This window comes from Thermoactinospora rubra, assembly GCF_002093975.1.
GTDB classification, from domain to species: Bacteria; Actinomycetota; Actinomycetes; order Streptosporangiales; family Streptosporangiaceae; genus Nonomuraea; species Nonomuraea rubra_A.
Map to the genome: position 1 here is coordinate 1 of NZ_KZ084326.1, position 57,014 is coordinate 57,014.

Annotated in this window: 47 protein-coding genes, 1 tRNA gene and 5 pseudogenes (1 of these 53 running past the window's edge); 32 read left to right on the top strand and 21 right to left on the bottom strand. The window is 70.4% G+C overall.

Annotated elements, in window-relative coordinates:
• Positions 1-17: 17 nt before the first annotated feature.
• Together BSB02_RS04275 and BSB02_RS04280 are read right to left on the bottom strand one after the other, a co-directional pair.
• A complete protein-coding gene (locus BSB02_RS04275) occupies positions 18-1,244 on the bottom strand; it encodes a hypothetical protein (RefSeq protein ID WP_084957019.1) in 1,227 nt (408 codons plus the stop codon).
• A gap of 465 nt (positions 1,245-1,709) precedes the next feature.
• Positions 1,710-1,910, bottom strand: coding sequence for a TM2 domain-containing protein (locus BSB02_RS04280; RefSeq protein ID WP_084957021.1), 201 nt, complete (start codon positions 1,908-1,910; stop codon positions 1,710-1,712).
• 322 nt (positions 1,911-2,232) lie between these two features.
• Between BSB02_RS04280 and BSB02_RS04285 the strand changes: the two genes are divergently transcribed.
• Positions 2,233-4,014 carry an ATP-binding protein gene (locus BSB02_RS04285; protein ID WP_158088550.1) on the top strand — a complete coding sequence of 594 codons (1,782 nt, stop codon included), beginning with the start codon at positions 2,233-2,235 and terminating at the stop codon, positions 4,012-4,014.
• 11 nt (positions 4,015-4,025) lie between these two features.
• Positions 4,026-5,141: a helix-turn-helix transcriptional regulator gene (locus tag BSB02_RS04290; protein WP_158088551.1), complete on the top strand. Its 1,116-nt coding sequence runs from the start codon at positions 4,026-4,028 to the stop codon at positions 5,139-5,141.
• 263 nt (positions 5,142-5,404) lie between these two features.
• Here the strand turns inward: BSB02_RS04290 and BSB02_RS04295 are convergent.
• Positions 5,405-5,722: pseudogene (locus tag BSB02_RS04295) on the bottom strand (transposase); the annotation flags it as partial.
• A gap of 116 nt (positions 5,723-5,838) precedes the next feature.
• On the opposite strand from BSB02_RS04295, the pseudogene BSB02_RS39325 reads away from it, so the two are divergent.
• Positions 5,839-5,944 (top strand): annotated as a pseudogene (locus BSB02_RS39325) (transposase); the annotation flags it as partial.
• Between the two features lie 86 nt (positions 5,945-6,030).
• On the opposite strand, the gene BSB02_RS04300 reads toward BSB02_RS39325, so the two are convergent.
• Positions 6,031-7,761: a GH25 family lysozyme gene (locus BSB02_RS04300; protein WP_158088552.1), complete on the bottom strand. Its 1,731-nt coding sequence runs from the start codon at positions 7,759-7,761 to the stop codon at positions 6,031-6,033.
• A 632-nt stretch (positions 7,762-8,393) separates the two neighbouring features.
• On the opposite strand from BSB02_RS04300, the gene BSB02_RS41225 reads away from it, so the two are divergent.
• From BSB02_RS41225 to BSB02_RS41940, 4 genes and pseudogenes are all read left to right on the top strand, one after another.
• Positions 8,394-8,675, top strand: a complete 282-nt coding sequence (locus tag BSB02_RS41225) for a helix-turn-helix domain-containing protein (protein ID WP_206184502.1) — start codon at positions 8,394-8,396, stop codon at positions 8,673-8,675.
• A 21-nt stretch (positions 8,676-8,696) separates the two neighbouring features.
• Positions 8,697-8,939 (top strand): annotated as a pseudogene (locus BSB02_RS41230) (helix-turn-helix domain-containing protein); the annotation flags it as partial.
• 263 nt (positions 8,940-9,202) lie between these two features.
• Complete coding sequence (locus BSB02_RS41235) at positions 9,203-9,502, top strand: transposase (RefSeq protein WP_206184504.1); 300 nt, start codon at positions 9,203-9,205, stop codon at positions 9,500-9,502.
• A gap of 860 nt (positions 9,503-10,362) precedes the next feature.
• Positions 10,363-10,992, top strand: a pseudogene (locus tag BSB02_RS41940) (ISL3 family transposase); the annotation flags it as partial.
• Positions 10,993-11,489: 497 nt separating this feature from the next.
• Here the strand turns inward: BSB02_RS41940 and BSB02_RS04325 are convergent.
• The gene (locus tag BSB02_RS04325) at positions 11,490-12,452 is read right to left on the bottom strand and encodes a helix-turn-helix transcriptional regulator (protein WP_084957037.1); all 963 of its coding nucleotides are present in this window, start codon (positions 12,450-12,452) and stop codon (positions 11,490-11,492) included.
• A 61-nt stretch (positions 12,453-12,513) separates the two neighbouring features.
• Here BSB02_RS04325 and BSB02_RS04330 point away from each other — a divergent pair, with 61 nt between their 5' ends.
• Entirely contained in the window at positions 12,514-13,626 is a 1,113-nt protein-coding gene (locus BSB02_RS04330; protein WP_084957039.1) for an epoxide hydrolase family protein, read from the top strand.
• Between the two features lie 293 nt (positions 13,627-13,919).
• Positions 13,920-14,558: a DUF6461 domain-containing protein gene (locus BSB02_RS04335; RefSeq protein ID WP_084957040.1), complete on the top strand. Its 639-nt coding sequence runs from the start codon at positions 13,920-13,922 to the stop codon at positions 14,556-14,558.
• 253 nt (positions 14,559-14,811) lie between these two features.
• Here BSB02_RS04335 and BSB02_RS04340 read toward each other — a convergent pair whose 3' ends face one another.
• Positions 14,812-15,384 carry a mycothiol transferase gene (locus BSB02_RS04340; RefSeq protein WP_084957042.1) on the bottom strand — a complete coding sequence of 191 codons (573 nt, stop codon included), beginning with the start codon at positions 15,382-15,384 and terminating at the stop codon, positions 14,812-14,814.
• Positions 15,385-15,490: 106 nt separating this feature from the next.
• Here BSB02_RS04340 and BSB02_RS04345 point away from each other — a divergent pair, with 106 nt between their 5' ends.
• Positions 15,491-16,084: a gamma carbonic anhydrase family protein gene (locus BSB02_RS04345; protein ID WP_084957044.1), complete on the top strand. Its 594-nt coding sequence runs from the start codon at positions 15,491-15,493 to the stop codon at positions 16,082-16,084.
• An 88-nt stretch (positions 16,085-16,172) separates the two neighbouring features.
• Here BSB02_RS04345 and BSB02_RS04350 read toward each other — a convergent pair whose 3' ends face one another.
• A complete protein-coding gene (locus BSB02_RS04350; protein ID WP_084957046.1) occupies positions 16,173-16,643 on the bottom strand; it encodes a MarR family transcriptional regulator in 471 nt (156 codons plus the stop codon).
• Positions 16,644-16,715: 72 nt separating this feature from the next.
• Here BSB02_RS04350 and BSB02_RS04355 point away from each other — a divergent pair, with 72 nt between their 5' ends.
• Positions 16,716-17,384: a hypothetical protein gene (locus tag BSB02_RS04355; protein WP_084957048.1), complete on the top strand. Its 669-nt coding sequence runs from the start codon at positions 16,716-16,718 to the stop codon at positions 17,382-17,384.
• 75 nt (positions 17,385-17,459) lie between these two features.
• Positions 17,460-17,924 carry a hypothetical protein gene (locus tag BSB02_RS04360; protein ID WP_084957050.1) on the top strand — a complete coding sequence of 155 codons (465 nt, stop codon included), beginning with the start codon at positions 17,460-17,462 and terminating at the stop codon, positions 17,922-17,924.
• Between the two features lie 24 nt (positions 17,925-17,948).
• Here BSB02_RS04360 and BSB02_RS04365 read toward each other — a convergent pair whose 3' ends face one another.
• The gene (locus tag BSB02_RS04365; protein ID WP_084957052.1) at positions 17,949-18,899 is read right to left on the bottom strand and encodes a hypothetical protein; all 951 of its coding nucleotides are present in this window, start codon (positions 18,897-18,899) and stop codon (positions 17,949-17,951) included.
• Positions 18,900-19,000: 101 nt separating this feature from the next.
• Positions 19,001-20,587, bottom strand: a complete 1,587-nt coding sequence (locus BSB02_RS04370; RefSeq protein ID WP_084957054.1) for a dolichyl-phosphate-mannose--protein mannosyltransferase — start codon at positions 20,585-20,587, stop codon at positions 19,001-19,003.
• 63 nt (positions 20,588-20,650) lie between these two features.
• Between BSB02_RS04370 and rsmI the strand changes: the two genes are divergently transcribed.
• Positions 20,651-21,478, top strand: a complete 828-nt coding sequence (gene rsmI, locus BSB02_RS04375; RefSeq protein WP_084957056.1) for a 16S rRNA (cytidine(1402)-2'-O)-methyltransferase — start codon at positions 20,651-20,653, stop codon at positions 21,476-21,478.
• Positions 21,479-21,487: 9 nt separating this feature from the next.
• Positions 21,488-23,047, top strand: coding sequence for a dolichyl-phosphate-mannose--protein mannosyltransferase (locus BSB02_RS04380; protein ID WP_338064320.1), 1,560 nt, complete (start codon positions 21,488-21,490; stop codon positions 23,045-23,047).
• Here the strand turns inward: BSB02_RS04380 and BSB02_RS04385 are convergent.
• Positions 22,998-24,494, bottom strand: a complete 1,497-nt coding sequence (locus tag BSB02_RS04385) for a hypothetical protein (RefSeq protein ID WP_084957060.1) — start codon at positions 24,492-24,494, stop codon at positions 22,998-23,000. The two genes, BSB02_RS04380 and BSB02_RS04385, sit on opposite strands and share 50 nt — an antisense overlap.
• A 100-nt stretch (positions 24,495-24,594) precedes the next feature.
• Here BSB02_RS04385 and BSB02_RS04390 point away from each other — a divergent pair, with 100 nt between their 5' ends.
• Positions 24,595-25,815: a glycosyltransferase gene (locus BSB02_RS04390; RefSeq protein ID WP_206184505.1), complete on the top strand. Its 1,221-nt coding sequence runs from the start codon at positions 24,595-24,597 to the stop codon at positions 25,813-25,815.
• Positions 25,816-25,836: 21 nt separating this feature from the next.
• Positions 25,837-27,381: a methionine--tRNA ligase gene (metG, locus tag BSB02_RS04395; protein ID WP_084957062.1), complete on the top strand. Its 1,545-nt coding sequence runs from the start codon at positions 25,837-25,839 to the stop codon at positions 27,379-27,381.
• Here the strand turns inward: metG and BSB02_RS04400 are convergent.
• The 4 genes and pseudogenes from BSB02_RS04400 to BSB02_RS04410 all read right to left on the bottom strand — a co-directional run bounded on the left by BSB02_RS04400 (position 27,375) and on the right by BSB02_RS04410 (position 31,917).
• Positions 27,375-28,529, bottom strand: a complete 1,155-nt coding sequence (locus tag BSB02_RS04400; RefSeq protein ID WP_084957064.1) for an FAD-dependent monooxygenase — start codon at positions 28,527-28,529, stop codon at positions 27,375-27,377. The two genes, metG and BSB02_RS04400, sit on opposite strands and share 7 nt — an antisense overlap.
• Before the next feature lie 35 nt (positions 28,530-28,564).
• On the bottom strand, positions 28,565-30,220 hold the full coding sequence (locus BSB02_RS43270; RefSeq protein WP_338064322.1) for an ATP-binding protein: 1,656 nt from the start codon (positions 30,218-30,220) through the stop codon (positions 28,565-28,567).
• A gap of 600 nt (positions 30,221-30,820) precedes the next feature.
• Positions 30,821-31,492: pseudogene (locus tag BSB02_RS41950) on the bottom strand (AfsR/SARP family transcriptional regulator); the annotation flags it as partial.
• Between the two features lie 5 nt (positions 31,493-31,497).
• Positions 31,498-31,917: an alpha/beta fold hydrolase gene (locus BSB02_RS04410; RefSeq protein WP_084957066.1), complete on the bottom strand. Its 420-nt coding sequence runs from the start codon at positions 31,915-31,917 to the stop codon at positions 31,498-31,500.
• 66 nt (positions 31,918-31,983) lie between these two features.
• Here BSB02_RS04410 and BSB02_RS04415 point away from each other — a divergent pair, with 66 nt between their 5' ends.
• A complete protein-coding gene (locus BSB02_RS04415) occupies positions 31,984-32,838 on the top strand; it encodes a TatD family hydrolase (protein WP_084957068.1) in 855 nt (284 codons plus the stop codon).
• Between the two features lie 40 nt (positions 32,839-32,878).
• Here the strand turns inward: BSB02_RS04415 and BSB02_RS04420 are convergent, their stop codons facing one another.
• The gene (locus BSB02_RS04420; RefSeq protein ID WP_084957070.1) at positions 32,879-34,054 is read right to left on the bottom strand and encodes an FG-GAP-like repeat-containing protein; all 1,176 of its coding nucleotides are present in this window, start codon (positions 34,052-34,054) and stop codon (positions 32,879-32,881) included.
• A gap of 52 nt (positions 34,055-34,106) precedes the next feature.
• Positions 34,107-35,699 carry a serine/threonine-protein kinase gene (locus BSB02_RS41955; RefSeq protein WP_143590226.1) on the bottom strand — a complete coding sequence of 531 codons (1,593 nt, stop codon included), beginning with the start codon at positions 35,697-35,699 and terminating at the stop codon, positions 34,107-34,109.
• An 89-nt stretch (positions 35,700-35,788) separates the two neighbouring features.
• Here BSB02_RS41955 and rsmA point away from each other — a divergent pair, with 89 nt between their 5' ends.
• From rsmA to BSB02_RS04450, 5 genes are all read left to right on the top strand, one after another.
• The gene (gene rsmA, locus BSB02_RS04430; RefSeq protein ID WP_420855826.1) at positions 35,789-36,634 is read left to right on the top strand and encodes a 16S rRNA (adenine(1518)-N(6)/adenine(1519)-N(6))-dimethyltransferase RsmA; all 846 of its coding nucleotides are present in this window, start codon (positions 35,789-35,791) and stop codon (positions 36,632-36,634) included.
• A gap of 125 nt (positions 36,635-36,759) precedes the next feature.
• Positions 36,760-37,779, top strand: coding sequence for a C40 family peptidase (locus tag BSB02_RS04435; RefSeq protein ID WP_084957074.1), 1,020 nt, complete (start codon positions 36,760-36,762; stop codon positions 37,777-37,779).
• 184 nt (positions 37,780-37,963) lie between these two features.
• Positions 37,964-38,866: a 4-(cytidine 5'-diphospho)-2-C-methyl-D-erythritol kinase gene (locus tag BSB02_RS04440; RefSeq protein ID WP_084957076.1), complete on the top strand. Its 903-nt coding sequence runs from the start codon at positions 37,964-37,966 to the stop codon at positions 38,864-38,866.
• Positions 38,867-38,996: 130 nt separating this feature from the next.
• Positions 38,997-39,773, top strand: coding sequence for a plasmid pRiA4b ORF-3 family protein (locus BSB02_RS04445; RefSeq protein WP_206184506.1), 777 nt, complete (start codon positions 38,997-38,999; stop codon positions 39,771-39,773).
• Positions 39,770-41,584, top strand: coding sequence for an ABC-F family ATP-binding cassette domain-containing protein (locus tag BSB02_RS04450; RefSeq protein ID WP_084957079.1), 1,815 nt, complete (start codon positions 39,770-39,772; stop codon positions 41,582-41,584). Before BSB02_RS04445 ends, BSB02_RS04450 begins: the two co-directional genes overlap by 4 nt.
• 125 nt (positions 41,585-41,709) lie before the next feature.
• Here BSB02_RS04450 and BSB02_RS04455 read toward each other — a convergent pair whose 3' ends face one another.
• Positions 41,710-42,201, bottom strand: coding sequence for a MarR family winged helix-turn-helix transcriptional regulator (locus BSB02_RS04455; protein ID WP_084957081.1), 492 nt, complete (start codon positions 42,199-42,201; stop codon positions 41,710-41,712).
• Between the two features lie 56 nt (positions 42,202-42,257).
• On the opposite strand from BSB02_RS04455, the gene BSB02_RS04460 reads away from it, so the two are divergent.
• Positions 42,258-43,025, top strand: coding sequence for a trans-aconitate 2-methyltransferase (locus BSB02_RS04460; protein ID WP_084957082.1), 768 nt, complete (start codon positions 42,258-42,260; stop codon positions 43,023-43,025).
• A 52-nt stretch (positions 43,026-43,077) separates the two neighbouring features.
• Entirely contained in the window at positions 43,078-44,538 is a 1,461-nt protein-coding gene (locus tag BSB02_RS04465; RefSeq protein ID WP_084957084.1) for a CYTH and CHAD domain-containing protein, read from the top strand.
• On the opposite strand, the gene BSB02_RS04470 is transcribed toward BSB02_RS04465, so the two are convergent.
• The 4 genes from BSB02_RS04470 to BSB02_RS04485 all read right to left on the bottom strand — a co-directional run bounded on the left by BSB02_RS04470 (position 44,535) and on the right by BSB02_RS04485 (position 49,418).
• Complete coding sequence (locus BSB02_RS04470; protein ID WP_240506175.1) at positions 44,535-45,392, bottom strand: NUDIX hydrolase; 858 nt, start codon at positions 45,390-45,392, stop codon at positions 44,535-44,537. The genes BSB02_RS04465 and BSB02_RS04470 overlap by 4 nt on opposite strands.
• Positions 45,382-47,442: an RNA degradosome polyphosphate kinase gene (locus tag BSB02_RS04475; protein WP_084957086.1), complete on the bottom strand. Its 2,061-nt coding sequence runs from the start codon at positions 47,440-47,442 to the stop codon at positions 45,382-45,384. The genes BSB02_RS04470 and BSB02_RS04475 overlap by 11 nt, the downstream gene beginning before the upstream one ends.
• Before the next feature lie 39 nt (positions 47,443-47,481).
• Entirely contained in the window at positions 47,482-48,390 is a 909-nt protein-coding gene (locus tag BSB02_RS04480) for a TetR/AcrR family transcriptional regulator (protein ID WP_420855827.1), read from the bottom strand.
• An 89-nt stretch (positions 48,391-48,479) separates the two neighbouring features.
• Entirely contained in the window at positions 48,480-49,418 is a 939-nt protein-coding gene (locus tag BSB02_RS04485; RefSeq protein WP_084957090.1) for an acyl-CoA desaturase, read from the bottom strand.
• A gap of 270 nt (positions 49,419-49,688) precedes the next feature.
• Here BSB02_RS04485 and BSB02_RS04490 point away from each other — a divergent pair.
• The 8 genes from BSB02_RS04490 to cysD form a co-directional block, all read left to right on the top strand.
• Positions 49,689-49,760 (top strand) — tRNA-Gln (locus BSB02_RS04490).
• Positions 49,761-49,876: 116 nt separating this feature from the next.
• On the top strand, positions 49,877-51,325 hold the full coding sequence (gene glmU, locus BSB02_RS04495) for a bifunctional UDP-N-acetylglucosamine diphosphorylase/glucosamine-1-phosphate N-acetyltransferase GlmU (protein WP_084957092.1): 1,449 nt from the start codon (positions 49,877-49,879) through the stop codon (positions 51,323-51,325).
• Positions 51,322-52,299: a ribose-phosphate diphosphokinase gene (locus tag BSB02_RS04500; protein ID WP_084957094.1), complete on the top strand. Its 978-nt coding sequence runs from the start codon at positions 51,322-51,324 to the stop codon at positions 52,297-52,299. Before glmU ends, BSB02_RS04500 begins: the two co-directional genes overlap by 4 nt.
• Positions 52,300-52,443: 144 nt before the next feature.
• The gene (locus BSB02_RS04505; protein ID WP_084957096.1) at positions 52,444-53,073 is read left to right on the top strand and encodes a 50S ribosomal protein L25/general stress protein Ctc; all 630 of its coding nucleotides are present in this window, start codon (positions 52,444-52,446) and stop codon (positions 53,071-53,073) included.
• 168 nt (positions 53,074-53,241) lie between these two features.
• The gene (pth, locus tag BSB02_RS04510; protein WP_084957098.1) at positions 53,242-53,826 is read left to right on the top strand and encodes an aminoacyl-tRNA hydrolase; all 585 of its coding nucleotides are present in this window, start codon (positions 53,242-53,244) and stop codon (positions 53,824-53,826) included.
• Between the two features lie 92 nt (positions 53,827-53,918).
• Complete coding sequence (locus tag BSB02_RS04515) at positions 53,919-55,379, top strand: sugar transferase (RefSeq protein WP_240506176.1); 1,461 nt, start codon at positions 53,919-53,921, stop codon at positions 55,377-55,379.
• Positions 55,379-56,143: a 3'(2'),5'-bisphosphate nucleotidase CysQ gene (locus tag BSB02_RS04520; protein ID WP_084957100.1), complete on the top strand. Its 765-nt coding sequence runs from the start codon at positions 55,379-55,381 to the stop codon at positions 56,141-56,143. Before BSB02_RS04515 ends, BSB02_RS04520 begins: the two co-directional genes overlap by 1 nt.
• A 10-nt stretch (positions 56,144-56,153) precedes the next feature.
• Positions 56,154-57,014 carry the 5' portion of a sulfate adenylyltransferase subunit CysD gene (gene cysD / locus BSB02_RS04525; RefSeq protein WP_084957102.1) on the top strand. It continues 54 nt past the right edge of the window, so 861 of the gene's 915 nt are visible here — the first part of the coding sequence; the start codon lies at positions 56,154-56,156; the stop codon falls past the right edge of the window.

A 57,014-nucleotide genomic window follows, 5' to 3' on the forward strand; every position in this document is an offset into this window, starting at 1 on the left:
CTGAAACCCATCAAGATCTAGTTACACCCTTTTCTTGACACTCCCTCCCAATGGACGCCCTCCTCGAACAGGTCGGGATGGGCGTTGCCGGTTCCTTGGTCGAGGAGCTTGTGGATCTGCTCGGCCAGATACTCGTCGGTTTCGTCGAGCAGGTTCTCCTCCAGGAGGAAATCCAGGTTGTAGCGCAAGGCATAGTTCAACGCGTGCGCCCGGAAACCGGGCTCGTCGTGCAGGAAGTACGGACGCAACCGGTCCACGGCGTCGAGATCCCCGTACGCGAGCGCGGTCGCGATCTCCAGCTTGCCGAGGATCTGCGGAGGATCGTCCTCGACCGCCAGTTCCTGCTCCCACAACTCCAACGGGCGGAAGTCGAAGCCGATCAGGGCGCCCGCCACGTCCACCGGCAGGTCAGGGGGGAACGTGGAGCCGAACTCGGCGTTGATCGCCTCGATGACCGACGGGTTCGGGTTGGGCCGATAACGCGCCTCAGCGACGAAGAACAAGCCGGCGTGCGCCTCGATGCTCAAGTAGGAGCCGGAGGCCGCAGTGCGCCAGGTCATTGACGGTACTCCCGGCCGCTGCCGGTGGAACTCCCGCGCTGCGCCGACGAGGGCGATCGGCGAGACGAATTCGTCGGGGTAGGGGTCATCGGTGACCCAACTTCCCCAGGAGTACACGTTGGTGAAGACGTTCATGGTGTAGTAACGGTCCAGCTCGAGACCATCGATCGGCACGAATTCGCCGCTGTAGACATTCGGCACACTGATCTCGTCGGCGTATCCCATGAAACCCCGTGACGTCCTGGGCAGGGTGACGCGCGTGGGGGCAGGAGTGGGGAAGAGCCCGCCGAGCGCTTTGCGCATGCCCTCTGCGGTGCCCTCGGCTGGGATCCACAGGAACGTGGGATAACGGTCCGACACTGCGAGCAGCAGCCGGGCCGGTTCGCGAGTGTCCACGAACCAGGCCGCCTCATCCTCGAAGCCGCCCTTGCTCGCATAGCGAGGCCCCGACGCCACGCGCACCATGTGCGGACGATGTTCGTGGATGTGCGCCAGTGTGGCCTCCGAGTGCATGATGCCATCGAAAAGGGAGACCTCCTCGGCTGCCTCTTCTCGGATGGCATCGGCGTCCAGCCATTGCACGCCGAGCGCGCGCGAGCCGGGATCGGCGCGCAGCAGCTCAAGCCAGTTCGGCGGGCTCTCCGTCAGTCGGGCAGCGGCGCCATCGGCTTTGAAAATCTTCATACTGTCCTCCCGTGCCTGATTTCACAACACATGAGTCAGATTTCCGGCCGGGAATCCCGGCCGAGGTCTCCCCATTCCCTTGCCCATCCCCATCAGCAGAAGGAAGCGCCATCCGGGCCCCTGGAATCCCGCAACCGCACATCCCCGACCTCCATGATCACCAATATTACTGGTGGAGCCGAATTCGAAGACCTGCTATCGCGTGGTGCTTGATGCTGTTCAGCAGAGAGACGGCCGACATCACACCGGCCGCCAGTATGGGCAAGTCCGAGTCGACCGCTGCACATGGGGTGGCTATGGCCGCTGAGCCGTTCAGCGGCCATAGCCACTGAGGGTTCCTGTCGGTGAGGTGAGCCCAGGCCCCTGAATCGGCGTGGATGCACTCGGGCGGCCGGCGCGAAAGGACCTCAGCCGGGTTAGTGCTGCGACGCAGTCCGACAACCACGCTTTGTCGCTCCGGCTTCACTAAGCGAGGGGTCGTCCCTGCTTGTCACGGAACCTTCCCGCGAGAATGATGACGAAGTCGACAAGCGCCCATATGCCGAAACCGCCCGCTGTAACGAGCTGAAGGATGCCGGTCCCTATCTTTCCGACGTAAAATCTGTGGACACCCAGCACGCCCAGAAAAAGACATAGCAACGCAGCCGTAACTTTTGATTTTTCCATCAACCCCTCCGCTGAAGAGGATCTTGCCTGGCAGGTACTGTGGATTTCAGTGCGCGGCGCCGTTGAGGCAGACAAAGCCCTGAAAAAGGTTCCCCTGAATGCCTGCGAAAGAAAACTCAGACAACGCTGCGAATTCGAGTCAGAGCATTACAGACTCGTCCCACCGTCCGCAATGGTCCTTAGGTATACCTTATGTGGCCTGCCGTTCACTGGAAGGGTCGTGGCGGAGTGGCGGAGTGGCGGAGTGGCGGTGGAAGTCAGTCATGAGTCGCGCTAAGTACAGGAGTTGAGGCCCGGGCGGTCCACAGGCGACCATGGACGGGTGAACCGTAGTCGGGGCGGCAAGACATACATCCGGCGCCACGCCGAAAGTGCGTGGCTCCGTGCCATATTCGAGGAAGTCAGAGGCGCTGGACCTCGCGTCGTGTTCGTTGATGGCGAGGCCGGCGTAGGCAAGACCGCACTTGTGAAGGAGTTCACCGCCGAGGCGATCGAACTGGGTGCCACGGTGCTGATCGGTGCGTGTGTCGAATTGGCCGCGGAAGACATCCCGCTCGCTCCGATCATCGCCGCACTCCGGGGCCCAGGCCGCGACCGGCAGGCTGCCGCAGGCGAATTTGCCGAGGTCCTCGGGTACCTCCTGCCTCAGCAGGGAGGGGAGTTCGATCCCCGTGACCTGCCGAGCCAGGCTCGGCTGTTCCAATCGCTTCTCGCCACGTTCGAGCGGGCAGCGGAGGCTCGACCCCTGATCTTGGTACTGGAAGATCTCCACTGGGCCGATAGGTCGACGCTCAATCTTCTCGACATGCTGGCGCGAGGCTTGGACGAGGTGCCAATTCTGGTGATCGGCACCTTTTGCGCAGATGAGGTACAACGGCGTCATCCTCTGCGCGCGCTACTGGCCGAACTCGATCGGCTCGAGGTCGTCAACCGGCTCAGGCTCGGCCGATTCTCCGAAGCACAGACCGGCGAACTCGTCTCTGCGCTGCTCGGCGAGCGTTCAACGCCTCGGCTGATCAAGGAGATATTCGAACGCACCGGCGGCAACGCGTTCTTTGTCGAGGAGTTGGCTCGCGCGGTGCGTGCCGGATCCGCCGCGGGGCTTGCTGAGCGGCTCCAGGACCTGCTGCTCGCTCGGGTGGAGCGGATGTCCGAGTCGGCCCGCAACGTGGTTTCCCTTGTGGCGATCGCCGGGCGGCGGGTCCCGCACGAGGCGCTCTCCGCCGCCTTCGACGAGCCCTCTGACATCCTGCTCAAGGCGGTGCGTGAAGCGGTGGACGCCTACGTGCTGGAACCAGAAGAGGATGGCTATGCCTTCAGGCACGAGCTCGTCAGAGAAGCGGTTGCCGGCAACCTCCTTCCAGGCGAACGGCTGCTCCTGCACAGGGCTTACGCCGAGGCCCTCGAGGCTCGACCAGACCTCCTGCCCGCCGAGCGGCTGGCAGCCGACCTCGCACACCACTGGCTGGGTGCCGACCAGCCGGCCAAGGCGCTCCCCGCCTTGCTGAATGCGGCGGCAGCAGCCGAAAGGGCGCACGCGTTCGCCGAGCAGTACCAATTGCTGAGGCGCGTCCTGGACATATGGCCGCGTTTACCTTCGCCACAGGTCGATCGGCTTGCCGTACTGGACCGCTTGATCTTCTCCGCGCGGCACTCCGGCAACCAGCAACGCGCGCTGGAACACATCGAACAAGCCCTGGCGGAGGCATCCTCACAAGATCGGCCGGATCGTGCGGCGACCCTGCTCACGCAGCGCGCCAGGATCCTGCTCAACATGGGTCTGACAGGCGCCCTGCCGGTCATGGAGGAGGCCGCGGTACTCGTCCCCCCACTGCCTGGCGCGAGCGCGCGACCGTGCTCGACACGCTCGGCGCCACACTGGCCCTCCACGGCGAAGCCCAGCGCGCCAAGAGCGTGGCAGAGGAGGCGCTCGAAGCTGCGCTCAAGTCCGGTGCTCACGACCGGATCTTCTCGGCGCGGACGACCCTGGCTGTGGCTCATGCTCAGCTTGGCGCCTTTGATCGCGCGCTGTCGGAGATGCATGAAGTGCGCAAGGCAGCCACAGCTGAGGGTGATCTGCTCTCGCTCGCTCGTCTCTCCTTGAATCATGCATGGTTGCTTCACGCGATCGGCCGATATGACGAGGCGATCTCCGTGGCCGAACCCGGGAGAGACGTCCTACACAAGGCAGGGCTCTCGGCGACGCTGGGATGCCAGCTCCTGGCGACGTTGAGCGAGTCGCTCTTCGCGTTGGGCCGTTGGGACGAGGCGGAAGCGCGCGTCGAGGAAGCTCGGGAACACCAGCCGACGGGCGTGTTCGCAGCTTACGGACAGTTGATCGCGGGACAGCTGGCCGCCGCTCGCGGCGATCTTGCACGGGCACATGAGTGTCTACGGCAGGCCCCAAATGTCATCGAGAGCCGTCTCGGCGTTGCCCAGCTTGTCCTCCCGTACGCACTTCTGTCAGCCGAACTCGCCTTGGCGGAGCGCCGCTTCGACGATGTGATCGCCGTTACCATCAGCGGCCTCCAGGTGCCAGGCGGCCACGGCGATGCGTCGTATTCATGGGCCCTGCTGACCACTGGTGCCAGAGCGCTCGGGCTCGTGCACAACCGTGCCAGAACGTTCGGCGAGTCCTTCGATGATCAGGAGCTACGGGCAGCACTCACCCTTGCTGCAGAATCCCTCCCCACTAGCGCGCCTCCCTGGCACGCCCACGCCACGCAGTTCGTAGCGGAATTGGATTCGCTGGATCGTCCAAGCCTTCAATGGAGGGACGTCGTCGAAGCGTGGGACTCGGCAGGTGAGCCCTACCGGATGGCCTACGCACGACTACGGCTGGCTGAGGCAGAGCTCGACCGGCGGAACAAGAAAGCAGGCCGGCAAGTGCTGTGGGCGGCTGACGAACTGGCGACCCGCCTTGGCGCTGGACGGCTACGTGACGAAATAGCACATCTCGCGCACCGAGCTCGTCTCGACCTTGCCGCACGACCGGCGCCTCCTCCTCCGGTCACCGAGTTGCGACGCCTGGGCCTGACCAACCGTGAAGCCGAAGTGCTGAAGCTGCTGACCCGCGGATTCTCGAACCGTCAGATCGCGACTGAGCTGTTCATCACGGTGAAGACGGTGAGCGTCCATGTGTCGCGTATCTTGATGAAGCTTCATGCCCCAAGCCGCAGCGCAGCCGCAGCGACTGCCCACCGGTTGCGGCTCTTCCCCGAAGAGGATTGAGTCCGCGTGCTCATCTTCAGGGTCGTCCGTTTCCCTCCCTGCCAAACAGACCGAGGTAATGAACAGGCATGAGACTCTGTGCTGAGGGTGGGAAGGAGACATCCCTTCATGGGGCAAGCAAGCCGGATCCGGACATCCCTGACCCTCAGGTACGCGAGCGAGGCGTTCACGGGTGTTGGAGGTCGGTGCGGTGATTCGGTGTAGTGGTGGGTGGAGGCAGGCCGTTGTCAGTGGCCGGCCGTAGTCTGGCGTGATGATCCCTACCCGCGGCGGGACCGGATCGGCGGGATACTGCCCACCAGCGGTTCCAGCGCCAGGCTTGTCGCGCACCGCGACCAGTCCGGCTCGCCTCGGGCGCCGAGCTCGTCCAGCAGGATCCGGTACAGCTTGGCCCACACCCTGGCGGCGCTCCACTCGGGGAAGCGGCGATGCACCGTCTGGCAGGAGGCGCCGAAGACCGGCGGCACCTGCCGCCAGGCGCACCCGGTGGTGGCCACGTACACGACGGCCGCCAGGATGGTGAAATCGTCCACCCGCCGTCGTCTGCCACCCTGGGGCCGTGTCGGCGCCGGCGGGATCACCCGTCAGGGGCACCCGCCGACCACTTACGGCTTATAGGAAGGAAGCTGGGCCTCGGTCTGCATCCGAAGACTTCCGGCCCGCCGATCGTGGCCCAGCTTCCTGATCTGCTTCTGCGGCAGTGAAGTTGTGGGAGGACGCTTGGGCCGAGTTCGTGCCCTTCCTCAACTTCGACACCGAGATCCGCCGGGTGATCTGCTCGGCCAACGCCATCGAGCGCCATCACCTTCGACGGCCGCCTGACCCCGACCACCCGTCAGTCAAACAAAGATCGAGATACACCACTCACTGGACATACCCGTGGCGCGCCTCATGGGTTGCCGAAGTTTGTCCAGTCGTTCCAGCGGCCGCTGGGGGTGGTCTGCCAGATGTGCATGATGCCGGTGTTGTGCTTGCCGAACAGATGCCAGCGGCCGTCGGGCAGTTGTGCGGCTTCCAGGTCGTAGGCGCCGCCGCCCCACCATTCCCAGCCGTACCAGGTCGAGGCCGGGGCCGGGGCGCTCTGCGCGCGATGCCGGATCTCCTCGGCATGGGCGGCGACGATGTCGAGCCGGCCGTCGGGATTGGTCATGACGGCGAGTTTGGCTTTGCCGGGCCCGCCGAAGTCGGTCCAGGTGTTCCAGCGGCCGCTGGGGGTGATCTGCCAGATGTGCATGATGCCGGTGTTGTGGGAGCCGAACAGTTCCCAGCGGCCGTCGGGCAGTTGTGCGGCTTCCAGGTCGTAGGCGCCGCCGCCCCACCATTCCCAGCCGTACCAGGTCGAGGCCGGGGCCGGGGCGCTCTGCGCGCGGTGGGAGATGACTCCCTCGTTGGCGGCGACGATGTCGAGCCGGCCGTCGGGGTTGGTCATGACCTCCAACGTGGCGCGACCGGGGCCGCCGAAGTCGGTCCAGGTGTTCCAGCGGCCGCTGGGGGTGATCTGCCAGATGTGCATGATGCCGGTGTTGTGGGAGCCGAACAGTTCCCAGCGGCCGTCGGGCAGTTGTGCGGCTTCCAGGTCGTAGGCGCCGCCGCCCCACCATTCCCAGCCGTACCAGGTCGAGGCCGGGGCCGGGGCGCTCTGCGCGCGGTGCCAGATCTCGTTGGCGTTGGCCGCGATGATGTCGAACCGGCCATCGGGGTTGCGCATGGCCACCAGCGTCGCGTGTGCCGGACCGCCGAAGGCCCGCCACTCCGACCAGCCGCCGCCCACCGCTACCTGATACCGGTGCCACACCTGCTCGGGCCCGGCCCAGAACATCTCCAACCGGCCATCGGCAGTCGACACCACCGCCAACTCATCCCGCACCGGCTTCCACGGCTCAGGGCCCGATCCGCCGGGCATGGCAAGTCTCTGCAGATCGGAGAGCGTGCCTCGAAAGCGGTTCACGTCAACATTGCCGACAACCCCAGGAACGCTCCCCGCGTCCGTGTACTGCCAGAACGTGTAGCTGCCCCACCCTCCAGGGATGCGCGGTGCGCCCGTCGTGTAGTGGGCAAGCCATAGCGGGTAGCGGGTGAATTCTCTGGTGTTCGCCATGCTGCTCTCCCAGAAGCCTGGGCTGGTATAGAGCACAGGAACTCTGCCCGTGAGGCGCTCGACCTCGTTGAGGAAATCACGGGTCCATGCGATCAATGCCACAGGAGGAAGGCCCCCATTGTTCTCCATGTCCAGTGCCGGCGGAAGGTCGCCGGCCTGGCGGTGAGTGCCTGCATAGGCAACGAAGTGCTGTGCCTCCCGAATCGCGTCATTTGCCGACGCGTCGGGCCTGGCGAAGTGATAGGCCCCCCGGACCAGCGCCGCAGCCTTGGCTCCTGCATAATTCCTGCCGTACGTGGGATCGGAGTATGCATTTCCGTCGGTAGCCTTGATGAAGGCGAAAGACTTGCCACTGTTTCGTACTTGATTCCAGTCGATCACACCTCGATCCGCTTGGTGGTGCGAGACATCGATTCCAGTGACGGTGTCAGCCGACGCGATTCGAGGGGAGATCCATAAAGCCCCGATCGCCATGACAAGACTGATCAGCGTGACGCTGATTCGCTTAAGCGGTAAACCCATGATCGAGTCTCCTTGGGTTTGTCGACTCATCCCTACAGGCGCGATGGTCCCCGATCCGACGCGCGATTTCTCCCCCGCATAGATCCACCTTTTCAAGTGCGGACAATCAATGCCCGCCGGGGCATGATGTCTGCCACAAACAAGCCGAATATGCCGGCGGAGGCAGGCTTGCTCGACAGGTGCCACTCCCGGAACCGCCAGAAAAGAAAGGGAAAGCCAGTCACGCCGCATTGGCGTCCGAGTCAGGCGTCTGCGCCATAATCGTTCCGTCGCAGGAGCCATCCGTGGGCGTTCACGGCAGACGCAAAGATGCTCCGGATGCGCACCGGCGCTTCGCCAGGCAATTGAGATGTGCCGTCACTGGTAATCTTGAGCTGCTCTGCACCTTCGCGACGTGTCCCTGTTGAACCGAAGCCCCAGATGCATTATCGATGCAAACACACGATGTTCTGCCTTTGACCTCCGATGAGGGTTCCAGGGGACTATGGCCAATCCTCGCGGGCTCCGGTCACTCCGGCAAGTGAACGAAAGTGGAAGGTCGAGTCCATGCATACCGAGTACAGAGGTTGAAAGTCTGAGGTAACGCGGCGTGGTTGCGTGCTCTTGGCGGGGTTCGGGAGTATGCCGGTGGGATGCGTTATCCGGATGGTGGTGGTCTGACCCCGGCCGCGCGAGCCAAGCGTGAACAGGTCCGCTTGGAGGCTGCCGGGTTATTCGCCGCGGGCATGTCGCCGCCCCAGGTGGCCAGGAAGCTGCGCGTCTCACGCAAGTCGGCCTATGTCTGGCACAAGGCCTGGCGCACGGCAGGGGCCCAGGCACTGGCCTCGAAAGGGCCGGGTGGGCAGCGCTGCCGGCTCAGCGATGCGCAGGTGGAGCAGTTGGAGGCCGCCTTGGACGCCGGTCCGGCCGTGTAGGGGTGGAGTGAGGATCAGCGGTGGACCCTGGCACGAGTCACGGTGCTGGTCGGCAGGTTGTTCCACGTCGCCTACACCCCGCGCGGGATCTCCTATCTGCTGCATCGGCTGGGCTGGAGCCCGCAGGTCCCCCAGCGCCGCGCCGCCGAACGTGACGAAGAGGCGATCGCCACCTGGGTGAAGGACACCTGGCCGCTGGCGGAACAACGGCGCGGGATCAGGACGCGTGGATCTGCTTTGCCGACGAAGCAGGACAATCGCTGAGGCCGCCCCAGGCCCGCACCTGGTCCCGCCGTGGATGCACCCCGACCGTCTCCAGCAAGGGCTCCGGACGCGTCAACCTGGCCGGGCTGATCTGCCGCAAGCCGGGGCAGCGGACCCGGCTGATCTACCGCATGATGATCTACCGGCGTCGCAAGAACCAGCGCAAAGGGTTCACCGATACGGCAGCCGTAGATCGTGATCCCCATGGCGTTGCCGCTGGTCGTGCGCCGTGACGCGAAGAGCCGCCGCGATCATGTCGAGGTGTGAATCAAGATCAGGCCGCAGCGGCTCGTGCCGTCACCGTAGCGCATGCCGAGCATGCCGCTCTACAACAGGAACTACTGGCCCGGGTGGCCCGGTGCTTCCCCCGTCGCGAGAGCCGCGCCACCTGCGGGCAGAGGCCGGCCGGGCTGCTGATGGAGCTGGAGAACAAGAACTGCTGGACGCTGGCCGAGGCGGTGGGACATTCCACCCCTGACCGGCTGCAGCACTTCCTGGCCCGGGCCTGCTGGGACGAGCAGCAGGTGATGGCCCAAGCCGCCCGATGGGGGTCTTCTCATTGAACCGGGGTGGCGCTGTCGGTTGATCGCTCTGTGTGACTGTGTCAGGTCACGCTGCGTCAGCATGAGCGGGGAAGCGAGAAACGCCCGCGAACTCTAAGATCACGATCTTGTCTAGGGAAAGTGATCGAACGAGAAACACGGGCGCGTGGATCAACATACCGGATCGGATCTGCTGGGCTTGATCGGCCTGGAGGTCTTCGAGGTGGACACTGACCCCGACGGCAGGCGGCGGGTGCACGTGCTGCCCGCGGGGACGGGCGGGCGGATCTGCCCGGACTGTCGAGTCATGGCTGTTCGGCCCAAGCAGTGGACGACCTCGATGCTCACGCATGTGCCGCTGGGAGCGGACCTGCTCACGCTGGTGGTGCACAAACGCCGCTGGTACTGCGACGTGCCCTGGTGCACGCGCGGGTCGTTCACCGAACAGATCCCGTACGCGGGCCGTGGCGAGAAGATCAGCTTGCCGGCACGCCGGCTGGCCGCCACCGCGATCGGGGACCAGCTGCGGCCGGTGGCCGAGGTCGCCGCCACAGGCGGCATGTCGTGGAGTTCGGCACACGCGGCGTTCGCCCAGCTCGCTGATGCCGCCCTGGCCGCCCCACCGGCCCCGGTGGCCGTGCTGGGGATCGATGAGACCCGCCGGGGCAAGCCACGCTGGAAGCGTGATGCCGACGGCACAACCGTGCACCTGGCCGGCACCTGGCACACCGGGTTCATCGACATCAGCGGCACCCAGGGGCTGCTCGGCCAGGTCGAGGGCCGCTCCGCCGACGATGTGATCGCCTGGCTGAACGCCCAGCCGACAGCCTGGCGCCGGCGCATCGAGGTCGTCGCGACTGACGTGAGCACCCTCCTACGCCGCCGCCGTCCGCCAGGCGCTTCCGCACGCGCGCCTGGTAGTCGATCCCTTCCACGTCGTGCAGGCCGCCACCAAGATGGTCTCGGTGGTGCGATGCCGGGCCATCTTCGCCCGATACGGCAGGCGCGGTCGTTCTGGAGATCCGGAATACGGCATGTGCCGCACCCTGCTGCGCAACCGCGAGGACCTGCACCCCGACCGGCTCGCCGCGATGTGGAACACCTTCCTCGACGCCGGCGTGCACGGCGAAGACGTCCTGGCCGCCTGGATCGCCAAGGAAGAGCTCCGCATGCTGTTCACCGCCACCTGCGCCGGCCAGGTACGCGACCGGCTGCATGCGTTCTTCTCCTGGTGCGCCACCCACGATCACATTCCTGAGCTGGTCACCCTCGCCGAGACCATCAGCCGCTGGCGCGAGGAGATCGCCGCCGCGATCGGGGTAGAGCAGGTTCTCGGGGGCGTCGCCGTTGGGCACGCTGGGGTCAGGTATGGCCAGAGCTGGCACCTCGACGACGACCCGCCATTCGTCGGGACCGCATTGATTCAGGACGGTATTGATTCAGGACGGTGCCCGGTAGCCACGGCCACGAGTCGCGGTCGTCGTTCTGGTCATCGTGTAGGGAATATCTGACGAGGACGGGTGTCCTCGGGGAAACGCCCGTCATTGTCGTCAGTAAGGTACTCGTTGATCATGGGTTCCTCTCCCACCCGGGAGGAGCCACGGGAGCCAATTTTGGGAGCCACCACCTTGCGGCACCCTCAGACTGCCTGCGTCCTCCCCGGAGTGTTTTGTAAGGTGAGAGGCACCCGATCGACTCGGATCGACATCCTCAGACTTCCCGGAGTTCCTTCGCATCGAAGGGGTCAGGGGTTCAAATCCCCTTATCTCCACCAAGGCCGTTCTTGAGACGGCCGGACTGATGCTGGCGGGATCCCGTCTGATCGTGGCGATCAGGCGCGATCTTGTCGTTTCCGGGGTTCCGAGTCGTGTTCGGGCGGCCGGCAGTATCACCGTCCGATCCCCGCGATCCCCCCAGCGCAGGCCGCTCCCGCCACGTCGGTCCCGACTTCGGCGGGTTCGTCGGCGGTCGGCATTCCAGTGTCTGCCGGGCGACAGTGCTCCATGGGTCATGGTGGCGGTGGGGTTACCGCCTCCATGAGGCGGATGGCGAGGGTGCGAATATGTTCGGCCAGCTCCGGTGGCTCGTGCACGGTGAACGGCGCCCCGATCAGCGCCACCCACAGGGCCAGTTCGTCGAGCGAGTTGGAGCCGCAGACCAGCGTGCACGTCCGCTCGTCGACGGCCTCGACCGCGCCCGTGGTGGGGGAGATGCGCTGGGCCACGGTCGCCGCGGGGGCGTGGACGGTGAAGCGGCCCCGGTAGCGATAGGGGGCGGTGGAGATCGCGTGCGAGGTGTATCCGGCGAGATCGGCGGGCGGGTCGCGGGGGACGAAGCGCGGGCCGTTGGGCGTGCGGAGGGTGAGCCGGTCGAGGCGGAAGGTGCGCCAGTCCGCGCGCTCGAGGTCGTAGGCGACCAGATACCAGCGGCGGCCGGTGGCCACCAGGCGGTACGGCTCGGCCCGGCGCGTGGTGCGGTCGCCGTCATGGGCCTGGTAGTCGAACCGCAGGGTTTCGTGGTTACGGCAGGCCGCCGCGATGGCGGTCAAGGTGCCGGGGTCGACCGTGGGCCCGTCGGCGGTCATCGGAACCGTCATCGACTGCAGTGCCTGGACGCGGTGGCGCAGCCGGGACGGCAGCACCCGCTCCAGCTTGGCCAGCGCCCGCATCGAGCTCTCCTCGATGCCGGTCACGCCGCCGCCCGCGGCGGTGCGCAACCCCACGGCGACCGCCACCGCCTCCTCGTCGTCCAGCAGCAACGGCGGCAGGTCGGATCCGGCGCCCAGCCGGTATCCGGCCACCCCCGCGACCGCGTGCACGGTGTAGCCGAGCTCACGCAACCGGTCGACGTCGCGGCGAACGGTGCGCGGCGTCACGCCGAGCCGATCTGCCAGCTCCGCGCCCGACCACGGGCGATAGGTCTGCAGCAACGCCAGCAGCCTGAGCAGGCGAGCCGAGGAATTTTCCGCCATGTCTTCACTGTCCGATCCACCTAGGACCGACTCTGTCCTAGGTGGATCATAGAGTCTTTTCATGAGCAACGAGATTCGCCTCTTCCACATCGATATCCCCCAGGCCGAGCTCGACGACCTGCGCGACCGGCTCAGCCGTACCCGCTGGCCCAGCGAGGTCGGCGGCCAGGGCTGGAGCCGCGGGGTTCCGCTCGGCTACCTCAAGGAGCTGGCCGCCTACTGGGCCGACGGCTACGACTGGCGGGCCTGGGAGGCGAGGCTGAACGCCTACCCGCAGTTCACCACCGAGATCGACGGGCAGAACATCCACTTCCTGCACGTCCGCTCCGGCAGGCCCGACGCCCTGCCGCTGATCCTCACCCACGGCTGGCCCGGCTCGATCGTGGAGTTCCTCGACCTGATCGAGCCGCTCTCGCAGGACTTCCACCTGGTCATCCCCTCGATCCCGGGTTTCGGTTTCTCCGGGCCGACCCGCGAGCCCGGCTGGACGACCCGGCGCATCGCCGGCGCCTGGGCCGAGCTCATGCGCAGGCTCGGCTACGACCGCTACGGCGCCCAGGGCGGTGACTTCGGCAGCGGCATCACGCGCGCGCTGGCCCTGATCGCTCCGGAGAACGTCGTCGCGGTGCACGTCAACGGCGGCACCACCTACCCCAGCGCGGCCGAGGACGACCCCACGCTCACCGAGCGCGAGCGGGCCAGGGTACGGCGGATGCGGGAGTTCATGAACGAAGCGGGTGGCTACATCGCCATCCAGTCCACCCGCCCGCAGACCCTCGCCTACGCGCTGACCGATTCCCCCGTCGGCCAGCTCGCCTGGATCGTCGACAAGATCAGGGACATGACCGACTTGGCCAAGGAGCTCCCGCACGAGGCGATCGACCGCGACCTGCTGCTCACCGACGTGACGATCTACTGGCTGACCGGTACGGCGGGCTCGTCGGCCGCCCTCTACTACGAGGACGGCCAGGCATGGGAGGAGCAGGCGACCTGCGACGTGCCGATGGCGATCGCGCTGTTCACCATCCAGGACATCGCGCTGCGCCGGGACGAGGAGAAGGTCAACAACGTCGTGCGCTGGTCCGACTTCGACCGTGGCGGCCACTTCGCCGCGATGGAGGCTCCCGATCTGCTGCTCGCCGACGTTCGGGAGTTCTTCGCCGCCTACAGATGAGCTCTCCAGGTGACCCACTGGCCAGGGAGTGGGGGCACGGTGCGGTGGCTGGCCAGGAGTTGACGGGATCCCGGCTGATCGTGGTGATCAGGCGGGATTTTGTCGTTTCAGGGGGTTCCGGGTGGTGTTCGTGCGGGTTCGGGCCCGTGGAGCGGATCCCTGGGAACGCTCGGGTGATGTCAGACCGGCGGCTGAGGAGATGTCAGCCACGGCGGCTAGATTGCGTGGGGACTCCAGCCGGCACCGGTGAGGTTGTAGGCGTCCGGGTCCGGCGCCGATCAAAGGGAGCCTGCGTGAACGCTGAACAGCCGCGGACCGTCGACCTGCGCGAGCACTACCGGCAGCTCATCCGCACCCGCGCGCTGGACGTGGCCATGTGCTGGACAGTGGTCGTCCCCGACAACGGAACGGCACTCTCCCTCGACCAGATCACCGCCCGCCTCAGCGGAGACGCCTCGCATCGTCTCCACGCCGCGGCGTCCCTCGGCGACCTCTGGCACTTCCTCAACGGAGGGGACTATCCCGTCCTCATCGACTGGTACGACTCGGCCACCGTCATCTTCGAATACGACTACCTCGGCGCCAGCCCCGCCGTGCTCCGGCGGCTCAGCCGGGAAGCCCGCGTCTACAGCGCCTGGTGGAACGTCAATGCCGTCAACCGGCTGAGCTTCGCCGCCGACGGCGAGCTCGTCCTGACGATCGACGCGCTCTTTCCCGGCAGCCCGGAACACTACCCCGGCATCAGCCGATGGCCAGAGCTGGAGGCGATGGAGGACTTCTTCGTCGAGTTCGAAGAACGCGGCGACGACTACGACTGGAGAGCGGCCTGGCTGGCACTCGTCGACCAGACCACAGGAGCAAAACTGACCAGCCAGTGGTTGGACCAAGAGCACCCGTGTGTAACGGTGAACACGGCCGACGCCACACGGTGAAGAAGTACCTGAAGCCAAAGAAGCGATCATGGCCGGCCGGGGAGGCGATCTCCTCAACCCCAGGCCAACCCCACTCGTGAACGCCCCACAAGGTCAAAGGACGGTTCCTGGTCCGGGACCGGCCTTTTTGATCTTCTGCGTGGCTATTGGGGCGGACAGAGATCGAGCAGGGCCAGGACGTACGCCGGCACACGCGGTCACAGATGCCACGCGCTGAAGGCACATCCCGAGATGCTCCCCGGCCGTCACTCGCTCAGGCGTGAGACCTCGCACGCCATCCAGGAGGAGGGTCCTCGCCCACCCGCCCGTCCACCGCCTCGCGGAGCAGGTCGGCATGCCCGGTGTGCCGGCCGTACTCCTCGATCAGGTCGCAGACCAGCCGGCGCAGGCTGGCACGTCGGCCGTCCGGCCACGAGACGTGGACGAGCTGGTCGAGCCCGCCGTCTGCCAGGGCGGCCCCGAGCCGTGCGCGTGACCGCTCGACGGCGCCGTCCCATAGCGCGTACAGCTGCTCGGGGGCGTCATCGGCGGCGGAGGTGAACGGCCAGTCCTCGTCGTCGGTGACCTGGCCGAAGGAGTCCCAGGGCGCGCCCATAGGCTCCCCGCGCATCTTGACGGTGAAGGTGTAGTCCTCCACGACGGCCAGGTGCTTGAGCAGGCCGCCGAGCGTCAGCGAGGAGGCGCCGACGCGGGTCTGCAGTCCGGCCGCGTCCAGGTCGTCGGCCTTCCACCGGAACGTCGTGCGAAGGCGGTCGAGCGCACCGACGAGGTGTTCGACCTCGGTGCCGGCGATGGGCGGTTCCCACGGGGTGTCGCTGTCGGTCATGGCGCCACCGTAGAGCTCGATCCGGACGGTTCCCGTCCGGATGATCGGAGGACTTGCGATCGCCGGGCATGGCCACGGCCCTGCCGCCCCGCGTTAGCCTCGGCGAATGGTGATCGAACATCGCGGTAAGCGGCCAATCATCCCCGAATCGGCCTACGTGGCCCCCTCCGCGGTCGTCTGCGGCGCCGTCGTCCTCGGCGAACGCGCCCGCGTCCTCCACGGCGCCGTGCTGACCGCCGAGAACGGGGAGGTGCGCGTCGGGGCGGACGTCGTGGTCATGGAGAACGCCCTGGTGCGCGGGCGCGCCGACCACCCGGCGGTGATCGGGGACGCGGTGCTGGTGGGACCGCACGCCCACGTGAACGGCGCGACGATCGAGGGCGAGGTGTTCCTCGCCACGGGCGTCTCGGTCTTCCCCGGCGCGGTCGCGGGCACCCGGTCGGAGCTGCGGATCAACAGCGTCCTGCACGTCAACTCCAGGCTCGCCCCGCAGACGGTGGTGCCGATCGGATGGATCGCGGCCGGAGACCCGGCGGAGCTGTTCTCGCCCGACCGCCACGAGGAGCTCTGGGAGGTCCAGCGCGGGCTGGACTTTCCTGGCACGGTGTACGGCGTGGCACGCGGCACGCCGATGCGCGAGATCATGGCGCGTCAGGTCGAGTTCTACGGCGCCCACCTGGACGACCGGCTGCTCGGCTGAGCCGGGCCGTTCCAGGGAGCATCAGGTGGAGTGCCGAGGCCGCTCCACCGGCGGAACGGCCCCGCAAGGCGCCGCTGTACGCCGACGCTTACGGACGCATCTCCAGTGCCCGCGCCAGCTGCCGCTCGTACAGCTCCCGTGACCGGCGCAGGAACCCCGCCAGCAGCTCGAGGTCCTCGCTGCTGTAGTCCTTCATGAGCGCCTCGCCCTCGGTGACGAACGGCCCGTACAGCTGCCAGCTGCGCTCGCGCGCGGTGTCGGTGATGTGGACCAGGACCTTGCGGCGGTCCGTCGGGTCGGGGGAGCGGGTCAGGTAGCCCATGCGCTCCAGCCGGTCGAGCATCGCGGTGACGCTGCCCGTGGTGAGTCCCAGCTCCGACCCCAGGCGGCTCGGGGTCAGCGCCTCGTGCTGGTTGAGCAGCTCGATGCATCGCAGGTCCGTGCGGTTGACGCCGAGCACCGACGCCGCCGCCTCGTCGTAGGCGTCCACGGCCGCCTGCATCGCCTGCATCTCGTCGGCGACGGCCTGGCGGAGCCGTTCCCAAGATTCCCTTGACATTCAATCCTCTCGACCATCAAGATAAATGTGTATCTTGAACATCAAGATACATGACATCCGAGAGGAATCGCCATGACCACGCTTGCCCCCACGACGCCCAACCGCCTGAAGCTCGCCCTGCTCATCGCCCCCCTCGCCGCCGGGCTCGGCGCGCTGGGCGGCCTGGCCGCCTCCTCGCCGGCCTTCGTCCTGGCCGGAGCCGCCGGGGGCCTGGTATGGACGGGCCTGGCCGTCTTGCTCGGGACCGGAATCGCGCGCCTGCGTGACCGCGTCCCCGCGATCGCCGACGCCACCGCCCTCGCCGCGGCGCTGGCGGTCATGCTGACCTTCGGCGCCGGGCTGGCCCAGCACCTGATGTACCCCTCGCCCGAGGCGTACCTGGGCCTGATGCGCTCTCCGGCCTCCGGCGGCGCGACCGGCCTGTACATGGCGGTCAACCCCCTGGCCGAATGGGTGCTCGTCCCCGCCGCCCTCGCCCTGTCGTGGCGCCGTGCCCGCCAGTGGCGGCTGGTCCTGGCCGCCGCCACGGTGTACTACCTCCAGCGCCTGGCGACCTACCTCTACTTCGCCCCGACCGTCCTGAGCTGGACCGAGGCCACGGGCGCCGTGCCGCCCTCCCAGGTCGGCCTGTGGCTCACCCTCGACCTGGCCAGGATGGCCCTCGACCTGACCGTGGTGGTCCTTCTCGCCGCCGCGGCCCTGCGGTCCGGCGTCCGGCACCACGCCGGCCGAAGCGCCTAGAAGGCAGGCGAGGTTCAAGTCCCCCGCAAGCGGCGTCGGCAGACTCGGTGCATGCACCCACCGAAGGAGCGGAAGATGAAGATACCGGCCATGCTGGGCGCCGCGGCGGCCCTCGTCACCCTCGCGGCCACGCCCCTCGCGGCCCACGCGGCGACGGCGGACTCCCCGTGGGGCCCCTACCGGGCCTCCGGCGGCGCCGCCGTGGTCAAGGGCACGCTCAAGGCGGTGGGTGAGGACCACGAGGTCATGCCCACCGCCGACACCGTGACCATCAAGGGCGTCCTCGCCGACCGCACCAAGTCGGACAAGAAGTGCGGCTGGGTCCTCATGGAGTTCGCGATCAAGGTCGGCAAGAACTACGAGTTCAAGCAGCGCCAGGTGCGGAACTGCTCCTACGACAAGCCGAAGAAGTTCACGTTCGTCTACCACGACGTCTACCAGGTCGGGCTGAAGGTGTGCGCCGAGCCCAAGGCGTCGGCCCCCTCGGCCTCGTGCCGGTACGGCGGCTCGTGGAAGATCATCTACAAGTCGCCGATCTGAGCCGAGCCGCTGTCGCCGGCTGGGTCAGCGCGGGTTGACGTAGACGCGGGGGCGCAGCGCGTGGGCCCGGAGGGCGGCGAGCGCGGCCAGCCGGCCGGTGGGCGTGAGCCGTACCGGATCGGTGGAGCGCAGCCCGAACGCGGCCAGCCGGTCGAGCAGGGCGGCCAGCGACTCCGAGTTCCCCGCCACCTCCTCCACCCGGGCACGCAGGTCCGCGAGCGCGTAGGAGGCGCCGTCGGCCAGCAGCAGCAGCGCCGCCTCGTCGGCGTCGGTGACGAGCAGCGAGCGGGTCACCGCCTCCCACCGCTGCTCCACGGGACCGCTCCCGGGCAGGGGCTGCGGCGGCACCGGCGCGTGCAGGCGCAGCTCGAACGGCTGGGCCAGCTCCCTGCGCGCCTCGCCGCGGCCCAGCACCCACCGGTTGAGCCGCTCGCCGTGGACGCGGTGCAGCCAGCTGTCGCCGCCCAGCTCGGCACGCGGCAGCGTGAGCCAGGAGCGGGTGAGCGCGACCCGGTCCACCGGCTGGCCCGACAGCATCGCCAGCTCCAGTGCCGCGGCGCAGGCCGCCTGCGCGCCGCGCTCCTCCGGGCCCATGATCATGCTCCAGCTCAGCTCGGGCACGTCCGGCGGGAGCACCCCGGCGGCCGCCAGCGCCTCCTGGTAGGCGGCGGTGCCGGCCTCCTCGCCGTGCTGCGCGTAGACGCGCAGGATCCGCCTGGTCGTCGCCGACTCGCACAGCGCCGCATAGCGGTCGAGCCCGCCCAGCCGCAGCAGCGCGCCCAGGGCCCGCGCCAGCCGTACCGGGTCGCCGTCGACCTTGAGCGGCAGCGTGCACCACAGGAACTCGCAGACGTCCAGCTGGGTCACCGACTCCAGCGGCTCGTCGCCGGTCAGCCACTCCGCGGCCGTCCTGGCGTCGTCGGCGAGGTCGGCGTCGAGCTGGAGCAGCAGCGCGGCGACGTCAGGTGCGGGCATGCCACGAAGTCTGCCGTATCGGCCGCGGCCGTGACGATGACCGAATCGAGTGCGTCTGGGGTCCTGCACGGCACCTACCCTAGGGAATCCCTTCTCCGGGGTCAGATCCAGCGCTTGTCCAGCAACATGCGGGCCTTCCACTCGGTGTAGGGGATCACCTCGGCCGTCAGGATCGGGTGCAGCCACCAGAGGTTGATCAGCGCGAGCAGCGCGAACGAGCCGACGGCGGCGGCGCCCACCGTGCGCCTGGTCGGCGACGCCCCCGCCGGGCCGATGAGCAGCCCCGCGCACAGCGTGAGCGCCAGGACCATGAACGGCACCATGGGGACCGCGTAGAACAGGAACATCGTCCTGTCGTCCTTGACGGCGAAGTAGAACCACGGCAGCCAGCCGGCCGCGTAGCCCAGCAGCACCGCGCCCGCGCGCCAGTCGCGGGTGGCGACGTACCAGGCGATCAGCGCGATCAACGCCAGCAGCGCGCCGTACCAGATGACCGGCGTGCCGACCCCGAGCACGGCCTCCGAGCAGTCCTTGGCCCCGCAGACGTCCTGCTTGCCCTCGTAGTGGAAGGCCACCGGGCGCAGCAGCAGCGGCCAGGACCACGGTTCGGACTGGTAGGGGTGCGAGCTGGTCAGGTCGGCGTGGAAGCCCAGCACCTGGAGGTGGTAGCGCACCCACGCGCCGATCGAGCGGACGACGAACAGCAGCGGCCCGTCGGCGGTGGCCTGCTGCCACTCCCGGCCCCAGCCCTTGTCGCCGGCGAACCAGCCGGTCCAGGAGGCCACGTAGGTCAGGGCGGGCACGGCCACGGCCGCGACCAGGCCGGTCGGGACGTCCTTGGTGATCCATCCGGTGTACGGCGAGCGCAGCCCCAGGGCCTTGCGCGCGCCCGCGTCCCACAGCCAGGACATGATGAAGAAGACGAAGAAGAAGACGCCTGACCATTTGACGGCGCAGGCGGCGCCCAGGCACAGTCCGGCGGCCAGGCGCCAGGGGCGGATGCCCAGCCAGGGGCCCTCGGGGGTGAGGGGGGCGGTCTCATACCAGTCCACCAGCCGCCCGCGGGCCTTGTCGCGGTCGACCACCAGGCAGGCGAAGCCGGCCAGCACCCAGAACATCAAGAAGATGTCCAGCAGCGCGGTGCGTGAGAGCACGAAGTGCAGGCCGTCCAGGGCCAGCAGCAGCCCGGCGAAGCAGCCCAGCAGGGTGGAGCGGGTCATCCGCCGGGCCACCCGGGCCAGGATCAGGATGGACAGCGTGCCGATCACCGCCGCGGCGATGCGCCAGCCGAAGGGGTTCATCCCGAACAGCCACTCCCCCACCCCGATCATCCACTTGCCCAACGGCGGGTGGACGACGTAGGAGGCGCACTGGTCGACCGCGGCGCACTTCTGGAAGACATCGGTGTTGCCGGCCAGGATCGCCTTGTCGGCGTCCTGGATGTAGGTGCGCTCGGCCAGCCAGCGGATCAGCGAGTAGGCGTCCTTGGCGTAGTAGGTCTCATCGAAGATCACCGCCTTGGGGTGCCCCAGATTGTGGAAGCGCAGCACCCCGCCCAGGACCGCCACGAACAGTGGCCCGAGCCATCCCCACAGCGCGCCGCCACGCATGGGCGGCACCAGCCGGTCGCGCACGGACACGGGGCGCGGGCTGGACTCCTTGACGCCTGAGTAGTCGGTCACCGCCATTCGGACATCGTACGGTGCCTACCCACCAAACACCGTCAGAATGGTCAGGTGACACGACAAGGCATGCTGGTGTTGGCCGGGGCGCCCATCGGACAGGCGGGCGACGTCTCGCCGCGGCTGCGCGAGGCGCTGGCCCGGGCCGACGTCGTGGCCGCCGAGGACACCCGGCGGCTGCGCAGGCTGGCCCTCGACCTGGGCGTGGAGATCGGCGGCCGGATCGTGTCCTACTACGACGCCAACGAGGCGGCGCGGGCGCCGGAGCTGCTGGCGGCGATGGCCGAGGGCGCCACCGTGGTGGTCATCACCGACGCGGGCATGCCGGGCGTCTCCGACCCGGGCTACCGGCTGACCAGCCTGGCCGTGGAGGCGGGCATCACCGTCACCGCCGTGCCGGGCCCGAGCGCCGTGACCACCGCGCTGGCCGTCTCGGGCCTGCCCAGCGACCGCTTCTGCTTCGAGGGCTTCCCGCCGCGCAAGCCGGGCGAGCGGGCCAGGCGGCTGGCCGAGCTGGCGGCCGAGCCGCGCACGATGGTGTTCTTCGAGGCGCCCCACCGGCTGGCCGAGTCGCTGGCGGCCATGGCCGAGGCCTTCGGGCCCGACCGGCGCGCCGCCGTGTGCCGGGAGCTGACCAAGACCTACGAGGAGGTACGGCGCGGCGGCCTGGCCGAGCTGGCCGGCTGGGCCGAGGGCGGCGTCAAGGGCGAGATCACCGTCGTGGTCGCCGGGCACGTGCCGGGCAAGGGCTCGATCGAGGACGCCGTCGCCGAGGTCGACCGGCTCGTCGCCGCCGGAACCCCGAGCAAGCAGGCCGTCGCCGACGTGGCCAAGGCCTCGGGGATCCCCAGACGCGAGCTCTACGACGCGGTTCACAGAAGATCCGTTGCCCCTTAGGGTGCCCACGTGTCCGCGATTCACCGGTTGGTGCCCCCGATGCAGGAAGGCCCGCTGTGGGGATGGCTCGGGCCGGTGTTCGTGGCCGTCCTGGGCGGGGTGCTGCGCTTCATCGACCTCGGGCATCCCAGGGCCGTGGTCTTCGACGAGACCTACTACGCCAAGGACGCCTACTCGCTGATCACCTTCGGGGTGGAGCGGGAGACGCTGGGCGACGCCAAGGACCCGATCGCCGACCGCATGCTCATCGCCGGAAACCTCGACATCTGGGAGCGGTGCGACACCGTCGAGCAGTGCGCCTCCTATGTGGCCCATCCGCCGTTGGGCAAGTGGATGATCGGGGTGGGGGAGTGGCTGTTCGGGATGAACCCCTTCGGCTGGCGCATCGCCGCGGCGGTGATCGGCACGCTGTCCATCCTGATCCTGGCCCGGGTGGCCCGGCGGATGACCCGCTCCACCCTGCTGGGCTGCTTCGCCGGGCTGCTGCTGGCCCTGGACGGCCTGCACTTCGTGCTCTCACGCACCGCGCTGCTGGACATCTTCTTGATGTTCTGGGTGCTGGCCGGCTTCGCCTGCCTGGTGGTCGACCGCGACAAGGCCCGCGGGCGGCTGGTGGACTGGTATGAGACCGCCCCCCTCACCCCCGAGGGCCCCTGGCTGGGCATCCGCCCCTGGCGCCTGGCCGCCGGCCTGTGCCTGGGCGCCGCCTGCGCCGTCAAATGGTCAGGCGTCTTCTTCCTCCTCGCCTTCGCCGTGCTGACCCTGCTGTGGGACGCCGGGGCGCGCAAGGCGGTCGGGCTGCGGGAGCCGTACCGGGGGACGTGGCTGCGGGACGTCCCCACCGCGCTCAACGCGCTGGTGGTGGCGCCCGCCGTGGTCTACCTGGCTTCGTGGACCGGCTGGTTCGCCGGCGACAAGGGCTGGGGGCGCAACTGGGAGCAGGCCACCTCCTCGGGCCCGCTGTTCTTCGTCTTCGACTCCCTCCGCTCCTGGCTGGGCTACCAGGTGCAGGTGCTGGGCTACCACACCAGCCTCACCGAGACGCACACCTACATGTCCAAGCCGTGGCAGTGGCCGCTGCTGCAACGGCCGCTGCCGTTCTACTGGCGCGACGACCTGCCGCCGTCCAGCTGCGGCGCCGACAAGTGCGTCCAGGCGGAGCTGGCGGTGGGGACGCCGGCGCTGTGGTTCGCCGCGGCGTTCGCCCTCGTGGGGCTCATCGCCTGGTACGTGGCCAACCGGGACTGGCGCGCGGGCGCGGTGCTGCTGGGCTACGCGGCCGGCTGGGCGCCGTGGATCTACTACGCCGTGGCCGACAACCGGACCATGTACTTCTTCTACATGATCCCGGTGGTGCCGTTCATGGTGCTGGCGGTGACGCTGATGGCCGGGCTGGCGCTGGGCCGGCGCGACGCCCCGCCGGTCAGGCGCGCGGCGGGCGCGGCGGGCGTGGGCGCCTACGCGCTGGTGGTCCTCATCAACTTCTGGTGGCTGTCGCCGGTGCTGAGCGCCCAGACCATCAGCCACGCGCAGTGGTGGGCCCGGATGCTGATGCGCTCGTGGGTCTGAGGCCCCGGCGCAGCGTGATCGCCGCCGCCAGGCACGCCAGCGGTACGGCGGGCAGCACGTAGCGGTAGTCGAACTCCGCCGTGGCCGCGGGGGCCAGCAGCAGGCCGAAGGCCGCCAGCCAGGGCAGCAGCACCGGGCCGCCGAGCGTGCGCCAGCGTACGGCGATGCCGTACAGGCCGATGAGCAGGATCGCGCCGAGCATGATGCCGCGCAGGAAGAACACCTTCTGGTAGCCCTCCATGACGTCGGCCCACGGGTGGACGATCTTGGTCTCCGGCGGGCCCTGCTCGTACATGAAGGCGTCGGTGTCGGCGCGTCCCCCTCCGTAGGAGGACCAGGTCGGCAGCCGCTCGGGCGGCAGGTTGGCGCGGAAGTTGTAGGCGTTGAAGGTCTTGGCGTCGGGGAACCTCGGCCGGTCCCAGTGGAAGCTGCGCATGAAGTCGCGCCACACCGTGGCCAGGTAGTCGCCCGGCTGGGACAGGATGGCCCGCTGGGCGAACCGGCCGGCGATCTCGTTCTTGAACTCGTCGAACTTCTTGCCGGGCAGCCGGTGGAGCACCTCGGGCGCGGTGCCGTCGTTGCGGCCCTGGCCGGCGCCCCACAGATACCACTGCGCGAACGGCTTGCGCTCGGCCTTGTCCAGGCACAGCAGCGCGATGTCGAGCTCCTTGCGCGGGTCGATCCGCATCTTGGCGCAGTCGGCGAAGACGGCGGTGCGCATGTAGAGGATCAGCCCGTCGCTGTTGGTCATCGCGACCTTGCCGTTGGCCGCCTTGAACCACGACATGTAGCCCAGCACCGGCACCGCGCACGCGACGACCACGGCCACGACCGGCCGCCAGCCGACGCGCTTGACGATCAGGTAGGCCGTCACCAGGGCCAGGATGGGCAGGCCGATGGACCGGGTGAGCGCGGTCAGCGCCAGCAGCAGGCCCACCACCGCGCCGGCCCGCCAGCTCAGCCGCCGCTTCCACAGCACGAGCGTCACCACGCCGGTCACCAGCAGGGTGAACATGGTGTCCGACATGATCAGCTGCTCGAGCTGGATCTGGTAGGCGTCGAAGAGCACCGGCACGGCCGCGAGCGTCGCCCCCCAGCCCGGCAGCCCGAACCTGCGCCGCAGCAGCACGTAGATCAGGACGGCGGTCGCCAGGCCCATGAGATGCTGGGTGAACACCACCAGCGAGAAGCTGTGGAAGGGTTTGAGCAGCAGCAGCCAGAAGCCGTAGCCGCTGGGCCGGATCGGGTCGGGGCGCGGGTGCAGGGCGACGCTGACGTACTGGTAGGAGTCGTTGAACCACATCGCCGGGCCGTACCCGAGCATGGTGACCAGGCGCAGCGCCGCGCCCAGGGCGAGGGCGGCGCCGAAGACCCAGTGGTCCTTGAGGAAGGCCCGCCTGGCGGGTGCGGAGGGCACCACGCGAACGAGCTCCGCGACGGTCACCATGCATCAAGGATGCCAGGCGTTTTGTGGTCTTGACCCGACCATCCCCGGGCAGAGGGCATGATGGTGTGCTGGAACAGTCGTGACTCGAGGGGTATGTGACGTGGAACTGACCGTGGTCATGCCGTGCCTCAATGAGGCTGAGACCATCGAAGTCTGTATACGCAAGGCCCTGGCCTGCATGAAGGAGCACGGCATCGAGGGAGAGGTGCTGATCGCCGACAACGGCAGCACCGACGGGTCGCAGCAGCTGGCGCGCGACGCGGGAGCCCGGGTGGTCCACGTCGAGGAGAAGGGGTACGGCAACGCCCTGATGGGCGGCATCCGCGCCGCCCGCGGCAAGTACGTCATCATGGGCGACGCCGACGATTCCTACGACTTCACGTCCTTGATGCCCTTCGTCGAGCAGTTGCGCGACGGCGCCGAGCTGGTGATGGGCAACCGTTTCAAGGGCGGCATCGCCCCCGGGGCCATGCCCCCGCTCCACCGCTACCTCGGCAATCCGGTGCTGTCCTTCATCGGCCGCCTGTTCTTCCCCTCCAAGATCGGCGACTTCCACTGCGGCCTGCGGGGCTTCCGGCGCGAGTCGATCCTGCGGCTGGGCCTGCAGACCGGCGGCATGGAGTTCGCCTCCGAGATGGTGGTGAAGGCGACGCTGCAGGGCCTGGACGTGCGGGAGGTGCCCACCACGCTGTCGCCGGACGGCCGCTCCCGCCCGCCGCACCTGCGCTCCTGGCGCGACGGCTGGCGCCACCTGCGCTTCCTGCTGCTGTACAGCCCGCGGTGGCTGTTCTTCATCCCGGGCCTGGTGCTGATGACGCTGGGCCTGGTGGCGGGCACCGCGCTGACGTTCGGCCCGGTGGAGATCGGCGAGCTGGCCTTCGACGTCGACACCCTGGTCGGCGCCTCGGCCGCGGTGGTGATCGGCTTCCAGGCGATGCTGTTCGCGGTCTTCACCCACGTCTACGCCGCCGAGGAGGGCTTCCTGCCCGAGTCCAGGCGCGTGCGCAAGCTGGTCAGCATCGTCACGCTGGAGAAGGGCCTCGTGGTCGGCGGCCTGCTCGCGCTGGCCGGCATCGTCGGCCTGGTCATGTCGCTGGTCCACTGGCAGGTGCGCAGCTTCGGCGAGCTGAACCCGCGCGAGTCGCTGCGCATCGTCGTGCCCGCCGCCACCGCGCTCATCATGAGCTTCCAGACCATCTTCGCCTCGCTGTTCGTCAGCATCCTCGGCATCCGGCGCACCCGCGAGACCGCCGTCGACGTGGCCGCCAAGGCCGCCGAGGAGGCCGCCGAAGCCGTGACGCGCGCGGACTCCAAGGCGTGAGCTGCCGATAGGATTTCGCGCATGGCCGCGTACTACGTCTCGACGCCCATCTACTACGTCAACGACGCGCCCCACCTGGGGCACGCGTATACGACCGTGGCGGGCGACGTGCTCACGCGCTGGCACCGCCAGCGCGGCGAGGACGTCTGGTATCTGACCGGGACCGACGAGCACGGCCAGAAGGTCATGCGCACCGCCGAGGCCAACGGCGTCAGCCCGCAGGAGTGGTGCGACAAGCTGGTGGAGGAGGCGTGGAAGCCCCTCTGGCAGCACCTGCAGATCGCCAACGACGACTTCATCCGCACCACCGAGCCCCGCCACACCCGGCGGGTCCAGGAGTTCGTCCAGGACCTCTACGACAAGGGCGAGATCTACAAGGGCAGCTACACCGGCCCCTACTGCGTGGGCTGCGAGGAGTTCAAGACGCCCGGCGAGCTGCTGGAGGGCGACCTGTGCCCGATCCACAAGCGCCCGGTGGAGTGGCTGCAGGAGGACAACTACTTCTTCAAGCTCTCGGAGTACGGCCCGCGCCTGCTGGAGCACTACGAGCGCCACCCCGACTTCATCCAGCCCGCCTCGGCGCGCAACGAGGTCGTGCAGTTCGTCAAGCAGGGCCTGCAGGACCTGTCGATCTCCCGCTCCACCTTCGACTGGGGCGTGCCGGTCCCGTGGGACGACAAGCACGTCATCTACGTGTGGGTCGACGCGCTGCTCAACTACGTCACCGCGGTCGGCTACGGCTCCGACCCCGAGCGCTTCGAGCGGATCTGGCCCGCCAACGTGCACCTGGTCGGCAAAGACATCCTGCGCTTCCACGCGGTGATCTGGCCCGCCATGCTGATGGCGCAGGGCCTGCCGCTGCCGGGCAAGGTCTTCGCCAACGGCTGGCTCATGGTCGGCGGCGAGAAGATGAGCAAGTCCAACCTCACCGGTATCTCGCCCCACCAGCTGACCGACCACTTCGGCGTCGACGCCTACCGCTACTACTTCCTGCGCGCCATCCCGTTCGGCCAGGACGGCTCGTTCTCGTGGGAGGACTTCACCGCCCGCTACACCTCCGAGCTGGCCAACGACTTCGGCAACCTGGCCTCGCGGGTCGCCGCCATGGTTGGGAAGTACTTCGGCGGCGTGCTGCCCTCCGCCGAAGGCGACTACCACATCGCCCAAGCGCTGGCGGAAACGGCCGCCGAGGCCGACCGGGCCATCGGCGACGAGCTCGACTTCGCCGGCGGCCTGGGCCGCATCTTCGACTTCGTCAAGCAGGTCAACGGCTACCTGAGCGAGCAGGAGCCGTGGAAGGTCGCCAAGGACGCCTCCCCCGAGGGGCAGGCGAGGCTGGCGGAGATCCTCTACACCGCGGCCGAGTCGCTGCGGGCCGTCGCCGTGCTGCTCAACCCGGTGATGCCCACGACGTGCGCGAAGCTGTGGGCGTCGCTGGGCGCCGAGCCGCACCTCGGGCCGCTGGCCGAGCAGCGGGTGCTGGACGCCGGCCGGTGGGGGCAGCTCCCGGCCGGGGCGGCCGTCACCAAGGGGGAGATCCTCTTCCCGCGCCTGGAGGGTCAGTAGTCCTGGAGGGTGATCGCCTCGGCCGTCTTCCTGACGCCCTTGGCGATCAGTCCCTTCCACGGCGCGTAGGGGATCAGCTTGTAGTTCACCCGCAGCAGCCAGGCCACGAACTTGCTGCTCGGCACCATCCACTGGGCCACCCCTTCGCCCGACTTCTGGCAGCCGCGCACGTAGTCGCGCATGGCGGCCTCGTAGCGCTCGAACGCGCCGTCCACGCCGCGGCCCAGCTCGCCGGCCAGCACGTAGGCGCCCACCATCGCCAGGCCGGTGCCCATGCCCGACAACGGGGAGGCGCACCAGGCGGCGTCGCCGAGCAGCGCGACCCTGCCGTTCGACCAGCTGTCCATGCGCACCTGGCAGACGGCGTCGAAGTACAGGTCGTCGGCCTCCCACAGGTCCTCGATGAGCCGGTCCAGGATCCAGCCCCCTCCGGCGTACTGCTCGGCGATGATCTTCTTCTGCTGGCCGGTGTCGTGCCGGTCGTAGGCGACGGCCGGGAAGTAGAACATGGCCTTCGCCTCGGTGTTGTGGCGGGTGGTGTAGAGGCCGGCCAGCCGTCTCGGCGTCATGTAGAGGTGGCCGGTGTACTCCAGGCCGAGGTGGTTGCGGGTGGTGAAGACCGCGCAGTTGAGGCCGAGGCCGGTGACGAAGCGCTCCTCGGGGCCGAAGGCCAGCGAGCGCACCTTGGAGTGCACGCCGTCGGCGCCGATCACCAGGTCGAAGCGCCGGGTCGGGGTGCGCTCGAAGGTGACCGCCACGCCGTTGGCGTCCTGGGTGAGCGAGGCGATCGAGTCGCCGAAGACGTACTCGGTCCGGTCCTTGGTGAGGTTGTAGAGGATCTTCGCGAGGTCGCCGCGCTGGATCTCGATGTCACCCGCGAACAGGTCGGCGGGCATCCTGGCGATCGGCCTGCCCTCGGAGTTGACGTACGACATGGCGCCCATGCGGGTGCTGTTGCGCTCGACCTCCTCCAGGATGCCCATCTTGCGCAGGACGCCCAGGTGGGCGTGGCCGCGGAAGTCCACGGAGTGGCCGCCCTCACGCAGCGCGGGGGCGCGCTCGACGATCGTGGTGCGGTGTCCGTTGCGGTTGAGCCAGTACGCCAGGGCCGGGCCGGCGACGCTGGCGCCGGAGATCAGGATGTCCATGCCGTCGAGACTGCCGGGGCGCGCTCACCGCGCCCTCACCGCAGGCTCACCGTCGGGGAGGCGTCGATGACCTCGTCGGTGAGCCCGGCCAGGCGCAGGGCCTGCCTCGGCGTGAGGCGGGCGCCCCGCCGGTAGGCGGCCGGATGGGCCCGCGCCGCCGTGCCGTCGACGGGCCGGCCGCGCAGCACGCTCGCCGCGCCCAGCAGGGCCGCGGCGGCCTCGGGCTCCTCCAGCCCGGCCAGCGCCTCGACGGGACGGGCCGCCTCGGTCAGCGCGCCGGCGGCCACCGCCGTCTCCATCGCCTCCACGAACCGCGCACGGGCGCCCGGCCGGTCGCCCGCCGCCTGGTCCAGCAGGCCTAGGCCCACGAGCGCGCGGGCCAGGTTGCCGATGGTGCGCATCCAGCCGGGTTCGAGGCCCGCCAGCGCCTCCTCATACAGCCGCCGCGCGCTCGCCAGGTCGCCCGTCATCCGCGCCACGTCCGCCCTGCCCCGCAGCGCGCACGCGGCGTAGGAGGGCAGGCCCGCCTTGCGCGCCAGCTCCCCGGCCCGCTCGTAGTCGGCCAGCGCGGCGGCGGGGTCGCCGCCGTCGAGCCGGTGGTCGCCCCGGCTGCACAGCATGTCGGCCAGGTCCTCCACCGCGCCGAGCCGTTCGGCCAGGGGGAGCGCCTCGTCGAGCAGCGCGGCGGCGCCGGCCGTGTCGCCGCCGACGGCCTTCAGCGCGGCCAGCGAGTCGATCGCCAGCGCGGTGCCCCAGCGCTCGCCCAGCGACCGGAACAGCTCCACGGCCGTGGTGAACCGCCGCTCGGCCTCGGCGTGCCGGCCGCTCGCCAGGGGCGGGTAGCCGAAGATGAGGTCGGCCATCGCCCGCCGCCACGGGTCGGAGCCGGCGAGGGCCCGCTCCAGCATCGCGAGCGCCCCGCTGACGTCGGGGCGGCCGCCGGTGGTCATCGGCCACAGGAACGTCACGAAGGGATGGTCGCTCGCCGCGGCCGCGGCCGAGACCGCGGCCCGGTGCCGCGCCCACTCCGGATGGCCGGCGACGAGGAGGGCGGCCAGCACGTAGCCGTCGCTGGTCTCCTCGCCGGGCCGGGTCCGCGCCAGCAGGGCGGCCGCGTGCGGGACGGCGGAGCCGCGCAGCCCGCGTATCCACAGGTAGAACGCGAGCGCCGCGACCAGCTCGTAGCCCAGGCGCGTCCGCCCGGTGCCGGCCGCCCAGCCGAGCGCGGCCATGAGGTTGTCGTGCTCCGCGCTGAGGGTCTCCAGCCACGCCAGCTGGTCGGGGCCGCGCAGCCCCCGGTCGCCGCGCAGCGCCAGGTCCAGGAAGAAGGCGGCGTGCGCCTGCCGTACCTCGTCGGGGCCGGCCAGCTGCTCGGCGCAGAAGGCGCGGACGGTCTCCAGCATGCGGTAGCGCCCGCGGTGCACCTCGACCAGCGACTTGTCGGCGAGCGAGTCCAGCACCTCGGCCGGGACGCCGCACACGCGCTCGGCGGCCCGCGCGTCGGCCGAGCCGGCGAAGACCGTCAGCCGGGCGGCCATGAGCCGCTCCTCCTCGCTCAGCAGGGCCCAGCTCCAGTCCACGACCGCGCGCAGCGTCTGGTGGCGCGGCTGTGCCGTACGGCTGCCGCGCGACAGCAGGCGGAAGCGGTCGGCCAGGCCCGCCTCCAGGTCGGCCAGCTCGTGGGTGCGCATGCGGGCGGCGGCCAGCTCGATGGCCAGCGGCAGCCCGTCGAGCGCGGCGCAGATCCGCTCGACGGCCTCGCCGGGTGTGAAATCGGGCCGTACGGCTTTCGCGCGGTCGGTGAAGAGGCGGGCGGCCTGCGCGGGCGGCAGGGGGCGCACCGGCCACAGGTGTTCGGGGGTGATGCCGAGCGGCTCGCGGCTGGTGGCGAGAACGCGCAGGCCGGGGCAGCGGGTGAGGAGGGCTTCGGCGAGCCTGGCGACGGCGTCGACGAGGTGCTCGCAGTTGTCGAGCAGCAGGACCTCGTCGGTCAGCGCGGCGGCCAGGCGGTCCAGCGGGTCGTGCGCCACGCCTGGGCGGTTGCCCTCGCGCAGGCCGAGGGAGGTGAGCACGTACCTGGGCAGCTCGACGGGGTCGTGGAGCGGGGCGAGCTCGACCAGACGAGCGCCGGGCGCCGCCTCGGTGGCCAGGCGGGTCTTGCCCACGCCGCCCGGGCCGAGCAGCGTCACCAGCCGGGCCGTGCGCAGCAGCTCCCGCACCGAGGCCAGGTCGCCGTCGCGGCCGATGAGGCTGGTCAGCCGGGGTGCCTCGGTGCCGCGCAGGATCGCCTCGTGCAGCGCGGCGAGCTCGGGCGAGGGGTCGGCGCCGAGCTCGCCGGCGAGCAGCCGGCGGGTCTGCTCGAAGGCGAGAAGGGCTTCGGCCTGCCTGCCCTCGGCGCGCAGGGCACGCATCTGGAGCAGGCGAAACCGCTCGCGCAGCGGGTGGCGGCCGGCCAGCTCGGCGAGCTCGGCCACCAGCCCGGTGCGCTAGTCGCGGCGCAGGTCGGCCTCGATCCGGTCGGCGAGCGCTTCCAGGCGGCGTTCCTCCAGGTGGGCGGCGAAGCTCTGGGGAGAGCCGACGTCCGCCATGGCCGGGCCGCGCCACAGGTCCAGGGCCTCGCGCAGCAGTGTCGCGGCGCGCTCGGCGTCTCCCTCGTCGAGCGCGCACCGGCCTTCGGCGGCCAGGCGCAGGAAGCGATGGGCGTCGACGTGGTCCGGCCGGGCGGCGAGCCGGTAGCCGCCGGGCTCCATGGCGATCTCCACGACCTGGCGCAGCCGCGAGATCTGGGACTGCAGGCGGTGCGCGGTGGTGCCGAGCTCCTCCATCAGCTCGCCGGGGCTCACCGGCTCGCCCGCGCGGGCCAGGAGCAGGGCGAGCAGCGCGCGGCGGGCCGGGCCGCCCAGCGGGATCTCGGCGCCGTCGTCGCTCCAGGCCCGGGTGGAGCCGAGGATGCCGAAACGCATGCACCTCACCCTAGGGCGTCGGCGAACGCCCTGATGTGGCCGGCCAGCTCGCGTGGCCGTTCGAGCCGCAGGCCGCCGTCCACGGCGACGACCGCGCGGCACTCGCGCTCCGTGGCCGCCTGGAGAGCGAGGAGGGCGCCGAGGGAGTGGCCGACCAGGAGGGGACGCTCGACGTGGAGGGCGTCCATGACGGCGCGGACGTCGTCGGCGAAGGCGCAGCTTTCCGCGGCCGAGGACCTGCCGTGCCCGCGCAGGTCGAAGGTGACGACGCGGTAGCCGGAGGCGAGGAGCGGAGCGAGCCGGTCCCACGATCGCTGCGGCGTGGCGAGCCCGTGGATGAGAACCGCGGGCGGTTTGTCCGTGCCGGAGTCCCGCACCGCCAGCCGTACCGAGCCCGTGGTGACCGTCCGTCTGGTCCATCGCATGGTCGTCAACCTATATTGACGCGCCGCGATTCGTCAACCTTGGTTGACCGACGCTAGATTGGGCACGTGAGATCGCTACCCGCCCCGCCGGAGCCGCTGGCCGGCGAGGTCTTCGACAGCCACTGCCACCTGGACATCATGGTCGGCTCCCGGCAGGCGTCCTCCGGCGACCCGGTCGCCCAGGCGGCGCAGGCCGCGTCGGCCACCGTGGACGGCATCCTGGCCGAGGCCAAGGCCGTGGGCGTGACCCGGCTCGTCACCATCGGGTACGACCTGCCCTCCTCGCGGTGGAACGCCGAGCTCGCCGGGGCCCACGAGGACGTCTACGCGGGCGTCGCGATCCACCCGAACGAGGCGCACGCGGCCACGCCGGAGGCGCTGGCGGAGATCGAGGAGCTGGCGCGCCTGGAGAAGGTCCGGGCGGTGGGGGAGACCGGGCTGGACTACTACCGGGACTGGGCGCGCAGGGAGGACCAGCACGCGAGCTTCCGCGCGCACGTCGAGATCGCCAAGCGCACCGGGAAGGCGCTGGTCATCCACGACCGGGAGGCGCACGACGACGTGCTGGCCGTGCTCAGGCAGGAAGGACCGCCCGAGGTCGTGATCTTCCACAGTTTCTCGGGTGACGCGGAGATGGCCAAGCAGTGCGCCGACGCCGGCTACTTCATGTCCTTCTCCGGCCCGGTGACCTACAAGAACGCCGGCTACCTGCGCGAGGCCGCCGCCGTGGCGCCGCTGGAGCTCATCCTCGTGGAGACCGACGCGCCGTACCTGCCGCCGGTCCCGCACCGCGGCAAGCCCAACGCGCCCTACCTGATCCCGCTCGTCGTGCGCTGCCTGGCCGAGGTCAAGGGCGTGCCGGAGGAGCGGGTGTGCGAGGCGGTCGGCGCCAACGGCGTGCGAGCCTTCGGCGGATGGTGAGCTCTTCCGTCATCAGGACAGCCTCTTCAGGACAGCCTCTTCAGGACAGCGAGGAGCCGAAGTCCGCGCCGCGGGCGGGCTGCAGGGGCTCCAGCCGGTCGGCGTTCCGCCCCAGCACCGAGATCGCGCCGTACGGCCCGCGGTCCGGGGCACCGACGACGAGCCGGTTGCCGGCGAAGGCGACGGCGGCGCCCTGCCGGGCCTCGGGCGCGGCGGGCTCCAGCGTGCGGTCCTCGTCCGGCCCGACCACCCGGACCGTGCCGGTCCCGGCGAGACCGATGGCGAGCCTGCCGTCGGAGGAGGCGGCCAGCGACACCGCGGACGTCTCCTCGATCCTCCTGCTCGCCTTCAGCTGCTGGTCGAACAGCTGGACGAACCCGGCCCGCGGCGCGCTGACCGCCAGCCCGGCCCTGTCCGAGTACGCCACGGCGTAGCCGAACCTGTCGCCCTGGTTCAGGCCCTGCGGCTCCCACTTGGTGGCGGTCACCTGGGCCGCGGTCACGTCCTCCAGCACCGTCATCGACCCGGAGTCGAGCTTGCCCTGGTCGATCTGCCTGCCGCCGCCGTCGTCGTTCTCGTACGGCACGCCGACCACGAGCTTGTTGCCCGGCCCGAACGCCAGGGCCCAGCCGAACTGGTCGCCCTGCTCCCCGTTGCCCGGGATGCCGGTCGTCTCCTGGCTGTAGCGGCGCAGCCGGTCGACGCCGTCGCCGACGTACACCGCGCCCTGGTCGGGGGCGTTCGCCTCGTCCTCGTAGGGCGCGCCGATCGCGATCAGCGTCCCCTTGGCGGCGATCGACCAGCCGAAGTGCGCCTCCTGCTGGGGCTGGGGGGCGACGAGCCTGCGCGGCTCGGCGCCCGCTCCGCCGTGCAGGACATAGACGGCGCCCGCGTCGATGACGCCGTCGACGTCCGCGTACGGCGCACCGACGAGGAGATCGGCGCAGCGGTCGCCGTTGACGTCGGCCAGCCGTACGGCCCAGCCGTACCCGTCGGCCTCGCCCAGGGCGGGGGCGCCGAGCGGGACGATCTTGTCGCCCGACAGCAGGTGGACCGCCCCGGGGCCGGCGAGCGGGTCGCCGATCGCCAGGTCCTCCGCGCCGTCGCCGTCGAAGTCGCCGGCCACGGCGCGCGGGCAGTCGGCGGCCGACGCGGCGGGCTGGACGGCGGCCAGCGTTCCCGCCGCGAGCAGGAGGGCGGACAGCAGCCGTGTCATGCCTCCACCCTGCCTCTCGCGCCGCCCGCCCGCCACCTCTCACAGCCACCCCTCACAGCGTGACCTCTATCTGCTTGCCGTCCGGCAGGCCGGAGACCGTCAGGCGGAGGGGCGTGCGCGCCGGGGGCAGGTCGAACAGGAGGCGGCCGTCGACCCGGGCGCCCGGCGCGACCGAGGTGGGCACCTGGGCGGGCAGGGGCTCGTGGGTGCCGCCCTTGTCGTCCTGCAGGGTCGCCGCCGGGCTGCCGAGCGGCTGGTCCGTCCCGCCGGGATTGAGCACGGTCCAGCGGATCACGCACAGCTGGCCCTTGGTGCTGGTGGTGCCCTGGTACTCGGTCAGGCCGCAGCGGGGGGCCTCGGCGACCACGAACTGGAGCGCGTCCACGTCCTGGCCGAGCGCGAACCTGCGGCCCACGTCGGTGGCGCGTTGCGCCTGCGTCTGCCCGGGCGTCGGGTTCTGGGGGCGCGGGCTGTCGGGCGAGGTCGCGATGAGGACCGCCGCGGTCACCGACGAGGCCACGAGCGCGGCCGCCGCGGCGATGAGCCAGCGGGTCACGGGCCTGCGCTCGGGCTCCGGCGGGTGGGTGGCCTGGTCGTGCACCGGGCTCACCGGCGCGGGCGGCGGGGTCCCGGTACCCGGATCGGTGAGGCGGCCGGCTCGCTGGGGCGCCGGGGTTCCGGTGCCCGGATCGGTGGGGCGGCTGCCGCGGTGGGGCGGCACCTCCTCGACCAGGTTCGCGGGCGGCTGCCACGAGTGGCTGAGCAGCTCGGTCGCCACGAGCGTGGGCGGGTCGCGGCGCTGGACCTGCGTCGGGGCCGCGGCGCCGCCGCCCACGAGGGCCAGGACGAGGTCCTGGGCCGTCGGCCGGCTCGCCGGGTCCATGGCGGTCGCCTGCCGTGCCAGCTCGTTGAGCGGGGCGGGCAGGGCACCGAGGTCGGGCGGGGTGTTGACCACGCGGCTGGCCAGCGTCAGGACGCTGCCCTGGCCGAACGGGTGGCGGCCGTTGCCCGCGTAGGCCACCACGCACCCCCAGGCGAAGATGTCGACCGCGGGCGTGACGGGCAGCCCCCGCACCTGCTCGGGAGCCCACCAGCCCGGGCTGCCCACGAGCTCGCCGGACAGGGTGAAGCCGCTCTCGCGGTCCAGGGCGCGGGCGATGCCGAAGTCGATCACCCTGGGCCCGGACAGGGACAGGATGACGTTGGCGGGCTTGAGGTCGCGGTGGACGAGGCCGGCGTTGTGGATGGCCGCGAGCGCCGCCGCCATGCCCAGGGCCACGCCGTGGAGCGTGCCGGCGTCCAGCTGGCCGTACTTGGCGATCTGCTCCGACAGGGGGGTGCCGGCGATGTACTCGGTGACCATGTACGGCCGGCCGTCCTCGGCGTTGCCGTTGTCGAGCACCGCGGCGGTGCAGAACGACGCCACGCGCCGCGCGTTGTCGACCTCCGCGTGGAAGCGCGCGGCGAACCCCTCCTGGTTGGCGAACTCGCTCCTGACGACCTTCACCGCCACCAGGCGGCCCGTGGGGGCGCGGGCCAGGAAGACGGTGCCCATGCCGCCCTCGCCCAGCCGCCCGATCAGGCGGTACGGGCCGATCTGGCGCTTGTCCGTCGGCCGGAGCGGCGCCGCGCCGGTTGGCTCCATGAGCGAGGCCCCTTCCTCTCCCATCCTCGTCCACCTGTGTCCGTCGCAGGTGGCCGGGTGCGGGAAACTGGATGGATGAGGGGAACAGTATGAGCCTGCTCGGCCCTGTGGAAATACGTAATTTGGCCAACAAGCTCGATCTTCGGCCGACGAAGAAGCTGGGCCAGAACTTCGTGATCGACGCCGGGACGGTCAGGAAGATCGTCCGCACGGCCGAGGTCGGCCCCTCTGACGTGGTGCTGGAGGTCGGCCCCGGGCTGGGTTCCCTGACGCTGGCGCTGCTGGAGAGCGTCGACCACGTGGTGGCGGTGGAGATCGACCCGGTGCTGGCCCGCCAGCTGCCGGTGACCGTGGGGGAGCGGGGGCTGGGTGCGAAGCTGACCGTCGTGGAGGCGGACGCCTTGCGTGTCGGCGTTTCTGACCTCGGTGGATATTTGCCGACAGCGTTGGTGGCGAACCTTCCGTATAACGTCGCGGTCCCTGTTGTGCTTCATCTGCTTGAAGCGGTTCCGTCGCTTCGCAAGGGCTTGGTGATGGTTCAGGCGGAGGTCGCCGACCGGCTGGCGGCCCGCCCGGGGTCGAAGGTGTACGGCGTGCCCTCGGTGAAGGCGGCCTGGTATGCGGACGTGCGCCGCGCGGGGCCGGTCGGGCGGAGCGTGTTCTGGCCGGTGCCGAACGTGGACTCCGGGCTGGTGGCGCTGACCCGGCGGGAGCCTCCCGCCACCCGCGCCGGCCGCGAGGAGGTCTTCGAGGTGATCGACGCGGCCTTCGCGCAGCGGCGCAAGACGCTGCGAGCGGCGCTGGCCTCTTGGGCGGGTACGGCGGCGCGCGCCGAGGCGGCGCTGCGGGCCGCAGGGGTGGACCCGTCGGCTCGGGGGGAGCAGCTGGAGGTCGGGGACTTCGCGCGCATCGCGGAGAACCTGCCTCGCCCTTGACGGTTCGTCCACAGGGGCGTCGGCTGGACGACTCGTTGTCCCCAGAACGCTTTTCGGCTCCGCGGGGCCGGGGGCCGGGAACCATTCTGGGCTCCTCGATTCGCTCAAACCTTCGAGGAGTCCCCGTGTCCGTTCGCTCCCCCCTGCCCGCGATCCTCACCCTCGGCGGCGGCGTGCTGGCCACGCTCGGCGCCCTCCCGGCCATGCCCGCGGCGGCCGAGGGCGCCAGGTGGTGCACCGGCGTCATGCACATGCCTCGCTCCTTCGCGGGCCTCTTCGACGCCCCCATGCGCCCCGACCTGCGGGTCGTGGTCTCGCTCCCGCCCCAGGCGTGCGGTCCGGACCGGCGCGCCCTGGTGGCCGCCCTCAAGCGGGCCGGGATCCGCGCCATCGGCCCCCGGCCCGCCCTGGGTGCCGTCCGGTGGACGAGCGCATGGCCGTCGTCGCCGCGTGCCGAGTGGCTGGGGCGATGGGAGGCCCTCGTCTGGACGCCCGGCGAGCTCGGCGAGGGCCGAAGTCCGAGAGGCCATGGGGATGATCATGGGGACAGCCAGGGGGACACGGGGACCACCGGCAAGCCCGGCGCCCGGGCATCCCACAAGCCGGCGGGCAGCCCGCGTAAGGCGCCGGAGGGTGGGCGCCGGTCGGAGGGTGGGGATGCGTCGAAGGCTGGAGGCACGTCGGAGGCTGGGGGCATGCCGGGGGACCGGCGCTCGTCGGAGAGCCGGCGCCCGTCGAAGGGCGACATCGCCGCGTCCTTCGCCCTCCGCAGGCTCGGCACGCCCTTCTCGTGGGGTGGCGGCTCGTCCGCCGGTCCCACGCGGGGCATCGGCCGCGGCGCCGCCACGGTGGGGTTCGACTGCAGCGGCCTGACCCTGTACGCATGGTCCAAGGCGGGCGTCAAGCTCGGCCACTACACGGGCACCCAGTTCCGCCAGGGCCGCCGGGTGCCGCTCGGCGACCTGCGCCGCGGCGACCTCGTCTTCTTCGGCGGCGGCACGGGCGACCCCACCCACGTGGGCCTCTACCTCGGCGGGGGCGTGATGATCCACGCGCCCAAGACCGGCGACGTGGTGAGGAAGACGCGGTTCCTGACCTCGAGTTACTACCGGACGATCTACCGCGGAGCCGTACGCCCCGGCTGACGGCCCGCACTCGCCGCCTCCACGCTCATGGAGGGACGATGGGAGGGCTCATGGAGGGACGATGGGGAGGTCTTCGTGTAGACCAAAGTCGGTGGTTCCCTCTGCGCGAATCCAGCCGGGCACCAAGCCGCTCCCGCTACGATCGGGAGCCTTAAGCACAGGTTACGAGGGTGGCAGAAGATCAATGAGCTCGGTCCGCGTGCGGGTGCCCGCCAAGGTCAACCTTCAGCTGTCTGTCGGTCCGCTGAGGGATGACGGGTACCACGACCTGGTCAACGTCTTCCATGCCGTCTCGATCTTCGACGAAGTGGTCGCCAGGGAGTCCGAGGCGGTCGCGGTGCGCGTCGAGGGCTCCTTCGCCGACCAGGTGCCGACCGACGAGGGCAACCTCGCCATCCAGGCGGCCAAGGCGCTGGCCAAGCATGCGGGCCGGACCTACGGCGTCGAGCTGATCATCCGCAAGGCCATTCCGGTGGCGGGCGGCATGGCCGGGGGCAGCGCCGACGCCGCGGGAGCCCTGGTGGCGTGCAACGAGCTGTGGGGGCTCGGCCTGCCGTTCGAGGACCTCATGGAGATCGCGGGCGACCTGGGCAGCGACGTGCCCTTCTCGCTGCTCGGCGGGACCGCGATCGGGACGGGCAGGGGCGAGCAGCTCTCGGAGGTGCCGGCGAGCGGCCCGTTCCACTGGGTGTTCGCCGTGGCCGACGGCGGTCTGTCCACCGCGAAGGTCTACGCGGAGTGCGACCGCCTGCGCGAGGCGACGGGCGAGGAGGTCGCCTGGCCGCAGGTCAGCGAGGGGCTGCTCGACGCCTTGCGGCTCGGCGACGCCCAGGCTCTCGGGGCGCATCTGGTGAACGACCTCCAGCCCGCCGCGCTCATGCTGCGGCAGTCGCTGGCGCGCACGCTGGAGACCGGCCGCGAGCTGGGAGCCCTGGGCGCGATCGTGTCGGGATCCGGGCCGACGTGCGCGTTCCTGGCCGCGGACGAGGAGACCGCCAGGAACCTGGCTGTCGCCCTGGAAGGGGCCGGCGTCTGCCGGACGGCCGTGGCCGCTCATGGCCCCGTGCGCGGCGCGCACATCGTCTGACGTCGGTCGGCTCGTCTGACGTCGGTCGGCGTCCCTGCTCGTGATTTCGTCCCTGCCTCCCCTGCTTCTGCTCGGTTTCCCTGCTTCTGCCCTTATGCCAGGCCACCGTGGAGGGGACGCGCATCGGCGTGTGTTCCTGACGTCGACCACGGGCCCGACCCGCAGGCGATCGTTCTCGGATGGCGCCCGCCCAGGGTGCCGGTACGGCAAGATGCCACCCATGGCTTCCTCGGGCGCCACCCCCGCGCGCGGTCCTGTCACCGTTCACCGGATCAAGGTCACGTTGGCCGGTTCCCGGCCGCCGATCTGGCGGCGCCTTGAGGTCCCCTCCGCCATCACGCTGCGTGCGTTGCACGACGTCATGCAGGCCGCCTTCGGCTGGGAGGACTACCACATGTGGGTCTTCGAAAGCCCGAAAGGCCGCTACGGCGTAGCCGACCCGGAGCTGCGCATCGCCGATGCCGCCGCCGTACGGCTCGACCAGCTCGCCCCCGCGCCCTCAGGCCGTCTCGTCTACACCTACGACTTCGGCGACGACTGGGAGCACGCCATCGTGGTGGAGGCCGTCGGCCCGGCCGAGCCGGGCGTCGCCTACCCACGCTGCCTCACCGGCCGGCGGGCCTGCCCGCCCGAAGACTGCGGCGGCATCTGGGGATATGACTACCTCCTGGAGATCCTCGCCGATCCCACGCACGAGGAGCATCAGGAGCGGCTCGAATGGCTCGGCCTCGACTCGGCCGATCAGTTCGATCCGGCCGCCTTCGACCTCACGCGGACCAACGCCGCGCTGTCCCCCCTCGCATCGGTTCTCGTCAAGAACCGACCACCCCGGGAGCTCCCCTGTGCTGCGCCAGGCCGGAGCATGGCCGGGCCAGGGTTGCGGGCGGATACGCTTGGACAGCGATGAATCTGGTCAACCTCGAGGCGGTGTCCCACGCCTTCGGCCCCAAGCCCCTGCTCCAAGACGTCTCCCTGGGCATCGAGGCCGGAGAGCGCATCGGCGTCGTGGGGCGCAACGGCGGTGGCAAGACCACGCTGATCTCGGTCATAGCCGGCACGGTGCAGCCCGACAGCGGGCGCGTGACCCATGCCCGGGGCACGAGGATCGGCCTGCTCGCGCAGCACGACGAGTTCGACGGGGCGAGAGCCGTACGAGAGATCGTCCTGGGGGACAGGGCGGAGCACGAGTGGGCGGGAGACCAGCGGGTCAGGGACGTCCTGGCCAACCTGATCGGCGATCTCGACCTCGACGCCAGGATGGGGGAGCTGTCCGGCGGGGAGAGGCGGCGCGCGGCGCTGGCCAGGCTGCTCATCGACGAGCATGACCTGATCATGCTGGACGAGCCCACCAACCACCTGGACATCGAGGCGATCGCCTGGCTGGCCGCGCATCTGGCGAGCCGCAAGAGCGCGCTGGTGGTGGTGACGCACGACCGGTGGTTCCTGGACGCGGTGACGACGCGGACGTGGGAGGTCGTGGATGGCCGGGTCGAGCGGTATGAGGGCGGATATGCCGCTTATGTCCTGGCCAAGGCCGAGCGTGCGCGGATAGCCCAGGCCGCCGAGGAGCGCCGCCAGAACCTCATGCGCAAGGAGATCGCCTGGCTGCGCCGCGGCCCGCCCGCCCGCACGTCCAAGCCCAAGTTCCGCATCGAGGCGGCCCAGGCCCTGATCGCGAACGAGCCCCCGCCCCGCGACACGGTCGAACTGATGAAGTTCGCCAGCGCGAGGCTCGGCAAGACCGTCTACGACCTGGAGGACGTGACCCTCCACGCCGGAGGCCCCGGCGCCGGACCGCTCGTCCTCGACCGGTGCACCTGGCAGTTCGGCCCCGGCGACCGGATCGGCCTGATCGGGGTGAACGGCTCGGGCAAGTCGTCGGTGCTGCGGCTGCTCGCCGACCAGATCAAGCCCGACGCGGGCCGGGTCGTGCGGGGCAGGACGGTACGGCTGGCGTACCTGTCGCAGGAGCTGGCCGAGCTCGACCCTGCGCGCCGGGTGCTGGAGACGGTCGAGGAGGTGCGCAAGTACGTCCGGGTCGGCAAGAAGGAGTGGAGCGCCTCCCAGCTGCTGGAGCGCCTGGGGTTCAAGGGCGAGGCGCAGTGGAAGGTCGTGGGCGACCTGTCCGGCGGCGAGCGCAGACGGCTGCAGCTGCTCCGACTGATCATGGACGAGCCGAACGTGCTGCTGCTCGACGAGCCGACGAACGACCTGGACATCGAGACGCTGAACGAGCTGGAAGACCTGCTCGACGGCTGGCCGGGAACCCTGGTGCTGGTGTCGCACGACCGCTACTTCCTGGAGCGCGTGACCGACCGGTGCGTGGCGCTGCTGGGCGACGGGCGGCTGTCGATGCTGCCCGGCGGGGTGGAGGAGTACCTGCGGCGGCGGGCGTCCGGGACGGCGGTGACGGCCCGCCAGGCCGGCGGAGAATCCTCCGCGGTCGGCGGATCATCCCTCGCGGCTGAGGGGCCGTCCCCCACGGCCGGGGGCCTGTCGGCCAAGGAGGAGCGGGAGCTGCGCAAGGAGCTCAACCGGCTGGAGCGGCAGCTCGACAGGCTCGCCGCCCAGGAGGCCGGCCTCCACGAGGCGATGGCCCAGGCGGCCAGCGACTACGAACGGCTGGGCGCGCTGGACGCCGAGCTGCGGGAGGTGCTCGCGCAGAAGGACGCGGTCGAGGCGGAGTGGCTGGAGGTCGCCGAGCGGCTCGGCGAGTGACCCACCCGGCGCACCGCCGTTCGTCATCGCAGGGCCTCGCGCGAAGGGCGTCGCTCCCGTCGGAGGGGCGTCGCCACTTGCCGGAGCCGCTTGCCGGAGCCGCTTGCCGGAGCCGCTTGCCGAGGCTACTTGTCGAAGGGTGCGAGCAGCGTGCGCAGCAGGCCGGCCAGCGTCCGCTGCTCCTGCGGCCCCAGCCCGGCCAGCAGCTCGCGCTCACGCCGCAGCAGGTCCTCGAAGGCCGCGTCGACCCGGTCCAGCCCCGCCGCCGTCAGCGACACGAGGACCCCGCGCCTGTCCTCCGGGTCGGGACGGCGGCGGACGAGCCCGGCCTGGGCGAGGCGGTCGATCCGGTTGGTCATCGTCCCCGAGGTGACCAGCGTGGCGCGCAGCAGAGCACCGGGGGACAGCTCGTACGGCTTGCCCGCCCGCCGCAACGCCGTGAGCACGTCGAACTCCCAGGGCTCCAGCCCGTGCTGGGCGAAGGCGGCACGCCGCGCCCGGTCCAGGTGCCTGGCGAGCCGCGAGACGCGCGAGAGCACCTGGAGCGGCTCGACGTCCAGGTCGGGGCGCTCCTGCCGCCAGGCGGCGACGAGCCGGTCGACCTCATCGGTGTTCATGCGACGCAGTCTACTGTCTTGACGTCGAGATATCTTTCTCGATATCAATTATCTCTATGTCAAGAGATATCTGGGATCCGAAGGTGTATGCCAGATACGCCGACGAGCGCTCCCGCCCCTTCTTCGAGCTGGTCGCCAGGATAGGGGCCACGAGCCCCGGCTACGTGGTCGACGCGGGCTGCGGCTCCGGCGAGCTCACCGCCGCCCTCAAGGACCGCTGGCCGGACGCCACGGTCCACGGCTTCGACTCCTCGAACGCCATGATCGCCAAGGCCCGCGGCCGCGAGGGCGTCACCTTCGAGGTCGCCGACGTCACGACCTGGCGTCCCGACCGGCCGGTAGACGTCCTGGTCTCCAACGCCGTGCTCCAGTGGGTCCCCGAGCACCGCGACGTCCTCGACACGTGGGTGGACAGCCTCAGCCCGGGCGGCTGGCTCGCCTTCCAAGTGCCCGGCAACTTCGACGCGCCGAGCCACCGCCTCATCCGCGAGCTGTGCCGTACCCACGACAAGCTTCGCGACCTGCCCAGGGACCACCCGGTGGCTACGCCGCTGGAGTACCTGGAGCAGCTGGCCTCGCGAGGCTGCCGGGTCGACGCCTGGGAGACCACCTACGTCCACGTGTTGCAGGGCGAGGACGCGGTGCTCGGCTGGATCTCCGGCACGGCCCTGCGCCCGGTCTTCGACCGCCTCGCCCCCGGCGAGCGCGAGCGCTTCACCGAGGAGCTGGCCGTACGGCTCCGCGAGGCCTATCCGCGCAGGCCGTACGGCACGCCGTTCCCGTTCCGCCGGATCTTCGTGGTCGCGCGCAAGCCGGCCGACTGAAATTAACCTTCTGATGGCATGATGGCCCCCAAATCGTCACGGAGGGGGTCCGGTGGGCATCGAGATCGAGGACAAGTTCGACGTCCCGGCCGACTACGTGCTGCCGGACCTGGGCGGTCTGGGCGAGACGGCGGGGCCGAAGAGCTACCAGCTCGTCGCCCTCTACTACGACACCGACGACCTGCGGCTGGCGCGCAGGGGCGCGACGCTGCGGCGGCGGCGCGGCGGCGCCGACCCCGGCTGGCACCTCAAGCTGCCCAAGGTCAAGGGCGGCCGCCAGGAGATCGTCTTCCCGCTGACGCGCAGCACCAAGGTGGTCCCGCAGGAGCTCGCCGACCTCGTGCTCGGCTTCACCCGGGGCGCGCCGCTGCGGGTGGTGGCGCAGCTGGAGACCAAGCGGACCGTCGTACGGCTCGGCGACCTGGTCGAGGTGGCCGACGACCGGGTCAAGGCCACGTCGCTGCTCGGCGCGCCGGCGGTCCAGCGCTGGCGCGAGGTCGAGGCCGAGCTCCTCAACGGTGACGACAAGCTCCTCGCCAAGGTCGGCAAGCGGCTGAAGAAGGCCGGGGCGGTGCCCGCCTCCTCCTCCAGCAAGCTGGCCCGCCTGCTCGACCCGCCGCCCGTCCCCCGGGCGGAGGTGGCCGCGGGCAGCGCGGGCGAGGTGGTGATGGACTACCTGGCCGGCCAGGTGAGCGCCCTCCTGGGACAGGACCCGAGGGTGCGGCGCGCGGAGGAGGACGCCGTCCACCAGATGCGGGTGGCCACCCGCAGGCTGCGCAGCGCGCTGAAGGCGTTCAAGCCGGTCGTCGCCGGCACGCGGGAGATCCAGGACGAGCTCAAGTGGCTGGCCGGGGTGCTCGGCGAGGCGCGGGACCTGGAGGTCATCAGGGCCAGGTTCGCGCGGCGGCTGGAGGACCTGGCGCCCGAGCTGGTCGTCGGGCCGATCCGGGCCAGGCTGGGCGACGACATGTACCGCCGGGAGCGGGAGGCCTACGGGCGCATCAGGGAGACGCTCGGCGGCGAGCGCTACTTCGCGCTGCTGGACGCCCTCGACGCGCTAATCGCCGAGCCGCGGCTGACCGAGGCCGCCGCCCAGGACGCCAAGACCCTCGTCGGCGTGGCGGGCAAGAGCTGGGCGCGCGTCACCAGGGCCTACGACGCCGCGCAGGCCATCGAGGACCCCGAGCGCCGCGAGATCGCCATGCACGAGGTGCGCAAGTCGGCCAAGCGGGCCCGCTACACCGCCGAGGCGCTGCGTCCCGCGCTCGGGGCCAAGATGGGCCGGCTGGCCAGGCACGCCGAGGCCGTGCAGGAGGTGCTGGGCGCGCACATGGACGGCGTGATCGCGCAGGAGACGCTGGCCAAGGAGGCCGAGGCCGCCAGGCAGGCCGGCGAGGACACCTTCACCTACGGCCTGCTGATCGGCGTCGAGCGCGGCGCGGCCGAGCGGGCGCACGCCGAGTTCCCCGAGGTGTGGGCCAGGACCCGCAAGGCGGTCGGCAAGCTGCTCTAGCCGTTCTGACCGTCGAGGTAGGTCTCCATGGCCACCACCCCGTCCTCCACGCGGTCCTCCATGCGATGCAGGACGGCCAGGCCGCCCTTGGCCAGGTGGTGTTCGCGCCCGGTGAGGGACTCGATGAGGTGCGGCAGCACCTTGCCGTGGCTGCTGACCACGGCCGGCACCCGCAGCCGCCTGACCAGCTCGGGCGTCTTGACCGGGTCCTGCTGCCGCTCGCTGAGCAGCGGCTCCAGGCGGATGCCGGTGCCGTACGGCTCGAGCGTCTGCACGCAGCGCCGGCTGGGCGAGCTCAGCAGCAGCTCGGGCGCGTAGGCCGACAGGACGGTGGCCAGCGTGCGCGCCTGGGCCAGGCCCTCGGCGTCCAGGGGCCGCAGGTCGTCGTCGCCCTCCCACTCCTCACGCGATCCGGCGCTGCCGTGCCGTACCAGGAGGAGGGGGACGGTGCGCAGCGGCGCGGCGAGCAGCGCCTCCACCAGGCCGGCGTCCCGCTCGTAGGTCAGCAGCCGGGGCGCCCGCGAGGCGGGCACCCACTCCAGCCGGTCGACCTCGTCGCCGGGCGCGAAGTGGCCGGAGACCGGCCGGGCGGCCCAGTACTCCACCTGCTTGGGCCGGCCCTTGTGCGGGTAGCGGGCGGTGGGGAGCCTGCGGCCGAGCACGACCGCGTGGCCGGTCTCCTCCAGCGTCTCGCGCAGGGCGGCGGCGATCTCGTGCTCGCCGGGCCGCACCTTGCCCTTGGGGAAGGTCCAGTCGTCGTAGCGGGGCCGGTGGACCACCGCCACCTCGGGGTCGCGCTCGTCGCCGCGCCAGAGCACCACGCCGGCCGCGCGGATGGGCTGCTCAGCCGTCAACGGTCCTCCACCGGCGCGTGGCGATGAGGTGGTTTTGCAGGTCCTCGCCCGGGTGGCGGGTCCAGGTGCCGTCGGAGTTGAGCACCCAGGCGCTCGTGGAGTCGGCCATGGCCTGGTCCATCAGGGAGATCAGGTAGGACCGGTGCGTCTGGCCGGTGACCTTGACCAGGGCCTCCACGCGGCGGTCGAGGTTGCGGCGCATGAGGTCGGCGCTGCCGATCCAGATCTCCGGCCGGCGGCCGAGGCCGAACTCGTAGATCCGGGAGTGCTCCAGGAAGCGGCCCAGGATCGACCGCACGCGGATGTTCTCGGACAGGTCGGGGATGCCCGGACGCAGCGTGCAGATGCCGCGCACCCACAGGTCCACCGGCACGCCGGCCCGTGACGCCCGGTACAGCGCATCGATCATCTGCTCGTCGACCAGCGAGTTGGTCTTGATCCTGATCCGCGCCGGGCGTCCGGCCTGCTGGTGGGCGATCTCCCGCTCGATCCTGGCCAGCAGCCCGCCGCGCAGCGAGTGGGGGGCCACCAGCAGCCGCCGGTAGGCCGAGTGGTTGGAGTAGCCCGTCAGGTGGATGAACAGGTCGGTGACGTCCTCGCCGACCAGCGGGTCGGAGGTCAGCAGCCCGAAGTCCTCGTACTGCCGGGCCGTCTTGGGGTTGTAGTTGCCGGTGCCGATGTGGCAGTAGCGCCGCAGCTCGCCGGAGGGCTCCTGCCGTACGACCATGGCCAGCTTGCAGTGCGTCTTGAGCCCGAGCACGCCGTAGACCACGTGGCAGCCGGCCTTCTCCAGCTTGCGCGCCCAGGAGATGTTGGCGTGCTCGTCGAAGCGCGCCTTGATCTCCACGACGACCACGACCTGCTTGCCGGCCTCGGCCGCGTCGATGAGCGCGTCCACGACGGGGGACTCGCCGCTGGTCCGGTAGAGCGTCTGCTTGATCGCCAGCACGTGCGGGTCCTCGGCCGCCGCCTCGATGAACCGCTGCACGCTGGTGGCGAAGGAGTCGTAGGGGTGGTGCACGAGCACGTCGCGCTCGCGCAGCACGGTGAAGATGTCGTCGTCGGCGTGGATGGCCTCGGCCGGCACGAACGGTCGGTAGCTGAGCTCGGCCCGGTCCAGGTCGGCGATCGCGTGCAGCCCGCTCAGGTCCAGCGGCCCGGGCAGCCGGTAGATCTCGTGCGGCGCCACGTCCAGCTCGTCGACCAGCAGATCGAGCACCTCCTGCGTGATGCTCTCCTCGACCTCCAGCCGGACCGGCGGGCCGAAGCGGCGCTTGAGCAGCTCCTTCTCCAGGGCCTTCATGAGGTTCTCGGTGACGTCCTCGTCGACGTCGAGGTCCTCGTTGCGGGTCACGCGGAAGACGTGGTGCTGGACGACCTCCATGCCCTTGAAGAGCTGCCCGAGGTGGGCCGCGATGACGTCCTCCAGGGGGACGAAGCGGTCCTTGGAGGCGGCCACGAAGCGCGGCAGCTGGGAGGGCACCTTGACCCTGGCGAACACGGTGTGGTCGGTGGCCGGGTTGCGCACCACGACCGCGAGGTTGAGGCTCAGGCCCGAGATGTAGGGGAAGGGGTGGGCCGGGTCGACGGCCAGCGGGGTCAGGACCGGCCGGATGCGCTCCCTGAACAGCTTGCGCAGCTCGGTGCGCTCCTCGCGGGTCAGGTCGTCCCACCGGATGATCTCGATGCCCTCGGCGGCGAGCTGGGGGCGGATGCGTTCGTGGTAGACGGCCGCGTGGCGCCGGGCCAGCCGGCCCGCGATGGTCGCGATCCGGGCCAGCTCCTCGCGCGGCTTGAGGCCGCTGCGCGTGCGCAGCAGCAGGCCGGTGGCCATGCGGCGCTTGAGGCCCGCCACCCGTACCCGGAAGAACTCGTCCAGATTACTCGAGAAGATCGCCAGGAACCGCACCCGCTCCAGAAGGGGGAGCGAGGGGTCCTCGGCCAGCTCCAGCACCCGCTCGTTGAACTGGAGCCAGCTTTCCTCGCGGTTGAGGAACCGCTCCTGGGGCAGCGGCAGGTCGTCTCCAGGATGCAGCAGTTCCACGGACATATCGGCTATATTGCCCGACATACTTAAACGGAACGTTAACTACTGCTCAACGGACTCCTCCGCCTGCTCGCTGTGCTGCGCCTTCTCGGCCAGCCGCGCCGCACGGCGCTCGGCCAGCCTGGCCTCGCGCTGGCGGATCTTCTCCTCGCGCTCACGGGCCTTCTCCGCCTCGCGCAGCTGCCGCTGGCGCTCCTTCAGCTCGCGCTGGCGGGCCTTCTCGGCCTCGCGCAGCTCCTTGGCGCGCGCCTTCTCGGCCTCCCGGCGCTCCTTCTCCAGCTCGCGCAGGTCCTTCACCACCACGGGCGGGGGTTTGGACGGCGGGTTGCGGGACGCCGCCGTGATCGTCGGCTGGGGATTCAGCCCGGTGAGCCCGTTCCAGGCCAGGTTCACCAGATGCGCCGCCACCTCCTCGCGGCTCGGCTTGCGCACGTCCAGCCACCACTGCCCGGTCAGCGCCACCATCCCGACGAGCATCTGCGCGTACATCGGAGCGAGCTTGGGATCGTAGCCCCGCGCCAGGAACTCGTCGGCCAGTACGTCCTCGACCTGGCTGGCGATCTCGCTGATGAGGCTGGCGAAGGTGCCCGTGCCGGAGGCCGCGTGGGAGTCGCGCACCAGGATCCGGAACCCCTCGCTGCTCTCCTCGATGTACTGCAGCAGCGCCAGGGCCGCCCGTTCGAGCTTGATGAGCGAGTGCGCCGCCGACAGCGCCTCGGTGATCATGCCGAGCAGCTTTTGCATCTCGCGGTCCACCACGACCGCGTAGAGCCCTTCCTTGCCGCCGAAGTGCTCGTAGACCACGGGCTTGGAGACCTGCGCCGTCGCCGCGACCTCCTCGATCGAGGTGGCGTCGAACCCCTTGTCGGCGAAGAGCGCCCGGCTGATCCGGATCAGCTGCTCCCGGCGCTCCCTGCCTGTCATCCGCTTGCGCGTATGGGGTGTCGTCACAAGGTCCATGGTCCCATCCGGCGACGACAAACGTGCCTGACCGATCGCGGCCGGGGATGCCGGCCGGTCGTCAGGCACGCGGGCGAGGGTCACGAGACCCGCTTGGCCGCCAGCCGTTCGGGGGTGGGCCAGCGCACGTCACGCGCCCAGCCGAGCCTCTCGAAGATCCGGATGAGGCCGGCCGAGATGTCGATCTGGCCCTTGAGCGCGCCGTGGCGGGCACAGGTCGGGTCGGAGTGGTGCAGGTTGTGCCAGGACTCGCCGAAGGACGGGATGGCCAGCCACCAGACCTGGCGCGACTTGTCGCGCGCCTCGAACTGCTCGTCGCCGAAGACGTGGCAGATGGAGTTGATGGACCAGGTGACGTGGTGCAGCAGGCCGATGCGGACGAGCGAGCCCCAGAAGAACGCGGTGAACGCGCCCCACCAGGACATGGTGAGCAGGCCGCCCAGGACGGCGGGCGCCACGATGGAGGTGAGCGCGAGCCACGGGAACCACCTGTGGAGCTTCATCAGGTCCGGGTCCTTCATCAGGTCCGGGGCGTACTTCTGGCGGTTGGCCCGCTCGGCCTCGAACAGCCAGCCCATGTGGGCGTAGAGCAGGCCCTTGGACAGCGCCTTGAAGCCGGTGCCGAAGCGCCACGGCGAGTGCGGGTCGCCCTCCTTGTCGGAGAACTTGTGGTGCTTGCGGTGGACCGCGACCCAGTCCAGGACGGACATCTCCAGGGACAGGCTGCCCGCGACGCCCAGGGCGACCTTGAGCGGGCGGTTGGCCTTGAACGAGCCGTGGGTGAAGTACCGGTGGAACCCGACGGTCACGCCGAGACCCGAGACGACGTAGAAGACGAATGCGATGGCGATGTCCGTCCAGCCGAGCCCCCAGCCCCAGGCGAACGGGACGGCGGTCGCGATGGCGACCAACGGCAGGCCGACGACCAGAGCGAAGGTGAAGAGCTCTGCCTTGGTACGGCGGGACGGATCGGCCTCCGGCTTGGGGGCCGCTGCCGGGCGATCGGCGAGAACGGTCATGGGCTACCTCTCACGACACGGATGGGGATGTATGTCCGGGCTACGCAACCGTAACCTACGCCAGCGTAAGTAAGGAACCCCTAAGAAGCGAATGTGGGGTACGTGACGTTTTCTTTAGTCCGGTGCTGTGCGATCCCTGCCTTGCGCCTACCCGACCGGCCTGCTATAAACCCGCGCCGCCGACACTGCTTGCCGCCGGAACCGGGGCGCGGGGAAGGGCGGGGAGTCGGTATCTTAGGAGCGGTGCCGGGCGCGGTAGTGCCCGGTTTTTCCCGGATCGTCTAATTGGCAGGACAAGTGGTTTTGGTCCACTTTGTAGGGGTTCGAGTCCTCTTCCGGGAGCCGCCACGTGGAGCCCGGCCAGAGCGGGAAGGTATCCTCGGCGTGTCGGGAGGGTAGCGGTGCGGTAGCCGTACCACAAAGCCCCGATCCGTCCAGTCACAGGGAGCCTTGAGTCCGTGAGTGTGCCGCGCCCGGCTGCAGTCATCGTCCTCGCCGCAGGCGAGGGCACCCGGATGAAGAGCCAGACCCCGAAGGTGCTCCACGAGGTGTGCGGACGCCCGCTCGTGGACCACATGCTCGCCGCCGCCCGCGAGCTCCAGCCCGGCCGGCTGATCGTCGTCATCGGTCACGGCCGCGAGAAGGTCGGCGCCCACCTGGCCGCCACCAGCCCCGACGCCCGCGCCGTGGTGCAGGAGGAGCAGCGCGGCACCGGCCACGCGGTCCGCACCGTCCTGGAGGAGGTCGGCACGATCGCCGGCACCGTCCTGGTGGCGTACGGCGACACGCCGCTGCTGCGCGCGCGGACCCTCGCCGAGCTGCTGGCGCGGCACGCGGAGGAGGGCAACGCCGTCACCGTCCTGACCGCCGAGGTGCCCGACCCGACCGGATACGGGCGGATCGTCCGCGACCCCGGCGGCGCCGTGGTGAAGATCGTCGAGGAGAAGGACGCCACCCCCGCCGAGCGCGCGATCAGGGAGATGAACTCCGGCATCTACGCCTTCGACGGGCTCCTGCTGGCCGACGCCGTCAAGCGGGTCTCCACCGACAACGCGCAGGGCGAGGAGTACCTCACCGACGTGCTGGCGATCCTCCGCGAGGAGGGCCACCGCGTCGGCGCCTTCGTCGCGCCCGACCACGTCGAGGTCGAGGGCGTCAACGACCGCGTCCAGCTCGCCTTCGCCCGCCGCGTGCTCAACCAGCGCATCCTCGAGGAGCACATGCGGGCGGGCGTGACCGTCGTCGACCCCGCCAGCGTCTGGGTCGACGTGCAGGTCACGATGGAGCCCGACGCCGTCATCCACCCCGGCACCCAGCTTCACGGCGCCACGCACGTCCAGGCCGGCGCGCAGGTCGGGCCCGCCACCACTCTCACCGACACCGTCGTCGGCGCGGGGGCCGTGGTGCGCAACGCCGTCTGCGACAACGCGGTCATCGGAGCAGAGGCCACCGTCGGGCCGTACGTCTACCTGCGCCCCGGCACGGTCCTCGGCCACAAGGCCAAGGCCGGGACCTTCGTCGAGATGAAGAACGCCAAGGTGGGCGACCGCTCCAAGGTGCCGCACCTGACCTACGTCGGCGACGCCACGCTCGGCGTCGACGTCAACGTCGGCGCCTCCACCGTCTTCGTCAACTACGACGGCGTCAACAAGCACCACACGACCGTGGGCGACGCCGCCTTCATCGGCTGCGACTCCTCTCTCATCGCGCCGGTGACCGTCGGCGACGGCGCCTACACGGCCGCCGGATCCGTCATCGACACAGACGTCCCCCCGGGTGCGATCGGGGTGGCCAGGGCGCGACAGCGCAACATCGACGAGTGGGTCCTGCGCAGGCGTGCGGGCACCAGGTCAGCCGCGGCGGCCGAACGGGCGCTGGCTGAGAAAGAGCAGGAGAGTGGCACGTGACCAGCATCAAGCAGCCAGGCGAGAAGGAGCTCATGCTCTTCTCCGGCCGCGCCTACCCCGAGCTGGCCGAGGAGGTGGCGGAGCACATCGGCGTCTCCCTCACCCCGACCAAGCTGGTCGACTTCGCCAACGGTGAGATCTACGCGCGCTATCTGGAGTCGGTGCGCGGCTGCGACGCCTTCGTGATCCAGTCGCACACCCAGCCGATCAACAAGTGGATCATGGAGCAGCTGATCATGGTGGACGCGCTCAAGCGGGCCTCCGCCAAGCGCATCACCGTGATCATGCCGTTCTTCGGCTACGCGCGGCAGGACAAGAAGGGCCGCGGGCGCGAGCCCATCACCGCGCGGCTCATCGCCGACCTGTTCAAGACCGCGGGCGCCAACCGGCTCATGTCGATCGACCTGCACACCTCGCAGATCCAGGGCTTCTTCGACGGGCCGGTGGACCACCTGTTCGCCATGCCGGTCCTGGAGGCCTACCTCAAGGGCAGGCTGGACCTGGCGAACACGACGGTCGTCTCGCCGGACACCGGACGGGTGCGGCTGTCGGAGCGCTGGGCCGACACGCTCGGCACGCCGATGGCGTTCATCCACAAGCGCCGCGACCTCGACGTGGCGAACCAGGTGAAGGTCAACGAGGTCGTCGGCAAGGTGCGGGGGCGCACGTGCGTGCTGATCGACGACATGATCGACACCGCGGGGACCATCTGCAAGGCGGCCGACGCGCTCTACGAGCAGGGGGCGACGAACGTCATCGTGGCGGCCACGCACGCGGTCTTCTCCGACCCGGCGGTGGACCGGCTGAAGAACTCGCGCATCTCCGAGGTCGTCGTCACCAACACGTTGCCGTTGTCGGAGGAGAAGAAGTTCGACAAGCTCACCGTGCTGTCGATCGCGCCGCTCATCGCGCGGGCGATCAGCGAGGTGTTCAACGACGGATCGGTGACGAGCCTGTTCGAGGGCGATTCCTGAGAAACCGGCGGGGAGGCGGTCGCCGGAGCGGCCGCCTCTCCAATACAGGTAAGCTGTCGGGGTTGCGTTCGTAACGCCTTCCGCTAGGGCGGGTGAGGGAGAACGCAGAGAAAGCCGAAACCGTCAACATCCCTAGGAGATGTCGTGTCCGAAGTACGCATCGCCGCCGAGCCGCGCACCGCGTTCGGCAAGGGCGCCGCCCGCAAGATCCGCCGCGCCGACAAGGTGCCCGCCGTTCTCTACGGGCACGGCATCGAGCCCAAGCACCTGACGCTCCCCGGCCACGAGATCCTTCTCGCGCTGCGCACCCCCAACGTCCTGATCCACCTCAAGGGCGACGGCGTCGACGAGCTGGCCCTGCCCAAGGGCGTCCAGCGCGACCCGATCAAGGGCTTCGTCGAGCACGTCGACCTGCTGCTGGTCAAGCGCGGCGAGAAGGTCACGGTCGAGATCCCGGTCACCACGGTGGGCGACGTCAACCCCGAGGGCATGCTCGACCAGCAGGCCGTCTCGATCGCCGTCGAGGCCGAGGCGACCCACATCCCCCAGGGCGTCGAGGTCGACGTCGAGGGCATGCAGGTGGGCACCCAGGTGACCGCCGGCGACCTGAAGCTGCCGAAGGGCGTCACGCTGGCCGCCGACCCCGAGACGCTGGTGCTCCACGTCATCGCCAAGCCGACCGAGGAGCCTGCGGCGGAGGCCGAGGAGGCCGCCGAGGGTGCGCCCGCCGAGGCCGCGGCCGAGAGCGCCGAGGCCGCCGAGGCCGCCGAGTAAGGACCCCGGCACACCACACGGAGCCCCGGCCGGCCCGCACGAGACCATGCACGAGACCGTGCGGGCCCGGTGCCGGAGGCCGAACAGGAGAGCGGGACAGCGCGGCCGCCACGGCCCCGCTGTCCCGCTTCCACGTTGCCGCAGGCGCCGCCGGACGAGGGTGGAGGCATGGACCGCTGGTTGATCGCAGGGTTGGGCAACCCGGGCCCGGAGTACTCCGGTAACCGGCACAACGCCGGCTTCATGGTGCTCGACGAGCTCGCCGCCAGGGCGGGCGGGCGCTTCAAGGTGCACAAGAGCCGCGCCGAGGTGCTGGAGACCAGCAGGGCGGTGCTGGCCAAGCCGCTGTCGTACATGAACCTGTCCGGCGGCCCGGTCAAGGCGCTGTGCGACTTCTACAAGATCCCGCCGGAGCGGGTGATCGTCGTCCACGACGAGCTGGACATCCCCTACGGCGCGCTGCGCGCCAAGCTCGGCGGCGGCGACAACGGCCACAACGGCCTGAAGTCCATCACCAAGGCCCTGGGCACGCGCGACTACCTGCGCATCCGGTTCGGCATCGGCCGCCCGCCCGGCCGCATGGACCCGGCCGCCTACGTCCTCAAGGACTTCGCCACCGCCGAGCGCAAGGACCTGCCGTTCCTGGTCGACCGGGCGGCCGACATGGTCGAGTCGCTCATGGACCGCGGCCTGGAAGCCACGCAGAACTCCTACCACCCGCTCGATCTGCGCATTTCAGGCCCTCCGCGCTGATCACCGCATATACCCGTTCACCTCTCCCACGCCTGGGCGGATCGCTACGCTCTGGTGGCTGTCGGTTGACGGATGGTCACGGGGAGGCGTGCGTGAGCAACGGCGAGGGGCTGCTGACCGTCGTCAGATCGGAGCCCGTGGTCGCCTGGCGGGCCGGCCCTCGCGAGCCCGGCTGGGTGCGCCGCTACCGGGTCAAGGCGTTCGGCGCCGACCTGGCGTGCGCGGGCGCGGGCGCCGCGACGGCGTTCCTGGCGCGGTTCGGCGAGGTCACGGCCTACGCCACGCCGTACGCGCTGATGAGCCTCGCGCTGCCGCTGGTGTGGGTGTGCGCCGTGGCGCTCAGCCGCGCCTACGAGCCGCGCATGATCGGCGTCGGGCCGGAGGAGTTCCGCCGCGTCGCACGCTGCGGCATGGCGTTGACCGCCGGGCTGGCCGTCTGCGCCTACGCCACCAAGACCGACGTCGCCCGCGGCTACGTGGTGGTGGCCCTGCCGCTTACCGTCGCGCTCACCCTGATCGCCCGGTACGGCCTGCGTCGCGCCCTGCACCGCCGCCGCGCCCGCGGGGAGTGCATGCGCAGGGTGGTGGCCGTGGGGCACCGCGCGGGGATCGCCGAGCTGGTGGAGCGCTTCCGCAAGGAGCGTTACCACGGGATGGAGGTCGTCGCGGCGTGCCTGCCGGACGACTGCGCCGACGAGCCCGTCGCGGGGGTGCCCGTCGCGGGCGGCTTCGCCGACGTGCCGCTGGCGGTGGCCCAGCACGGCGCGCACACGGTGGCCGTGCTGGCCTGCCCCGAGATGGACGGCCTGGCGCTGCGGCGGCTGGCCTGGCGGCTGGAGCGCACCAGCACCGAGCTGGTCGTCGCCCCCGCGCTGATGGAGGTCGCCGGGCCGCGCACGACGATCCGCCCCGCCGCCGGGCTGCCGCTGCTCCACGTGGAGCATCCCGAGCTCGCGGGCGCCCGGCAGCTGGTCAAGAACGCCTTCGACCGCGTCGTGGCCGGCCTCCTGCTGGTGCTGCTGGCGCCGGTGCTGGTCGCGCTCGCGACAGCCGTACGGCTGAGCAGCCCCGGCCCCGCGCTGTTCCGGCAGACCAGGGTCGGCAAGGACGGCAGGCCGTTCACGATCCTGAAGTTCCGCACCATGGCGCGCGACGCCGAGCACCGGAAGATCACGCTGGTCAGCGACCGCGACGGGGTGCTGTTCAAGATCCGCCACGATCCCCGGGTGACCCCGCTGGGCGCGAGGCTGCGGCGCCACTCCCTCGACGAGCTGCCCCAGCTGATCAACGTCCTGCTCGGCCACATGTCGCTCGTCGGACCGCGCCCGCCGCTGCCGGAGGAGGTCGCGCAGTACGGCGACGACGTGCGCAGGCGGCTGCTGGTGCGGCCGGGGATGACGGGATTGTGGCAGGTGAGCGGGAGGTCGGATCTGAGCTGGGAGGAATCCGTCCGGCTCGACTTGCGTTACGTGGAGAACTGGTCCCTCATGCTGGACCTGCAGATCCTGTGGAAGACTTGGTCGGCCGTCGCCCGTGGGCAAGGAGCTTATTGATGACGATCCGCGACGACCACGCCCTCGCCGCCGATCTGGCCACCGCGGCCGGCGAGCGGCTGCTCCAGCTGCGCGAGCGGCACGGCTTCGCGGACCCGCGGGCGCTGCGGGCCGAGGGCGACCGGTCCTCCCACCTGTTCCTCATGGAGTCGCTGGCGCGGCTGCGCCCCTCCGACCTGGTGCTGTCGGAGGAGGCCACGCGCGAGGAGCGCGGCGATCCCCGCAGGCGGGGGGCCGACAGGGTGTGGATCGTCGACCCGCTCGACGGCACGCGCGAGTTCGCCGAGGAGGGCCGCACCGACTGGGCGGTCCACGTGGCGCTGTGGGAGCGCGGCTCGCTGGCGGCCGGGGCGGTGGCGCTGCCCGCCCAGGGCCGCACGCTGAGCACGGCGGAGCCGCCCAAGGCGCCCGCCTACGACGGCGGCCGGTTCCGCATCGCCGTCAGCCGCACGCGCCCTCCGGAGTTCGTCCAGCAGCTGGCCTACCTGGTGGGGGCCGACCTCGTGCCGATCGGCTCGGCCGGAGCGAAGATCGCAGCGGTGCTGACCGGCGAGGTGGAGGCGTACGTCCACGCGGGCGGGCAGTACGAGTGGGACTCCGCTGCTCCCGTGGCCGTCGCCCTGGCCGCCGGGGCGCACGCCAGCCGCGTCGACGGCTCGCCCCTGACCTACAACCAGGATGACCCCACGCTTCCGGATATCCTTGTTTCCCTACCGGAACTGGCGTCATCCCTGCTCGCCGGAATCCGCGATCTGCACCGCTAGAGGAGTTCGGATGCTTCAGCGTGACTATACGACGTCACAACTCGACGTGTTGGAGGCCGAGGCCGTCCACATCATGCGCGAAGTCGCCGCCGAGTTCGAGCGTCCGTGTCTGCTCTTCTCCGGCGGCAAAGACTCCATCGTCATGCTGCGCGTCGCCGAGAAGGCGTTCTGGCCGGCGCCCATCCCCTTCCCGCTGATGCACGTCGACACCGGGCACAACTTCCCCGAGGTCATCGAGTTCCGCGACCGGCGGGCCGCCGAGCTCGGCGCCCGGCTGATCGTGGCCAGCGTTCAAGACTCCATCGACGCCGGCCGCGTGGTGGAGGAGACCGGCCGGCGCGCCTCGCGCAACCGCCTGCAGACCACCACGCTGCTCGACGCCATCGAGGACCACGGCTTCGACGCCGTCTTCGGCGGCGCCCGCCGCGACGAGGAGAAGGCGCGCGCCAAGGAGCGGGTGTTCTCCTTCCGCGACGAGTTCGGCCAGTGGGACCCGAAGAACCAGCGGCCCGAGCTGTGGAACCTCTACAACTCCCGCATCCGCAGGGGCGAGCACATCCGCGTCTTCCCGCTGTCCAACTGGACCGAGCTGGACGTGTGGGACTACATCCGGCGGGAGGGCATCGAGATCCCCTCGATCTACTTCGCGCACAAGCGCAAGGTGTTCGAGCGCGACGGGATGCTGCTGCCCGACTGCGACGTGGTGCCGCGGGGCGAGGACGAGCCGCTGTTCGAGGCCGTCGTGCGCTACCGCACCGTGGGCGACATGACCTGCACCGGCGCGGTGTACTCCACGGCGGCGACGGTCGAGGAGATCATCGAGGAGATCGCCGCCACCCGCATCACCGAGCGGGGCGCCACCCGTGCCGAC

Coding starts and splice junctions, on each gene's coding strand:
- BSB02_RS04275 (WP_084957019.1), bottom strand. CDS start 1,244: ATGAAGATTTTCAAAGCCGATGGCGCCGCTGCCCGACTGACGGAGAGC.
- BSB02_RS04280 (WP_084957021.1), bottom strand. CDS start 1,910: ATGGAAAAATCAAAAGTTACGGCTGCGTTGCTATGTCTTTTTCTGGGC.
- BSB02_RS04300 (WP_158088552.1), bottom strand. CDS start 7,761: ATGGGTTTACCGCTTAAGCGAATCAGCGTCACGCTGATCAGTCTTGTC.
- BSB02_RS41225 (WP_206184502.1), top strand. CDS start 8,394: ATGCGTTATCCGGATGGTGGTGGTCTGACCCCGGCCGCGCGAGCCAAG.
- BSB02_RS04325 (WP_084957037.1), bottom strand. CDS start 12,452: ATGGCGGAAAATTCCTCGGCTCGCCTGCTCAGGCTGCTGGCGTTGCTG.
- BSB02_RS04330 (WP_084957039.1), top strand. CDS start 12,514: ATGAGCAACGAGATTCGCCTCTTCCACATCGATATCCCCCAGGCCGAG.
- BSB02_RS04340 (WP_084957042.1), bottom strand. CDS start 15,384: ATGACCGACAGCGACACCCCGTGGGAACCGCCCATCGCCGGCACCGAG.
- BSB02_RS04345 (WP_084957044.1), top strand. CDS start 15,491: ATGGTGATCGAACATCGCGGTAAGCGGCCAATCATCCCCGAATCGGCC.
- BSB02_RS04350 (WP_084957046.1), bottom strand. CDS start 16,643: ATGTCAAGGGAATCTTGGGAACGGCTCCGCCAGGCCGTCGCCGACGAG.
- BSB02_RS04355 (WP_084957048.1), top strand. CDS start 16,716: ATGACCACGCTTGCCCCCACGACGCCCAACCGCCTGAAGCTCGCCCTG.
- BSB02_RS04360 (WP_084957050.1), top strand. CDS start 17,460: ATGAAGATACCGGCCATGCTGGGCGCCGCGGCGGCCCTCGTCACCCTC.
- BSB02_RS04365 (WP_084957052.1), bottom strand. CDS start 18,899: ATGCCCGCACCTGACGTCGCCGCGCTGCTGCTCCAGCTCGACGCCGAC.
- BSB02_RS04370 (WP_084957054.1), bottom strand. CDS start 20,587: ATGGCGGTGACCGACTACTCAGGCGTCAAGGAGTCCAGCCCGCGCCCC.
- rsmI (WP_084957056.1), top strand. CDS start 20,651: ATGCTGGTGTTGGCCGGGGCGCCCATCGGACAGGCGGGCGACGTCTCG.
- BSB02_RS04385 (WP_084957060.1), bottom strand. CDS start 24,494: ATGGTGACCGTCGCGGAGCTCGTTCGCGTGGTGCCCTCCGCACCCGCC.
- metG (WP_084957062.1), top strand. CDS start 25,837: ATGGCCGCGTACTACGTCTCGACGCCCATCTACTACGTCAACGACGCG.
- BSB02_RS04400 (WP_084957064.1), bottom strand. CDS start 28,529: ATGGACATCCTGATCTCCGGCGCCAGCGTCGCCGGCCCGGCCCTGGCG.
- BSB02_RS43270 (WP_338064322.1), bottom strand. CDS start 30,220: ATGCGCACCCACGAGCTGGCCGACCTGGAGGCGGGCCTGGCCGACCGC.
- BSB02_RS04410 (WP_084957066.1), bottom strand. CDS start 31,917: ATGCGATGGACCAGACGGACGGTCACCACGGGCTCGGTACGGCTGGCG.
- BSB02_RS04420 (WP_084957070.1), bottom strand. CDS start 34,054: ATGACACGGCTGCTGTCCGCCCTCCTGCTCGCGGCGGGAACGCTGGCC.
- BSB02_RS41955 (WP_143590226.1), bottom strand. CDS start 35,699: ATGGAGCCAACCGGCGCGGCGCCGCTCCGGCCGACGGACAAGCGCCAG.
- rsmA (WP_420855826.1), top strand. CDS start 35,789: ATGAGCCTGCTCGGCCCTGTGGAAATACGTAATTTGGCCAACAAGCTC.
- BSB02_RS04440 (WP_084957076.1), top strand. CDS start 37,964: ATGAGCTCGGTCCGCGTGCGGGTGCCCGCCAAGGTCAACCTTCAGCTG.
- BSB02_RS04450 (WP_084957079.1), top strand. CDS start 39,770: ATGAATCTGGTCAACCTCGAGGCGGTGTCCCACGCCTTCGGCCCCAAG.
- BSB02_RS04455 (WP_084957081.1), bottom strand. CDS start 42,201: ATGAACACCGATGAGGTCGACCGGCTCGTCGCCGCCTGGCGGCAGGAG.
- BSB02_RS04460 (WP_084957082.1), top strand. CDS start 42,258: ATGTCAAGAGATATCTGGGATCCGAAGGTGTATGCCAGATACGCCGAC.
- BSB02_RS04475 (WP_084957086.1), bottom strand. CDS start 47,442: ATGTCCGTGGAACTGCTGCATCCTGGAGACGACCTGCCGCTGCCCCAG.
- BSB02_RS04485 (WP_084957090.1), bottom strand. CDS start 49,418: ATGACCGTTCTCGCCGATCGCCCGGCAGCGGCCCCCAAGCCGGAGGCC.
- pth (WP_084957098.1), top strand. CDS start 53,242: ATGGACCGCTGGTTGATCGCAGGGTTGGGCAACCCGGGCCCGGAGTAC.
- BSB02_RS04520 (WP_084957100.1), top strand. CDS start 55,379: ATGACGATCCGCGACGACCACGCCCTCGCCGCCGATCTGGCCACCGCG.